Annotated in this window: 51 protein-coding genes and 2 pseudogenes (2 of these 53 cut by a window edge); 27 read left to right on the plus strand and 26 right to left on the minus strand. The window is 72.7% G+C overall.

What is annotated here, in order from left to right; all coding sequences use genetic code 11:
• The 3 genes in view from ACW14Y_RS03255 to ACW14Y_RS03265 are tightly spaced (at most 24 nt apart) and all read right to left on the minus strand, a layout consistent with a single transcriptional unit that may run on beyond the window.
• Window positions 1–72 carry the 5' portion of an oxygenase MpaB family protein gene (locus tag ACW14Y_RS03255; RefSeq protein WP_456985795.1) on the minus strand. 1,092 nt of this gene lie to the left of the window's left edge, so 72 of the gene's 1,164 nt are visible here — the first part of the coding sequence; the start codon lies at window positions 70–72; its stop codon lies off the left edge, out of view.
• A 24-nt stretch (window positions 73–96) separates the two neighbouring features.
• Window positions 97–1,176, minus strand: coding sequence for a polyprenyl synthetase family protein (locus ACW14Y_RS03260; RefSeq protein WP_380440789.1), 1,080 nt, complete (start codon window positions 1,174–1,176; stop codon window positions 97–99).
• On the minus strand, window positions 1,169–1,453 hold the full coding sequence (locus ACW14Y_RS03265) for a hypothetical protein (protein WP_380306249.1): 285 nt from the start codon (window positions 1,451–1,453) through the stop codon (window positions 1,169–1,171). The genes ACW14Y_RS03260 and ACW14Y_RS03265 overlap by 8 nt, the downstream gene beginning before the upstream one ends.
• A gap of 385 nt (window positions 1,454–1,838) precedes the next feature.
• On the opposite strand from ACW14Y_RS03265, the gene ACW14Y_RS03270 reads away from it, so the two are divergent.
• From ACW14Y_RS03270 to ACW14Y_RS03290, 5 genes are all read left to right on the plus strand, one after another.
• Window positions 1,839–2,339, plus strand: coding sequence for a tyrosine-type recombinase/integrase (locus ACW14Y_RS03270; protein WP_456985796.1), 501 nt, complete (start codon window positions 1,839–1,841; stop codon window positions 2,337–2,339).
• Between the two features lie 302 nt (window positions 2,340–2,641).
• Entirely contained in the window at window positions 2,642–4,321 is a 1,680-nt protein-coding gene (locus tag ACW14Y_RS03275) for a CocE/NonD family hydrolase (RefSeq protein ID WP_456985797.1), read from the plus strand.
• A gap of 357 nt (window positions 4,322–4,678) precedes the next feature.
• Window positions 4,679–5,272, plus strand: a complete 594-nt coding sequence (locus ACW14Y_RS03280) for a hypothetical protein (protein ID WP_380389457.1) — start codon at window positions 4,679–4,681, stop codon at window positions 5,270–5,272.
• A gap of 1,004 nt (window positions 5,273–6,276) precedes the next feature.
• A complete protein-coding gene (locus ACW14Y_RS03285; protein ID WP_456985798.1) occupies window positions 6,277–7,038 on the plus strand; it encodes a hypothetical protein in 762 nt (253 codons plus the stop codon).
• A complete protein-coding gene (locus ACW14Y_RS03290) occupies window positions 7,035–7,796 on the plus strand; it encodes a hypothetical protein (protein WP_456985799.1) in 762 nt (253 codons plus the stop codon). The genes ACW14Y_RS03285 and ACW14Y_RS03290 overlap by 4 nt, the downstream gene beginning before the upstream one ends.
• Window positions 7,797–8,175: 379 nt before the next feature.
• Here the strand turns inward: ACW14Y_RS03290 and ACW14Y_RS03295 are convergent, their stop codons facing one another.
• From ACW14Y_RS03295 to ACW14Y_RS03315, 5 genes are all read right to left on the minus strand, one after another.
• Window positions 8,176–8,919 (minus strand): sugar phosphate isomerase/epimerase family protein, encoded by a 744-nt coding sequence (locus ACW14Y_RS03295; protein ID WP_456985800.1) that lies wholly within the window; start codon window positions 8,917–8,919, stop codon window positions 8,176–8,178.
• Between the two features lie 67 nt (window positions 8,920–8,986).
• The gene (locus ACW14Y_RS03300; RefSeq protein WP_456985801.1) at window positions 8,987–9,991 is read right to left on the minus strand and encodes a hydroxyacid dehydrogenase; all 1,005 of its coding nucleotides are present in this window, start codon (window positions 9,989–9,991) and stop codon (window positions 8,987–8,989) included.
• Window positions 9,992–10,040: 49 nt separating this feature from the next.
• Window positions 10,041–10,958: a carbohydrate ABC transporter permease gene (locus tag ACW14Y_RS03305; protein ID WP_456985802.1), complete on the minus strand. Its 918-nt coding sequence runs from the start codon at window positions 10,956–10,958 to the stop codon at window positions 10,041–10,043.
• Window positions 10,955–11,845: a carbohydrate ABC transporter permease gene (locus ACW14Y_RS03310; protein ID WP_456985803.1), complete on the minus strand. Its 891-nt coding sequence runs from the start codon at window positions 11,843–11,845 to the stop codon at window positions 10,955–10,957. Before ACW14Y_RS03310 ends, ACW14Y_RS03305 begins: the two co-directional genes overlap by 4 nt.
• 234 nt (window positions 11,846–12,079) lie before the next feature.
• Window positions 12,080–13,402 (minus strand): ABC transporter substrate-binding protein, encoded by a 1,323-nt coding sequence (locus tag ACW14Y_RS03315; RefSeq protein WP_456985804.1) that lies wholly within the window; start codon window positions 13,400–13,402, stop codon window positions 12,080–12,082.
• 250 nt (window positions 13,403–13,652) lie between these two features.
• On the opposite strand from ACW14Y_RS03315, the gene ACW14Y_RS03320 reads away from it, so the two are divergent.
• The 3 genes from ACW14Y_RS03320 (at window position 13,653) to tatA (ending at window position 18,210) form a co-directional block, all read left to right on the plus strand.
• Entirely contained in the window at window positions 13,653–14,816 is a 1,164-nt protein-coding gene (locus tag ACW14Y_RS03320) for a substrate-binding domain-containing protein (RefSeq protein WP_456985805.1), read from the plus strand.
• A gap of 79 nt (window positions 14,817–14,895) precedes the next feature.
• On the plus strand, window positions 14,896–17,775 hold the full coding sequence (locus tag ACW14Y_RS03325) for a polysaccharide lyase family 8 super-sandwich domain-containing protein (RefSeq protein ID WP_456985806.1): 2,880 nt from the start codon (window positions 14,896–14,898) through the stop codon (window positions 17,773–17,775).
• A 168-nt stretch (window positions 17,776–17,943) separates the two neighbouring features.
• On the plus strand, window positions 17,944–18,210 hold the full coding sequence (gene tatA, locus ACW14Y_RS03330; protein WP_456985807.1) for a Sec-independent protein translocase subunit TatA: 267 nt from the start codon (window positions 17,944–17,946) through the stop codon (window positions 18,208–18,210).
• A 440-nt stretch (window positions 18,211–18,650) separates the two neighbouring features.
• Here the strand turns inward: tatA and ACW14Y_RS03335 are convergent, their stop codons facing one another.
• The gene (locus tag ACW14Y_RS03335) at window positions 18,651–19,139 is read right to left on the minus strand and encodes an isochorismatase family protein (RefSeq protein ID WP_380440817.1); all 489 of its coding nucleotides are present in this window, start codon (window positions 19,137–19,139) and stop codon (window positions 18,651–18,653) included.
• A 74-nt stretch (window positions 19,140–19,213) separates the two neighbouring features.
• Complete coding sequence (locus tag ACW14Y_RS03340; RefSeq protein ID WP_380306277.1) at window positions 19,214–19,894, minus strand: GntR family transcriptional regulator; 681 nt, start codon at window positions 19,892–19,894, stop codon at window positions 19,214–19,216.
• Window positions 19,895–20,045: 151 nt separating this feature from the next.
• Between ACW14Y_RS03340 and ACW14Y_RS03345 the strand changes: the two genes are divergently transcribed.
• Together ACW14Y_RS03345 and ACW14Y_RS03350 are read left to right on the plus strand one after the other, a co-directional pair.
• Window positions 20,046–20,942 carry an SCO6745 family protein gene (locus tag ACW14Y_RS03345; protein WP_402723754.1) on the plus strand — a complete coding sequence of 299 codons (897 nt, stop codon included), beginning with the start codon at window positions 20,046–20,048 and terminating at the stop codon, window positions 20,940–20,942.
• A 64-nt stretch (window positions 20,943–21,006) separates the two neighbouring features.
• A pseudogene (locus tag ACW14Y_RS03350) lies at window positions 21,007–21,120 on the plus strand (SRPBCC family protein); the annotation flags it as partial.
• 494 nt (window positions 21,121–21,614) lie between these two features.
• On the opposite strand, the gene ACW14Y_RS03355 reads toward ACW14Y_RS03350, so the two are convergent.
• The 3 genes from ACW14Y_RS03355 to ACW14Y_RS03365 form a co-directional block, all read right to left on the minus strand.
• Window positions 21,615–22,544: a DUF6215 domain-containing protein gene (locus ACW14Y_RS03355; RefSeq protein ID WP_456985808.1), complete on the minus strand. Its 930-nt coding sequence runs from the start codon at window positions 22,542–22,544 to the stop codon at window positions 21,615–21,617.
• A 652-nt stretch (window positions 22,545–23,196) separates the two neighbouring features.
• The gene (locus ACW14Y_RS03360) at window positions 23,197–23,622 is read right to left on the minus strand and encodes an arsenate reductase ArsC (protein ID WP_380306283.1); all 426 of its coding nucleotides are present in this window, start codon (window positions 23,620–23,622) and stop codon (window positions 23,197–23,199) included.
• A gap of 66 nt (window positions 23,623–23,688) precedes the next feature.
• A complete protein-coding gene (locus tag ACW14Y_RS03365) occupies window positions 23,689–23,823 on the minus strand; it encodes a hypothetical protein (RefSeq protein WP_456985809.1) in 135 nt (44 codons plus the stop codon).
• A 62-nt stretch (window positions 23,824–23,885) separates the two neighbouring features.
• Between ACW14Y_RS03365 and ACW14Y_RS03370 the strand changes: the two genes are divergently transcribed.
• From ACW14Y_RS03370 to ACW14Y_RS03380, 3 genes are all read left to right on the plus strand, one after another.
• Window positions 23,886–24,197, plus strand: coding sequence for an ArsR/SmtB family transcription factor (locus tag ACW14Y_RS03370; protein ID WP_380306287.1), 312 nt, complete (start codon window positions 23,886–23,888; stop codon window positions 24,195–24,197).
• A 64-nt stretch (window positions 24,198–24,261) separates the two neighbouring features.
• Window positions 24,262–25,011 (plus strand): aquaporin, encoded by a 750-nt coding sequence (locus tag ACW14Y_RS03375; RefSeq protein WP_456988043.1) that lies wholly within the window; start codon window positions 24,262–24,264, stop codon window positions 25,009–25,011.
• Entirely contained in the window at window positions 25,008–26,075 is a 1,068-nt protein-coding gene (locus ACW14Y_RS03380; protein WP_456985810.1) for an ArsO family NAD(P)H-dependent flavin-containing monooxygenase, read from the plus strand. Before ACW14Y_RS03375 ends, ACW14Y_RS03380 begins: the two co-directional genes overlap by 4 nt.
• A 76-nt stretch (window positions 26,076–26,151) precedes the next feature.
• Here the strand turns inward: ACW14Y_RS03380 and ACW14Y_RS03385 are convergent, their stop codons facing one another.
• Window positions 26,152–26,652, minus strand: coding sequence for an N-acetyltransferase family protein (locus ACW14Y_RS03385; RefSeq protein ID WP_456985811.1), 501 nt, complete (start codon window positions 26,650–26,652; stop codon window positions 26,152–26,154).
• A 36-nt stretch (window positions 26,653–26,688) separates the two neighbouring features.
• Entirely contained in the window at window positions 26,689–27,051 is a 363-nt protein-coding gene (locus ACW14Y_RS03390; RefSeq protein WP_456985812.1) for a metalloregulator ArsR/SmtB family transcription factor, read from the minus strand.
• 157 nt (window positions 27,052–27,208) lie between these two features.
• On the opposite strand from ACW14Y_RS03390, the gene ACW14Y_RS03395 reads away from it, so the two are divergent.
• A complete protein-coding gene (locus ACW14Y_RS03395; protein ID WP_456988045.1) occupies window positions 27,209–28,591 on the plus strand; it encodes an FAD-dependent oxidoreductase in 1,383 nt (460 codons plus the stop codon).
• A 662-nt stretch (window positions 28,592–29,253) separates the two neighbouring features.
• On the opposite strand, the gene ACW14Y_RS03400 is transcribed toward ACW14Y_RS03395, so the two are convergent.
• The 5 genes and pseudogenes from ACW14Y_RS03400 to ACW14Y_RS03420 form a co-directional block, all read right to left on the minus strand.
• On the minus strand, window positions 29,254–29,595 hold the full coding sequence (locus ACW14Y_RS03400) for a VOC family protein (RefSeq protein ID WP_380307854.1): 342 nt from the start codon (window positions 29,593–29,595) through the stop codon (window positions 29,254–29,256).
• A gap of 748 nt (window positions 29,596–30,343) precedes the next feature.
• Complete coding sequence (locus tag ACW14Y_RS03405) at window positions 30,344–30,592, minus strand: hypothetical protein (RefSeq protein ID WP_456985813.1); 249 nt, start codon at window positions 30,590–30,592, stop codon at window positions 30,344–30,346.
• Window positions 30,593–31,111: 519 nt separating this feature from the next.
• Window positions 31,112–31,333: pseudogene (locus ACW14Y_RS03410) on the minus strand (mobilization protein); the annotation flags it as partial.
• 67 nt (window positions 31,334–31,400) lie between these two features.
• Window positions 31,401–31,544 carry a hypothetical protein gene (locus tag ACW14Y_RS03415; RefSeq protein WP_456985814.1) on the minus strand — a complete coding sequence of 48 codons (144 nt, stop codon included), beginning with the start codon at window positions 31,542–31,544 and terminating at the stop codon, window positions 31,401–31,403.
• Between the two features lie 68 nt (window positions 31,545–31,612).
• A complete protein-coding gene (locus ACW14Y_RS03420; RefSeq protein WP_380307850.1) occupies window positions 31,613–31,840 on the minus strand; it encodes a hypothetical protein in 228 nt (75 codons plus the stop codon).
• A 367-nt stretch (window positions 31,841–32,207) separates the two neighbouring features.
• Between ACW14Y_RS03420 and ACW14Y_RS03425 the strand changes: the two genes are divergently transcribed.
• Both ACW14Y_RS03425 and ACW14Y_RS03430 read left to right on the plus strand, forming a co-directional pair.
• The gene (locus ACW14Y_RS03425) at window positions 32,208–32,630 is read left to right on the plus strand and encodes a DUF3592 domain-containing protein (protein ID WP_380307848.1); all 423 of its coding nucleotides are present in this window, start codon (window positions 32,208–32,210) and stop codon (window positions 32,628–32,630) included.
• A 279-nt stretch (window positions 32,631–32,909) separates the two neighbouring features.
• Window positions 32,910–33,305, plus strand: coding sequence for a hypothetical protein (locus ACW14Y_RS03430; RefSeq protein WP_456985815.1), 396 nt, complete (start codon window positions 32,910–32,912; stop codon window positions 33,303–33,305).
• A gap of 29 nt (window positions 33,306–33,334) precedes the next feature.
• Here the strand turns inward: ACW14Y_RS03430 and ACW14Y_RS03435 are convergent, their stop codons facing one another.
• The 4 genes from ACW14Y_RS03435 to ACW14Y_RS03450 form a co-directional block, all read right to left on the minus strand.
• Window positions 33,335–33,520 (minus strand): hypothetical protein, encoded by a 186-nt coding sequence (locus ACW14Y_RS03435; protein ID WP_380443558.1) that lies wholly within the window; start codon window positions 33,518–33,520, stop codon window positions 33,335–33,337.
• 115 nt (window positions 33,521–33,635) lie between these two features.
• On the minus strand, window positions 33,636–34,418 hold the full coding sequence (locus ACW14Y_RS03440; protein WP_456985816.1) for a hypothetical protein: 783 nt from the start codon (window positions 34,416–34,418) through the stop codon (window positions 33,636–33,638).
• A 1,228-nt stretch (window positions 34,419–35,646) separates the two neighbouring features.
• Entirely contained in the window at window positions 35,647–35,721 is a 75-nt protein-coding gene (locus ACW14Y_RS03445) for a 50S ribosomal protein bL37 (RefSeq protein WP_456988047.1), read from the minus strand.
• A gap of 40 nt (window positions 35,722–35,761) precedes the next feature.
• Window positions 35,762–36,592: an SDR family NAD(P)-dependent oxidoreductase gene (locus tag ACW14Y_RS03450; RefSeq protein WP_380307838.1), complete on the minus strand. Its 831-nt coding sequence runs from the start codon at window positions 36,590–36,592 to the stop codon at window positions 35,762–35,764.
• Between the two features lie 854 nt (window positions 36,593–37,446).
• Here ACW14Y_RS03450 and kdpB point away from each other — a divergent pair.
• The 6 genes from kdpB (at window position 37,447) to ACW14Y_RS03480 (ending at window position 44,595) form a co-directional block, all read left to right on the plus strand.
• Complete coding sequence (gene kdpB / locus ACW14Y_RS03455; protein ID WP_456985817.1) at window positions 37,447–39,687, plus strand: potassium-transporting ATPase subunit KdpB; 2,241 nt, start codon at window positions 37,447–37,449, stop codon at window positions 39,685–39,687.
• 221 nt (window positions 39,688–39,908) lie between these two features.
• Window positions 39,909–40,778 (plus strand): universal stress protein, encoded by an 870-nt coding sequence (locus ACW14Y_RS03460; protein ID WP_456985818.1) that lies wholly within the window; start codon window positions 39,909–39,911, stop codon window positions 40,776–40,778.
• Window positions 40,779–41,672: 894 nt separating this feature from the next.
• On the plus strand, window positions 41,673–42,551 hold the full coding sequence (locus tag ACW14Y_RS03465) for a universal stress protein (RefSeq protein WP_380394103.1): 879 nt from the start codon (window positions 41,673–41,675) through the stop codon (window positions 42,549–42,551).
• Between the two features lie 53 nt (window positions 42,552–42,604).
• Window positions 42,605–43,243 (plus strand): Rv1733c family protein, encoded by a 639-nt coding sequence (locus ACW14Y_RS03470; protein WP_456985819.1) that lies wholly within the window; start codon window positions 42,605–42,607, stop codon window positions 43,241–43,243.
• A gap of 169 nt (window positions 43,244–43,412) precedes the next feature.
• A complete protein-coding gene (locus ACW14Y_RS03475; protein WP_380307828.1) occupies window positions 43,413–44,114 on the plus strand; it encodes a response regulator in 702 nt (233 codons plus the stop codon).
• A gap of 103 nt (window positions 44,115–44,217) precedes the next feature.
• On the plus strand, window positions 44,218–44,595 hold the full coding sequence (locus ACW14Y_RS03480; RefSeq protein WP_380394097.1) for a pyridoxamine 5'-phosphate oxidase family protein: 378 nt from the start codon (window positions 44,218–44,220) through the stop codon (window positions 44,593–44,595).
• Between the two features lie 48 nt (window positions 44,596–44,643).
• Here the strand turns inward: ACW14Y_RS03480 and ACW14Y_RS03485 are convergent, their stop codons facing one another.
• Both ACW14Y_RS03485 and ACW14Y_RS03490 read right to left on the minus strand, forming a co-directional pair.
• The gene (locus ACW14Y_RS03485; protein ID WP_456985820.1) at window positions 44,644–46,380 is read right to left on the minus strand and encodes a GAF domain-containing protein; all 1,737 of its coding nucleotides are present in this window, start codon (window positions 46,378–46,380) and stop codon (window positions 44,644–44,646) included.
• Between the two features lie 239 nt (window positions 46,381–46,619).
• Window positions 46,620–47,225 carry a hypothetical protein gene (locus tag ACW14Y_RS03490; RefSeq protein ID WP_456985821.1) on the minus strand — a complete coding sequence of 202 codons (606 nt, stop codon included), beginning with the start codon at window positions 47,223–47,225 and terminating at the stop codon, window positions 46,620–46,622.
• A 423-nt stretch (window positions 47,226–47,648) separates the two neighbouring features.
• Between ACW14Y_RS03490 and ACW14Y_RS03495 the strand changes: the two genes are divergently transcribed.
• The 5 genes from ACW14Y_RS03495 to ACW14Y_RS03515 form a co-directional block, all read left to right on the plus strand.
• Window positions 47,649–48,509, plus strand: coding sequence for a universal stress protein (locus tag ACW14Y_RS03495; protein WP_456985822.1), 861 nt, complete (start codon window positions 47,649–47,651; stop codon window positions 48,507–48,509).
• A 281-nt stretch (window positions 48,510–48,790) separates the two neighbouring features.
• On the plus strand, window positions 48,791–51,439 hold the full coding sequence (adhE, locus tag ACW14Y_RS03500; protein WP_456985823.1) for a bifunctional acetaldehyde-CoA/alcohol dehydrogenase: 2,649 nt from the start codon (window positions 48,791–48,793) through the stop codon (window positions 51,437–51,439).
• Between the two features lie 14 nt (window positions 51,440–51,453).
• The gene (pflB, locus tag ACW14Y_RS03505; protein ID WP_456985824.1) at window positions 51,454–53,724 is read left to right on the plus strand and encodes a formate C-acetyltransferase; all 2,271 of its coding nucleotides are present in this window, start codon (window positions 51,454–51,456) and stop codon (window positions 53,722–53,724) included.
• Between the two features lie 78 nt (window positions 53,725–53,802).
• Window positions 53,803–54,576, plus strand: a complete 774-nt coding sequence (gene pflA, locus ACW14Y_RS03510; RefSeq protein ID WP_456985825.1) for a pyruvate formate-lyase-activating protein — start codon at window positions 53,803–53,805, stop codon at window positions 54,574–54,576.
• Between the two features lie 218 nt (window positions 54,577–54,794).
• Window positions 54,795–56,017 carry the 5' portion of a pyridoxal phosphate-dependent decarboxylase family protein gene (locus ACW14Y_RS03515; protein WP_456985826.1) on the plus strand. 223 nt of this gene lie beyond the right edge of the window, so the window shows 1,223 of its 1,446 coding nt (coding positions 1–1,223); the start codon lies at window positions 54,795–54,797; its stop codon lies beyond the right edge, outside the window.

Consider the following 56,017-nt stretch of genomic DNA (forward strand, 5'->3'; position numbering starts at 1 on the left):
CACGGAGTCGGCGAGCGGGTCGCCCAGCAGGCGCAGGGAGTCCATCCGCTCGGGGGTGTAGGTCTGCGTCATGGGAAGTCCTCGGTCCGGGGAGGGTCAGGAGATGCGTGCGGTGGCGGTGGTGACCAGGTCGCGCAGGGCCTCGGTGGCCTGGGCGGGGAGGGTGACGGCGGCGAGCGCGGTGCGGGCGGCGCTGGTGCGTTCCTCGATCAGTTCCTCGACCCGGGCCCTGGCGCCGGAACGTTCCAGCAGGGCGCGCAGCTCGTCCAGCCCGTCCGGGCCCAGGTCGGGGCGGCCGAGCAGTGCGTTCAGCCGGTCCCGGTCGGCGGGGCCGGAGCGGGCCCGGGCGAGCGAGACCAGGGCGGTCGGCTTGGCACCGGCCAGGTCGTCCAGGTTGGACTTGCCGGTGCGCCGTGGGTCACCGAAGACACCGAGCAGGTCGTCGCGCAGCTGGAAGGCCTCGCCGAGCGGCAGCCCGTACGCGGTGAACGCCTCCAGCAGGGCCGGGGGCGCTCCGGCCAGCAGGGCGCCGAGGTGGAGCGGGTGCTCGACCGTGTACTTGGCGGTCTTGTAACGGATGATCTCCAGCGAACTCGCCTCGGGCGCACCGGACTTCACGGACACCGCCCGGGTGCGCAGCACCTCCAGGCACTCGCCGGCGACGAGCTCCCGGGCCAGGGTCGCCCAGAGCGGGCGCGCACGGGCCAAGTAGCCGGCGGGCAGGCCGCAGGACGCGAGGAGCTGGCCCGACCAGGCGGTCAGGAGGTCGCCGACCAGCAGGGCGAGGGCCCGGCCGGCCGCCCGCTGCCCCGGGCCGGCGGGGGCGGCCGTGCGCAGGGCCAGGTGCGCGGTGGGAGCACCGCGGCGCACGGGGCTGTCGTCGATCAGGTCGTCGTGCACCACGGCGGCCGCGTGCACCAGCTCCACCGCGGTCGCGGCCCGCACCATCGCCTCGCTGTCGGGCTGCCCGGCCGCCCGCCAGCCCCAGTAGGCGAAGGCTGCCCGGAGCCGCTTTCCGTCGGCGACGGCAGCGGTCAACTGCTCGGACACCGGCTTGAGTTCGGGATCGATCTCGTTCAGCAGTGCGGTCTCGGCGGCGACGAAGGCGTGCAGCGCCCCGTCCACCCGGGCCTTGAGTCCGCCGTCCCAGGCCGCGCCGGCGCCGGGTTCAGTCACCTGCGGCGGCCTTCCGGTACGTCGCCGAACGGCGGGCCACCGCTTCCATGTGCGACTCGGAGCCGGTGTGCAGACGGCCGAGCAGCAGTTCGCCGCGGGCCCGCAGGTCCTCCTGGCCGTCCGTGACCAGGTCGTGCAGGTCCGACCGGCCGGCCGTGCCGCGCATTCGCGACACCAGCCCCTCAACCAGCTCCAGCCCCAGGTCGACCGCCCCGGCCAGGATCTGGACCGCCTCCGCGCCGCGATCCGTCGCTCTCCCCGCACTCCTGGTCGTCACGTCCGCGTCTCCGTCCGCCTCGGCGCGGGCACGGTCCGCCCACGACTGACGACAGCGTGGCAGTCCATTCCCGAGCGCGCGGAAGACCCATCACTTGAACGGACTAACAGATGCCACCAGGACGAGTGAGAAAAGCCGAATGAACGCAGCGGATTCAGCGCTCGCGTGCTATGAACTGCCATCTGGCCCGTCCAACAATGATTGCTCACTCCGGGCATCCCGCGTCGTCCGCACCCGGAGCGTCAGACGTGCGCCCGCTCGGCTTCGGGGTCGAAAGCGGCCCCGAGCCGGGCGAGGCCGTCCCCTCCCCCGCCCAGATCCGGGACATACCACCGCCGACGACGACACCTTCCGCCTCGTCACCGACCTGATGAGCGGCTGCGGCATGCGCAACGGCGAAGTCCTGGCCGTCAACATCAACACCATCGTGGCCGACGACGTCCACCGGATCACCGAGCATGTCAACCAGACCACGAAGACCTACGCACCCCTCAAGCACCGCAAGGCCGGCGACTACCGCGACATCCCCCTCCTCACCCGGATCAGGAACTCCGTCGAGTCGTACACCGATACCTACGGCACCGTCGACGGCTACCTCCTCCGGCACCCGCGCGACCTGAGCCGCCCGATGCCCAACCGCCACATCGCGAACCAGTGGAAGCAGATCAAGAACAACCGCCTCGTCGAGATCCCCGAAGGCATGGTCGTCTACGGCCTCCGCCGCTTCTTCGCCTCGAACTGCCTCAGCCACAAGCTCCCCATCACCGACGTCGCCGAATGGATGGGCCACCGGAACATCGACATCACCTTCAAGATCTACCGCCACCTCATGCCCGGCTCCATCGGCCGAGCCGCCCAGGTCCTCGACCTCGGCCTCGCCGCCTGAACGAATGCCGAGGGCCTGCCCTCGGACCGGGAAAAGGGCCTCCACGCAGCTATCGCGCGCACTCAGCCGCCGGCCAGCCGCTGCTGGCTTCCCGGGCCCCTCGACCCTGGGCCGAAATTCCGCTGCGCACCCCTCGCCACCGACCCGCAGCACGGTGCGCAGAGCCTTTCGTCCGGGGTTGCCACAGCAGACGATCACTCGTTCGGGTGAATGGCATGGATAGCCCACCAGGAGTGATCGAACTGGCACGAACATGTTCGTGACAGATCATCAGAGACACTGCCACGGAAGGCGGAACATCCATGCCGGTCAACGGATCCCCCGAGAACCCGTTCGCTCTCAGCCCCGACGACGTCGCCAAGCTGGACGCGATCCGCGAGGCACTTCTCGACCCGTCACCGCGCCGGATCGGCAGGCTCGACCAGTGGGGCCTCGCCGACACCTACGAGGTGCAGGCCGAGATCGCCGAGTACCGGGAGTTCCGGATCGCCATGGCGGACGGGACCCGGATAGACGCCGGCCTGAGCACACCGCGCAACCTCGCACCGGGACAGACCTGTCCCGCCGTCGTCATGCCCGCCCCGCTGAACGACTTCGGCCGGCTGGCCTACTTCGGCACGATCCCGCGCTGGACCCAGGGCGGCTACGCCGTCCTGACCTACAGCCAGCGCGGTCTGGCCCGCTCCGAGGGCAGGATCCAGGTCGCCGGCCCCCAGGACGTCACCGACGGCGTCGAGATCCTCGACTTCCTCACCGCGCAGGAAGGCATCGACCCGGAGCGGATCGGATGCTTCGGCGCCTCCTACGGCGCCGGCACCAGCCTGCTCCTGGCGGCGAAGGACCCGCGGGTCAAGGCCGTCGCGGGCGCCAGCGCCTGGGGCGACCTGTTCACCTCGCTGTTCGAGAACGGCACCCGGCACACCAAGGCCTTCGAAGCCCTCGTGGCCCTGTTCCACGAGGACCGCTGCTCGGAGGAGTTCCAGGGGATCATCAAGAAGATCCGCGACAACGTCATCGACGAGGACGTCAGGGAGTTCGCCAGGCGCCGCTCGCCGATCGAGCAGCTGACGGCCTACAACGACCGCCAGCTGCCGATCCTGCTGACCACCTCCTGGCACGAAACGATCTTCTCCGTGCCCGCCGTCGTCGACCTCTTCACCAAGCTGCAGGGCCCCAAGTCGCTGCTGGTGCAGATCGGCGACCACGGCAACGCCGAACTGCCCGGCCTGTTCGGCGGAATCTCCAAGCCCACCGAGACGACCTACCGCTGGATGGACCACCACCTCGGCGGCACCGCCGGCGACGGCGCCCTGCCGCAGTTCGGCATCCGCTCGGAGTACATGCACAACCTGCTGTCCGACCTCACCCACGACAACTGGGCGGAGTACGCCCTCCCCGAGCAGCGCTTCCACCTCGGCGCTGTGCCCGCCGGGAAGCAGGACGCACCGATGGCGCAGGGCCGGCCGCAGCCGGGCTGGACCCGCTCCGTCCAGGCCGCCGGTCCGGACACCGGGATCGTCGTCGCCCCGAAGCTCGTCCAGACCGGCCTGGCCGAGCGTATGGGGCTCCCGCACGTCTACAGGACCGCCGAGATCAAGCGCGACGTCGCCGCCGTCTGGACCACCGCGCCGCTGGAGCGGCCGATGCGCGTCCAGGGCGAGCTGGAGGCCCGGCTCACCGTGCGGCCGCAGACGAAGAACGCGACCTTCACTGCCTACCTTCTCGACTGCGACCCGGCGACCGGCCGGGCCACGATCATCACCCACGCCCCCTACACCCTCACCGACCAGCAGGCCACCACGGTGACCTTCCGCCTGCAGCCCGCCCACCACGTCCTCGCCAAGGGCCGCCAGCTGCAGCTCGTCGTCGACAGCTACGACCCGTTCTTCGCGGACGAGAACACCGTCCCCGCCGCTCTCGAGATCACCTCGCCCCAGGGCAACGAGTCCTACCTCGACATCCCCCTCGCCCCCCTGGCGTAACACCCACAAGCCCCGACGGGCACCCGCGCCCACCACCAGGTCCGGTCCGCGACACACGCGGACCGGACCTGCCCCGCACCCGTTGCCGCAACGCCCAGCACCCACCGTGATCCGGCACACTGCGACTTTTCGGGGGGATGACACAGCGGTGCCGGTATGTGCCGGGCCCCTGGACGCGACCCATTGCCGATGATCGCCCACGCTTTCGAGGACCGACGCCCCAAGGCCCCCTCTTCCGCATGAATTCCCTGGCCCCCCGGGACCGTTCGCCCAAGTCCGATTCCCGGACAGCGAGGATGGCAGACGGATCGAAGTCCGGTCGAAGTCCGGCCGCACCGAACGCTGAGGGGTACGCCCATGTGGAAGTCACTTCTGCTGCACCGATCGCTGCGACGCACGGCGGTCGCCGCGGCCGGCTGCCTCGCCCTGCTGGCGGGCACCGCCCCGGTGTCGACGGCCCAGGGCACCGCGACCCGCGCCGCCGGTCACCGGTTCCCCGCAAGCGCCGCCCACCCCACGGCCTCGAAGCGGGAGACCGTCTTCGACCCCGTCTACCTCGTCCAGGCCAACTCTGGCCGCGGGGCGACATTCGAGGTGTACGCGGGTTGGGACTACGCGCTCCTGACGAACCAGCCGGGCAACGGCACCGCCCTGGTCTTCACCCTGCACGCCGACGACCTCACCTACAGCATCGAATCGACGTCCGCCAACTGGGGCGACCACCGCACCTGGTGCCTCTACGGAGCCGACATCAGGCTGGAGAAGAGCAGCTGCGGCACCCGCTGGCAGATCGAGAACCTGGGCGGCGACGAGTTCTACCTCAAGGTGGCGGGGACGAGGAAGAGGATCGAGACCAGCAAGCTGCAGGACCGCAAGCGGTGGCTCTCCGCCGAGGAGGAGATCTTCATCGTCAACGAGGAGTTCGTCAGGTTCAGGCTCGTCCACCCCTGACAGTGGGGATTTTCTGAGCAGTTCCCGGGGCAGGTCCGACTCAACCTCTGACTGACCTCGGGACCTCAACAGGGTCTGTCGGCCTCGTTCCGGAGCCGCTCCTGAGTATCCGCCGGTCCGGCCTGCGTGACTTCACAAGAGCCTGGCCAGAGGCCCCCTCTGCTGTGAAGGTCACCGAGCCGACCGCCCGCGTGCGGGCAGGCAGGCACCGCGGCTCGGTGACGCTCATCCCCGAAGCAGGGGCCGCACCGCGGACGCGGGCGACGGCGTGCACCGACGTGGCGCCACGATTCCCCGCGCCACGGACCGCGACCAGGGCGAGCACGGCTTCCGTGCACCTCGCCGCAGCCGCTGCCCGCAGACACTGGCCGACGGCGCGCGGCCGTACGGCGGTGAAGGTCTGAGACTCATGGGCGGGGCACTCACTCTTGCGGTGCTCGGCGAACACAGGACGGTCGCGACGCTGCGCCATGCTACGGCCCGACCCCGGCCCCACCAGCAGCGAACCCGTCCGCCCGGCCGGCCGTCCTGCCGTTGAGCCGGCCGGGACCGGCGACGGCGATGGCGCTCCGGCCGTGGAACAGGCCATGACCCGGTTCCTGGCCTCCGAACCGGACACCGCCCCCTTCTCGACGCCGGCAGTACCGCCCCGGTTCCGGTGAGGGTCGCCGACGGCCCGGCCGCACATGCGACCGGCCGCTACTTCCTGCTCGGAGCTCTGGAGTCCGGCAGGAGAAACAGGGTGGAGGTCGGCGCGCTTCCGGGAGGCGGGAGCGGGGTGCTGCGCAGTCCCGATGCACTCCTTCGGTGGGAATTCATCGCGGCACACCCCTGGCGAAACGTGTCGTATATCGCATACCTTCCTGCCCGCCGGCATTGCCGCACGGGAAGCCGGCCGTCGGCCGACACCGGCCACAGCCCTTCCCGCCGCCGGTGCCGCGCGTCGAGAAACGCCCGGCGTCCCACAGCCCGCCCCACCCCCGACTCCCCACCCGGAGCAGCAGATGCACAGAGCCGAACCGAACCCGATCAGCCGCCGCAGTGTGCTGCGCGGAGCCGCCGTCGGCGGCGCCGCCCTGGCCGCCGCCCCGCTGTTCAACCTCACCGCCGCCCGGGCCGCGGGCCTGGACTCGGGCGACTACACGATCCGCTACGACAACGGCGCCCGGCAGACCATCAAGGGCCTGGGCTTCGAGATCCAGTCGGACTCGATCGGCTCGGGCAACAACGGCATGCCCGACCTGGTCAGCGGCGTGCCATTCGACCTGGTCCCCAGTGAGCGCACCCGCTTCTACCAGCAGATGCTGAAGATCCGATCCGACCGGGGCTTCCGCTACTGCCGCCTCGCGCTCGGCCTCTACCACCGGGGCGTCACCCCGGACGGCAAGCGGTTCGTCGACCGCTACGACGGCCAGACCGCGCTGCTCGCCGAGATGATCCGCGAAGCGAACATCGAGGGCGTCGCCGCCGAGTACTGGTCCCCGGCCCCCGCCTGGAAGATCAACAACAACCTCATCGGCAAGTCACCGACCGGAAAGCCCTACGGGCTGGCCTCCTTCGCCCCCGCGGACCTGGACGCGATGGGCGAGGCGATGGTCGCCGACCTCGACTACCTCGCCGCCCGCGGCATCCCGATCAGCATGTGGGGCCTGCAGAACGAGCCCGACGCCTACGCCGCCTACTCCTCCTGCTTCTACACCCCCGCCCAGTACCCGCCACGTTCAAGGCCGTCGCCCCGAAGATCCGCGCCAAGTACCCGAATGTGACGATCCAGGCCGACAGCCGCGGCGGCTGGAGCGGGGACCGCGGCAAGGCTCTGATCGCCGACCAGCAGGCCCTGCGCTACGTCGACGCCTGGACCTACCACCGGGTCGGCACCTACGCCGACGAGCAGGTCACCGGCGACTTCACCTCGGGCGCACTGGGCCGACCGGTCTTCAACAACGAGTTCGAGTACCTGAGCACGGGCGGCTCCTCCTTCAACCGGACGATCAACACCGCGCACTCGATCATGAACTGGATGACCTTCCAGAACTCGCCCACCTGGTTCTGGCTGCACGCCCTGAAGCCCACCACCAACTCCGAGTCCAAGGGCTACTCGCTCGGCTTCTGGCGGCCCCCGCACAACACCGACTTCAGCGCCGGCCACTTCCCGAACATCCAGCCCGGCCACTGGGACTTCAACCCGGAGAACTGGAACGCCGTGGCGGGCTTCGTCCGCTACATGCCCTGGGACTCCGTGCGCCACCACGTCGAGGAGCCCGTCCACGACGACGGCAGCGCCTACACCGACCACCGGATCATGGCCTGGAGGACCGCGCAGGGCAAGGAGATCTTCGCCGTCACCAACCGCTCGGCCAGCCAGCCCTGGACCTACCGCATCGACACACAGACCACCGCCACCTTCGAGGGCCGCCGCTACGGCCCCACCACCCACAGCCAGACCCTCAACAAGCTCACCGGCCCCACCCTCTCCCTCACCGTCCCGCCGCTCTCGATCGAATTCTGGGTCCGCACCCCCTGAAAGACCCCGGGCACCGACAACGGGAGTGGGACACCGCCGGTGCGCCGGGGAGCCGTCCGCACGGGTCCTCGACGCGTTCCTCCGACGGGGCGTCGGAGCCTGGGCGCGGGGTCCGGGGCGGTTCGCGGCACAACTCCTCGATGCGGTCGGTGGTGCGCTCGGCGAGGGTGGTTCGGGCGGAGCGGCCCGATCCCGGTCGGCGCTGCTGTGCTGCGGCAGCAACGCCCCCACGAGGATCGGAGGGCAGGAGGGCGGGGAGGGGCTGGTGGCTGCCCGTCGGGACGGACAGCCACCGGCCGGGGCAGTTCCGCGTGCGATCGGCCGGGTCGGCGGACGGTGCAGTGGGCCCGGGACCGTCGGGGTCTACCGCGTTCGGGTGTTACCGCGCGTGGTCGCCCGCGAGCCAGGACAGGGCGCCGGGAAGGGCGTGCTCGACCGGGGGGATGTGGCGGTACCAGGTGCGCTCCCACTCCAGGGAGACCCAGCCGTCGAACCCGTCGAGGAGTGCGCGGGCAGCGGTGAGCGGGACGGCGCCGGTGCCGAGCGGGACGGGCGTGGTGTCGGCGGCGGACGCGGCGTCCTTGATCTGGACGCACCTCAGCCGGTCGCCGAGGTGGCGCAGGGTGTCGGCGGGCTGCTCGCCGTGGCGCCAGGGGTGGAGGAGGTCCCAGACCGCGCCCGTGTGCGGGGCTCGGTCCAGGAGGGCGGCGAGGGCCTCGCCGGTGGGCAGGGCGTCGTGGGTCTCGACGAGTACGGTCGGGCCCTCGTGGGCGACGGCGGCGAGGCGGCGGGCCCCGGCGGCGAGGTCGTCGCCGCCGGGGAAGACCCGGACGAATTCCGCCCCGAGGTCACGGGCGAGGCGGAGGTCGGCCCGCAGCGCGTCGACGACCGGGCGGTCGGGGCCCGGTGCGCAGATCCGGACGTAGCCGGAGAGGCAGAAGGCGGACAGGGATCCCAGGGTGCGGGCGACGGCGGCGCGTTCGGCGCTGTCGAGGCCGGCATGGACGCCGGTGTCGGGGTGGAGGCGCAGTTCCAGGCCGTCGAGTCCGTACCGGCCGGCGAGGGCGGCGACGTCCGCCAGCGGTGTGGCCGGTGTGCCGAGGGTGCTCAGTGCCAGTCTCACGGGTGGGCTCCTCGGTCGGTGTCGGTGTCGGTGTAGGTCCTGGTGCGCGGTTTCCGCCGGGTGGCGGTCAGGCCGAGTGGGCCAGGTCCTCCGGCCGCACGGCTCCCCGGAAGGGCTGCCCGCGGGTGTGGCGTTCGACCTCGTCGGCCGCGGCGTGGGCCATGCGTTCGAGTTCATTGCCGAAGGAGCCGGCGATGTGCGGAGTGAGCAGGACGTTCGGCAGGCTGCGCAGCGGGTGGTCGCGCGGCAGGGGTTCGGGGTCGGTGACGTCCAGGACGGCGTGGAGGCGGCCGGAGGCGAGTTCGTCGGTGAGGGCGCGGGTGTCGACGAGCGCGCCGCGGGCGGTGTTGACCAGGGTGGCGCCGTCGGGCATCAGGGCGAGGCGGCGGCGGTCGAACATGTGCCGGGTCGTGGGGAGTTCGGGTGCGTGCAGGGAGACGACGTGTGCGGTGGCGGCGAGTTCGTCCAGGTCGGCGAGGCGGCTGCCGGCCGGGGCTCGCGTCAGGTAGGGGTCGGCGACGAGGACGTCGAGGTCGAAGGGGCGCAGCAGTTCGATCACCCGGCGTCCGATCCGGGAGGCGCCGACGATGCCGACGGTGGTGCGGTAGTTGCCCCAGGTGGGGAAGTACTGCTGCCATCGCTCACGGTCGAACGCGCGGTCCCGCTCGATCCTGGCGACGGCGCCGATGCGCTTCCCGGCGGCCAGGACCGCGGCGACGGTGTATTCCGCGACGGGGACGGCGTTGGCGTCGGCGGCGGTGGTGACGGCGATGTCGCGGTGCCAGACGTCGTCGGTGATGTGGCCGCGGACGGTGCCGGCGGCGTGGACGACGGCCCGCAGTCGGGGCATCCGGTCGAGGGCCGACGCGTCGAGGACGGGGCAGCCCCAGCAGGTGAAGAGCAGTTCGGCCCGGGCAAGGGCGGCGGTGTGGGCGGGGTCGTGGAAGTCGGTGACGATCGCGGGCGCCAGCCGGGTGAGGCTCTGGAGCCTGGCGAGCACGGTGGGGTGGAGGATCATCTCGGCGCTGGCCGGGGACATGGCGAGGACGGCGGCCGGGCGGTTCGGGGTCATCGGGGGTCGGGGTTCTTTCTGCTGGATCGGTCCGGTGGACACCGGCGGCCTACTTGACCGCGCCGGCGGTCATGCCGGAGCGCCAGTAGCGCTGGAGGCAGACGAACGCGATCACGAGCGGAACGGTGACGACGAGCGCGCCGGCGACGACCAGCACGGAGTACTCGGGGTTGATCTGGGAGGACTTGTTCCAGGTGTAGAGGCCGAGCGCGACCGGGAACAGCTTGGTGTCGGAGACCATCACCATGGCGGTCAGGAAGCCGTTCCAGCTGGCCGTGAAGGCGAACAGGAAGATGGTGACGAAGCCCGGGCGCAGCATGGGCAGGCAGATGGTGCGGAAGGTCTGCCACTCGCCGGCGCCGTCGACGCGGGCGGCCTCGATGACCTCGTTGGGGATGTAGCCCTGGGAGAAGGTGCGGGCGAGGTAGACGCCGAAGGGGTTGACCAGGCTGGGCAGCAGGATCGCCCAGTAGGTGTTGACCAGGCCGAGCTTGGAGAACATGAGGTAGATCGGCAGCTGGATGACGGTGAAGGGGATGAGGACGCCGAGCAGGACGACGGCGTAGAGCTTTTCGCGGCCGCGGAACTCGTACTTGTCGAAGGCGTAGCCGGCGAGCACGGAGATCATGGTGCCGGCGAGGGATCCGACGACGGAGTAGAGCAGGCTGTTGGCCATCCAGCGCAGGAAGATGCCGTTCTCGGCGGTGAACAGGTCGGCGAGGTTGCCGAAGAGGTTGAACGAGCCGAGTTCGAAGCCGGGGTGGCGGTAGAGGTCGGCGGCGCTCTTGGTGGCGGCCACCAGCAGCCAGGCGATCGGCAGCAGGGTGTAGAGGGTGAAGACGACGAGGATGCCGTTGGCGGTGAGCAGCGGGGTCCAGGGGCGGCGGGGTCGGGCGGCCCGGGCCGCGTGCCTGGCCGGTGCGGCGGTCGCCGGGCGCGCGCGGCGGCTCGGGGTGATGGTGCTCATGCGTTCTCCCAGCGGCGGCCGAGGCGGGTGACGAGGAGGGACAGGCCGGCCGCGACGGCGGCGAGCAGGAGGGAGGCGGCAGCGGAGAGGCCGTAGTCGTGGCGTTCGAAGGCCGCGCTGTAGATGAACATCATCGGCGACCACTCGTTGCCCATTTCGGGGGCGCCGCCGTTGTAGAGGAGGAACGGCTCGGTGAAGGTCTGGATCATGCCGACGCAGCTGAACAGGACGGCGAGGATCACGGCGGGCCGGATCATCGGGATCTTGACGGACCAGGCGGCGCGGATCTCCCCGGCGCCGTCGAGGCGGGTGGCCTCGACGGTCTCCTGCGGGAGGGCCTGGAGTGCGGCAAAGAAGATGATCATGTTGTAGCCGATCCACTCCCAGGCGACGATGTTGACCAGCGAGGCCAAGTAGCCGTCGGGGCCGAGGAAGTCCCAGTGGATGCCGACCGCGTCCAGCGCGGCGGTCAGCGGGGACAGGCTCGGGGTGTAGAGCAGCACCCAGACGATGCCGGCGACCAGGACCGGCACGGCGTGCGGCAGGAACAGGGTGAGCTGGAAGAACTTCTTCGCCCGGGCGAGGACCGAGTCCAGGACGAGGGCGAGCAGCAGGGCGCAGCCGATCTGGACCGGCAGGGCGATGGCGGCGTAGAGCGCGACGTTGCCGAGGCCGGCGAGGAACGCGTGGTCGGTCAGGGCGGCGGCGAAGTTGCCGAAACCGGTGAACTCGGTGGTGGTGCCGCCGAAGCCGAGCCCTGACGCGGCCTTCTCGGAGAACAGGCTCATCCAGGCCGCGTAGCCGATGGGCAGCACCATGACGAAGGTGAACACCGCGAAGAACGGGGCGATGAACAGGGCGGGGGTACGCCGCGAGAATTGAGTCACGGCCCGGCCTCCTTGGTGGTGGGCCCCGTCCCGCTCGGTGCGGGTGGTGGGGGTGGGTGGTGCGGGCGTCCGGGGAAGCCGGCGGGAGGGGAAGACCGGCAGGGTGCCGGTGGGGGCCGCCTCGTGGGCCCGGGCTCGCTGCCCGGCGTCGACGTGACGGCCCGGTCCTCGGTCAGGCGTCGACGTGACGGCCCGGTCCTCGGTCAGGCGTCGACGTGACGGCCCGGTCCTCGGTCAGGGGGCGAGGTTGAGGCCGCGGTTCTTGATCTCGGCGACGGCCTTCTGTTGGGCGGCCTTGACGGCGTCGGTGAGGCTGCCGCCGGAGGCGACCTTGGCGAGCCCGTTCTTGAGCTCGGCGTTGACGGCGAGCTGGACGGGGCCGTAGACCCAGCCGGGGCGGATGGTGTCCACCTGGTTGCCGGCCACCGTGTAGGGGTTCTCGGAGCCGAAGTAGGCCGGGTCGAAGGTCGTGGCCGCGACCGAGCGGACGTCGGTGAAGGCGGGCAGGGCGGTGCTCTTGCCGCTGCCGAGGCGGGCCTTGATGCCCTCGGGGGTGGTGGTGGCGAAGGTGATGAACGCCAGCGCGGCCTCGTTCTTGCGCTTGTCCTTGCTGTCCTTGCTGACGGCGAAGACGGAACCGCCCATCAGCCCGGTGGCCGGGGTGCCGTCCCAGGTGGGCAGGGGCAGGACGCCCCACTTGCCGGCCTGGTCGGGGGCCATGGTCTTGATGCCGCCGCCCGACCAGGGGCCGCCGATGTAGCTGAGGGTCTTGCCGTCGACCAGGCCCTTGGTCCACTCGGGGCTGTAGGCCTTCTGCGTCCAGACCAGGTCGCCCTTGACGAGGTCGTCCCAGTAGGTGGCGACCTTGAGGGTGGCGGCGTCGTCGACGGCGGGCTTCCAGGCCTGGCCCTGGACGGAGAACCACTTGGCTCCGGCCTGCCAGGCCATGCCGGTCAGCGGGGCGGGGTCGTCGGTCCACAGGGTGGTGATGCGGGTGTCGGGGGCGGCCTGCTTGACCTTGGCGGCCGCGGCCCTGAAGTCGTCCCAGGTCTTCGGCGCCGTCACGCCGTACTGGGCGAAGAGGTCCTTGCGGTACCAGAGCTCCTGCGGGGAGGCGTCGAACGGAACGGCCCAGGTCTTGTCACCGAGGGTGACCAGCTCGCGGACGGACTGGGGGAACAGGCCGACGGTGTCCTTGGCGGAGCCGAGGTCCTTCAGCTGGCCCTGGCTGACCACCTCGGGCAGGGCGTTGTACTCGACGTTGACCACGTCGGGGCCGTTGCCGGCCTTCACCGCGTTGCTGAGCTGGGTGAGGATCTCGGTGCTGCTCGGCGACTTCTGGTAGGTGACGTGGACCTTGCTCTGGGCCTTGTTGAACGCCTCGGCGGTCTCCTGGGTGCCGGGCATCCAGGACCAGTAGGTGATCTCGACCGGGCCGGTGCTCGCGGCGCCGGTGTCGGAGCCGGAGGAACAGGCACCCACGGTCAGGGTCGCGGCCAGGGCGACGGTGCCGGCGCAGGTGCGGCGGAGCAGGGAGCGTCTGGAGGTGCTGGACATGGGAGGGAGCTCCTCGGGCTGAAATCTGGGGGGGTGCCGAGGATTGTTCGCTCCGCCGGTGCGGCGCGGCAATAGCCGACGGAAAAGCGATCAGAAACGAACATCGGCGGGGCCGGGACCTGCGAAGTGCATCCGGCCGACATCTCCCGGACATGGATCGGATTCGATCCGCGCGAGGGCTTCGATTGCGCCGGAGAGCGAGCTAAGGTGCTCGCACCCCTCACCCACCCCGCAGACGTCGGAGCCGCCCGTGTACGCCGCCCAACGCCACGACGCCATCCTGCGGCGGCTGCGGCGCCGGGGTTCGGTCCGGGTGGTCGACCTGGCCGAGCAGCTCGGGGTCTCGGTGATCACGGTCCGCCGGGACATCGCCCTCCTCGACGAGCGCGGGCTGCTGGTGCGGGTGCACGGCGGGGCGATGCTGCGCAAGCCGGCGGAGGGCGCGAAGCGCGGACGCAAGGCGCCGACCGTGTCACGGCTGCGCTCGATCGGCATGCTGGTGCCCTCCACCAGCTACTACTTCCACGAGCTGGTCCTCGGCGCGCAGGCCGCGGCGGACGTCCAGCGCATGCGCCTGATACTCGCGATCTCCGGCCAGGCCATGGACGGCCCCACGGCGGACGGCCCCGCGGTGGGCGACCCTGCGGTGAACGGCCCCACGGCGGACGACCCCACGGCTGGCGACCCCGCGGTGGACGGCCCCGCGCCGGCGGACACGGACCGTGACCGGCAGGAGGTGGACCGCCTGATCGGACTGGGGGTGGAGGGCCTGCTGCTGACCACCACCGCCGGGGCCCCGGCACCGACCTGGCTGAACGACCTGACGGTGCCCTTCGTCCTGGTCGAACGCCGCCAGCCGCTCGAACTCGACCCGGTGGAGTACGTGGCCTCCGACCACGAGTACGGAGCCTTCCTCGCCTTCCGCCACCTCGCCGCCCGGGGCCACCGGCGGATCGCCGTCTTCACCGAGCGGACCCCGACCAGCCCGTGGATCCACGCCGGCTACCGCACCGCGTGCCGGATGTTCGGGCTCGACCCCGGCCTGCCGCAGGTGGACGGCCCCGCCGGTCCCGGGACGCTGGAGGCGTTCCTGGAGGCCGCGCTGGCCGCCGGCGCCACGGCGGTGCTCGCGCACCCGGACGACAAGGCCGTGCTGCTCCTGCAGTGGCTCGGCGCACGCGATCTGAGCGTCCCGGACGACGTGGCGATCGTCTCCTACGACGACGAGATCGCCGCGTTCGCCGACGTACCCATCACCGCGGTCGCCCCGCCGCGCCGCGCCATCGGGCACACCGCCGCCCAACGTCTGCTGTCGCTGCTCGCCGCCGACCACCGGCCGACTCCGGGTCACATCCACCTGATCCCGGCCCTGCACGTCCGGGACTCCACCGACCGTCGGATTGACCGCTTCTGATCGGTTCGCCACGATTCCTGGCGATCTGCGGCTCGGTGCTCCTAGGGTGCGGTCACCCTTCCCCACCCGGAGGTTCACCATGGATCTGTCCCGCAGACGCTTCCTCCTCGTATCGGCCCTGGGCGCAGCGGGCGCCGTCGTCCTGCCGAGGCTCCCCGCCTTCGCCGCCGGCGACCAGTACGACCAGCTCCGCGACCGGATGAACGCACTCCCCGCGCTGCCCGCCGGGACCGCGCCGTTCACCGCCCGCCTCGCCTCCCTCGGCACCGACGCCGCGGCCACCCGCACCGCGATGGCCCCCACCACCGGCTCGCTCTGGCCCGACCTCCCGATCGGCTCGGTCTCCGCCAACGTGACCGCGAGCTTCGGCCGACTGCGCCAGATGCTCGACGCCTACCGCTACCCAGGCACCGGGCTCACCGCGGACAACGGCCTGGCCACCGCGATCGTCACCGGCCTGGACTGGATGGCCGCGAACGCCTACACCCCCACCGGCAACAGCTACGACAACTGGTGGGACTGGCAGATCGGCAGCCCCCAGGCCTCCATGACCCTCACCGCCGCCCTCTACGACAGGCTCACCCCGCAGCAGATCACCACCTTCACCGGCGCCGTCGACCGCTTCGTCCCCGACTCCAAGGTCGCCTCCTACACCGCGTCCAGCACCGGCGCCAACCGCGTCGACCTGTGCCGGGTGTACGCGATGCGCGGCATCGTCGGCAAGAGCTCCGCGAAGCTGGCGCTGGCCCGCGACGCGCTCTCCCCGGTCCTGCCGTTCGTCGTCTCCGGCGAGGGCCTGTACCGCGACGGCTCGTTCGTCCAGCACTACACCGTGCCCTACATCGGCCACTACGGGCTGATCCTCTTCGAGGGGATCGCCGAACTGCTCACTCTGCTCAAGGGCTCCGCCTGGGCCGTCACCGACCCGAACGTGCAGAACGTGCTCGGCGCCGTCGACACGGCCATCGCCCCGTTCGTCCACAACGGCCTGGTGATGGACTCCGTCGCCGGCCGCTTCATCGCCTGCGGGGCGCCCGGCCTGGCCACCAACTACGACGACCACGTCCGCGGGCAGGAGGCGATCATGACCGTACTCGCACTCGCCGACGCCACTTCCGACGCCACCTCCGCCGCCCGCTGGCGCTCGATGGCCAAGGGCTGGCTCCAGCGCGACACCTACGCACCCGCGCTGGACTACCCCTTCACCAACCTGCCGCGACTGGCCGCGTTCAAGGAGGTCCTCGACGACACCTCCGTCACGGCGACACCCGAACCCGTCGGCCACCGCGTCTTCGGCCCCGCCGACCGGGCCGTCCACCGGCGCGCCGGTTGGGCGTTCGCCCTCGCCATGTCCTCCAACCGCACTGCCTTCTACGAGGGCAACAACAACTCCACCGGCCAGAACCTGCGCGGCTGGCACACCGGCTCCGGCATGACCTACGTCTGGCAGGCCGCCTCTGGAGGCGGCCAGTACACCGACCAGTTCTGGCCCACCGTCAACCCCTACCGGCTGCCCGGCACCACCGTCTCCACCAAGGCCCTCGCCGACGCCGCCGGCGGCGGCTACCCGCCCCAGCTCCCCGCCAACTCCTGGGCCGGCGGCGCCACCGACGGCGAGTTCGCCGTCCTCGGCCAGGACACCCGCGGCGTGCAGTCCAGCCTCACCGCCCGCAAGTCCTGGTTCTGCCTCGCCGACGGCGTGGTCTGTCTGGGCGCCGGCATCAGCGCCAGCGACGGCGTCGCCGTCGAGAGCATCGTCGACAACCGCAACCTCGGCGCCACCGGCACCAACACGCTCACCGTCGGCGGAACCGACCAGCCCACCACCCTCGGCTGGTCGCAGAGCTTCGCCAACGCGGGCTGGGCGAACATCGCCGGCACCGGCGGCTACGTGTTCCTCCAGAACACCACCCTCAAGGCCCTGCGCGAGCAGCGCACCGGCAAGTGGAGCGACATCGCCAAGTACGGGCCGACCGATCCGCAGACCCGCCGCTACCTCACCCTGTGGGTCGACCACGGCACCAACCCGAGCGGCGCCGGGTACGCCTACCTCCTGCTGCCCGGCGCCTCCGCCGCTGCGACCGCCGCCCGCGCGACCAGCCCCGGCATCACCGTGATCGCCAACACCTCCTCCGTCCAGGCCGTCACCGACACCGCGACCGGGGTCACCGCCGCCAACTTCTGGGCAGCCGGGACGGCCGGGCCGATCACCGTCTCCGCCCCCTGCTCGGTCCTGGTCCGCGAGAGCGGCGGCAAGCTGACCGTCGCGGTCGCCGACCCCACCCGCGAGGCCGCCACCGTCACCGTGACCGTCAACCGCAACGGGTACACCAGCGCCACCGGCGGCCCCGGCATATCCGTCCTCGGCCTCGACCCGATCACCGTCGTCGCCGAGGTCGGCGGCACCCTCGGCGGCACCCGCACCATCACCTTCGGAAGCGGCTCCGCCGTCACCCCGGTCCGCTCCGTACTCCTCCCCTGCACCGCCGACGCCTACATCCGCGACGGCTCCTACGCCGATACCAACTACGGCGGCGACAGCCAGATCGTCGTCAAGAACAGCACCACCGGCTACACCCGCCGCGGCCTCCTCGCCTTCGACATCTCCACCGTCACCGCCACCCCCAAGCGCGCCGTCCTCTGGGTCAACGGCCGCACCGACGAGACCACCGACACCCAGGCCACCCTCACCGCCTACGGCGTCACCGCCACCTGGAGCGAGGGCTCCGTCACCTGGAACAACCGGCCCGCCCTGGCCGGCTCCCTCGCCAGCGCACCCGTCGGTGACGTCCCGGACTGGATCCCCCTCGACGTCACCTCCCACATCGCCGCCCGCCGAGCCGCAGGCGCGACGACCGTGACCGTCGGACTCGCCCAGGACGCCCCCGACCCCCTCGTCACCCTCACCCCCCGCACCGGAACCGCCGCCGACCGACCCGTCCTCGAAATCCTCTACTGACACCCCGCCGGGAACGGGCACGCCTCCCGTTCCCGGCTCCCCGATCCACGGACGGCACAGCGACAACCACCACGCTCCCGTGTCCCGATGCGTCCCCCATCGCACCGGGGCACGGGCCCCCGCCACTCCCCGGCCAACCGCACCACCCGAAGGAACCGGTGAACAGCCATGCTCCGCAACGGACTCGACCCCTGGCACCTCCTCGTCGTGATCGCGGTACTCCTCGTCCTGTTCGGCTCCGCGAAACTCCCCGACGCCGCCCGCTCCCTGGGCAGGTCGATGCGCATCCTCAAGGCCGAGACCCGCGCACTGCGCGACGAGCACGGGACCGCCACCACCCCCGACACCCCCACCGAGCCCGTCACCGCAACCCCCCGCACCGACCGGACAACCGGGGCCCGCACCCCCCGGCCGGGTACTCCCCGGACGCCGTAACGTCTGCTGAGCCTCGGCACCGGCACCGGCAACGCCCCATGCCCACACTTTCTCGGTGATCCATCAGCCGAAGCGTAGGTCGCCCGCCGCGCCCGCACACTCCTCCAGGGCCGGGCAGGTCGCCGACCGACTCCAGACCGCTGCCCGCACCGCCCAGCTGATAAAACCGCCGCAACGGAGTCGACGACGCCATCAACTACCTGCACAGCAAAGGGCGCTACCTGCGCTACGACACAGCCCTCGCCCCAAAGCCAGCAGATCGCTACCCGCACCATCGAGCGTGCATGCCGCCACCTGGTCAATGACCGCCTCGACATCGCCGGAGCCGGCTGGGGCCTCGCCTGCGCCAGACCCGCGCTCAAGCTCCGGGCCAAGGGGCGCCACCGCGACGCGGTCACACCCTCGCAGCCTGACCGGCAGCACCCTTCACATCTGCAACGTCACAGATAGTCCTTCGTCAGCCGCACCTCGCCGATGCGCGGGAACACCGTGCCGACCGCCACCTCGTGTTCCTCCAGGGTCGGCGCAGACATGGCGTCGGCGACGAATTCGAGTTCGTACCCGAGGTCGCACGCGGCCCACGCGGTCGACGCGACGCCCATCGTCGTCACCAGCCCCGCCAGGACGATGGTGTTCACGCCGGCCGCGCGCAGTTTCTCATCGAGGCCGGTGTCGTGGAACGCACCGATCGTCCGCTTCACGACGACGACGTCGCCGTCCTGCTCCAGCCCTTCGGCCAGATCGCTGCCCGGCGGCTGCTCATCGACGCCTGGACGCTCGACGCGGACGAGCACGACGGGAGAACCCTCCGCGCGCAGCGCGGCGGCGAGGTCACGGCAGCGCACAAGCACGTCCTCGCCGGAATGCGGCGCGAGTGGGTTGGCGATGATGCGCGGCATGAGGTCGATCAGGACGAGCGCTCGGGTCATGTCGTCACCCTACAGACCGCGGCCTCACCGGTCAGGGCCCGCTCGGTCAGGCCCCCTCGGTCAGGCCCGCTCGGTCAGGGCTGCTCGGTCAGGGCTGCAGCTGTCAAGGTCAGGTGCTGGTTCAGGACAGCGACCGCGGTGTCGGCGTCGCGGGCGAGCGCCGCCTCTTCCAGGGCGCGGTGCTCCTGGACGCCGTCACGGCCGGGGTTGCGGTGCGCCGACCAGCGGCGGGCGAGCTCGCTCGCGGTCCACAGCCGGTCGAAGGTCTCCAGCAGGGCGTGGTTGCCGCACCCCTCGAGCAGCGTGCGGTGGAAGGTCCGGTGCGCCTCGGCCCAGGCCGCGGTGTAGTACTCGCCCTTCTCCGGCTCGAACGGTGGCGTGCGGACCAGGCGATGGTGGGAGGCCCGCACCCGGGCCTCCCAGTCGAGGTCACCGCGCTCGATGGACATGCGCAGGACGGCCGGCTCGATGGTGCGACGAGCTTCCGCGATCTCCTGCCAGCGGCGGTCGGAGAAGGACGGCACGGCGAAACCCCGGTTCGGCAGCCGGTCGGCGAGCCCGTCGCCGACCACCCGCACGAGCGCCTCGCGCACCACGGCCAGGCTCACGCCCTGCTCCCTGGCAAGGTCCTGGGGCTTGAGGGGAGCTCCGGGAGCGTAGTCCCCGCGCATGATCGCGTCCCGCAGATGTGCGTAGACCTGCTCGGAGAGCATCAGCCTCCCCGGCGGGGCCGAGGAGTGGAACGTCTGCGTCATGGGCCCATCCTAGACGATCTCCGAATAATCGATTATTACTGTTAGAGTCGATTCACCGGCCAGGGCGTACCCGCCGGCACGGCACGACCGATCCGTCAGGGCGGAACCAACTGCCCGACGGCACCGCCCGATTCCCGGAGGAACCGTCCCGATGCAGCACCTCCGTCCCCTCCCCGGCTCCGCCCGCACCGACGGCGGCCCGGTGGACCTCGACGCCGTCCGCACCGTCGGTCGCGCCGTCAGCGCCGCCCACCTCTTCATCTACCTCGTCCCCGAGACCGCCGAGGAGGCGGCCGGGTTGGGCGTGACCGACCGCGGGCCCGCCCAACTGGCCTTCAGGTCCGCCCCGCTGGGCGCCGTACCGTGGCAGGTCACGCTCGCGGCCTTCTACAACTTCAGCCCGCGGGCCGTCCGAGCCATGACCGGTGTGTGGAGCGCCGCGCCGCCTGAGAAGTGGCAGGCCGCCCGGTTCGCGGCCGCCGGCCGAGCGATGCGGCGCGTCGGCCTCCGACTCACCGACGGCCGTCTCGCCGAGGCGCGCTCACTGATCGACCCGATCGTCACCGGCGCCGACTACGCGGGCAAAGTGTTGGCCGCCGCCAACGCCTCGGTCGCGCTTCCCGCCGATCCGGCCGTCGCCCTCTGGCAGCAGATCACCGTGGCGCGCGAGTGGCGCGGCGACGCCCATCTCGTCGTCCTGGCGAACAACGGTGTCGGGCCGTGCGAGTGCCTCGTCCTGCACGCCGCGACCGGCCGCCTCCCGGTGGCGCTCGCGCGGACGACCCGTCAGTGGAACGACCAGGAGTGGGACGCCGCCACGACACGCCTGGTCGCGCGCGGCTGGCTCGACTCCGACGCCGTACTCACCGACGCCGGACGTGCGGCGCGCGAGCGGATCGAGGTGGAGACCGACGAGCTGTGCGCCGCCCTGTGGGCACCGATCGGCACCACCGGCGCCCGCCGCCTCGCCGAACTCATCACACCGATCACCGACGCGTTCGCCGCGGCCGGGACGTTCCGGACCACCGGTCGCCCCGACGTCGACTGAACACTTCGTCCTGCTGCGGGTCCGCCTGGCCGCGCGACGCCCCGAACCGGCCGACCACGTCGCGATCCCGACGCGGCCCGGCCACTCGAACACGACGCCGTTCGAGGACTTCCCCAGCTTCATGGAGGGCGTCGAGCAGGTCACCCAGCTCGACGACCGGCACAACCACTGGACGACCTAGGTCGCCGACGTGACAAGCGAGTTCGACACCGAGATCGTGGACCAGTTGGCGGAGGCGATCGGCGCACCACGGTCCGCCTGGCCATCGAGGCGGCCGGCGCGGTCGCATCAGCCCCGGAGGCCGACAACAGTTCCCGTGGTGGCGGAGCGGCGGTGCCGCCACCGCCGCCCAGCGGATGACCGACGGCCGACTGCAGGACGGCGCCACCGTCGTCCTCGTCGAATGGCACCCCGGACCCGACCTCCCGTCATGACCGGTCCCCACCCGGAGCGGCCTCGATCCGACCGCCCGACCGGCGGGCCGTCGCTCCTCCGGTGGTCGCGGCCGCAGCACTTCCGGAAAAGGTCGGGCGTACCCTCACGGGCAGCCCGGGCCGAGGCGTTCCGGTGGTGTTGTGCCGGCTACCAGCAACGAGCCGCCCGCGAAACGCCGGATCACCGCCGGCGGACCGCTGCGGCTCGTCGCAGGCCAGGACACCCGGACCGCAGGAGTCAGTTACCGGGTGAGGTCGGGGGTGCGATGGTCCAAGCCGGAAGGGTGGGGAAAACGGCTTCGGCAACGCGGTGAACGGTGGCGTCGTCGACGGGTCGGCCGTCGTTCCGGAAGACGGCGATCTCGAAGGTCCGACCGCCGGGAATCCCGGGGGCCTGTGCGGCGATGAGGTGCTCGACGCGGGAGCCGATGCCGAGGAAGCCTGCCTTCCCCTGGGCGTCGGACCCGAAGGTCATGGCGTCTGTGCTGTAGGTCTGTGCAGGGTGGTCCAGAAGGGTGACCGCGTGGGGCAGGTAGCGAGGCGTGTCGGCTATCTCCTCGACCGTGGTGGAGCTCTCGGTGAGGGCGACGACATAGGTGCCAAGGCGTACCTCCGCCATGGCGGCGCCGAAGGCGAACGGCGCGGGTTGAGCAATGGAGACGCGGTCTTTCGGCGTACCGAGCAGAGCAGGCAGGTCGGGTCGGTTGAGCGCCGCGCACAGGGCCGCGTAGCCGGGTGGGTCCGTCGGCCGGGCAGCCACGCATGCGGCCGGCGGTTCGGCCTGTTCCGTGCGAGCGACGGTCATCACCCACGCGGCTCCGCCGAGTCCGGCAGCCGCCAGTGCGGCCGTCGTCACTGTGGCCCCGGTGTTCCTGCGAGTCTTGCCGGCTGTCAAAGACGACTCCGTCCCGTACGGCTCGACCACCGCGATTCGGGGATCTGTTGAGCCGGCATGATCATAGGATGCGGGCCGTACGGGCACCTCCGTTTTTTCGCGGAGCCGTCCCGGCCGGAGGGCCGAACCAGCGGACAGACAGCGGACAGCGGGCTGGGCCACCCCTCTGCCGTCGAGCTGCCCGCTCCGCGACACCGCGGTCACCGATAGCCGGCGGGCCACGGGCTGCGCCTGCGGTTCGCCGACTACTGCGCCGGGGCGGGCCGTCCCCACCCCCGGCCAACCGGTCGAGGCACATCCTCAAGGCCGAGACCCGCGCGCTGCGCGAGGACGACCGGACCGTGCCCATCCCGGACACCTCCACTTCACCCGTCACCGCAACCCGCCGCACCGACCTGGCGCCCGAGGCCCACACCCTCCAACCGGGCGGGCCCGGAACGCGGTGACCGCTCGCCGGACACAGCCGCCCGGCCGCATCCGGCAGTCCGCACCGCTCTTCACGGACCCGGTGTCATCGATGATCAGCACACCGCCCTCGGCGCCGAGTTGCTCGGCGACGGAACGGCCCGGCCTTCAGCGGAGTGCGGGGGTGTGCGTTCGCCGGGCGTGAGCGGGAGCTGCGCGCACTGCTGGACGTGGCGTCCGAGGGGCGCTCGTCGGTGGTGCTGGTGGAGGGCGAGGCAGGGATCGGCACGTCGCGGCTGGTCGCCGAGGCGTCGACGGTGCTGTCCGGGACCCCGCCTTGCCGCTCCTACCTGCATCCAGTACTCGGCCCGCCCCCGCGCGACGGTTACCTCGAAGACCGGGGCCCGAGGGAGGCTCGGGCAGTGCAGCGCGCGGCCGTGCGGCCGTGCGGGCCGGAACCGATGCCGATCACGTTACGGACATCGGCCCCGTCGGCACTCGGGTCGGCGGCCGTGAGGGGTCAGCCCTCCGTCCGCTGCTCGGCGTCGATCTCGGCGACGAGGCCCTCGATGAGGCCCTTGATCTCGTCGCGGATGGGGCGGACGGCCTCGACGCCCTGGCCGGCCGGGTCGTCGAGCTTCCAGTCGAGGTACCTCTTGCCGGGGAAGTACGGGCAGGCGTCGCCGCAGCCCATGGTGATGACGTAGTCCGACGCCTGGACGGCCTCGGTGGTGAGGATCTTCGGCCTCTGGTCGGAGATGTCGATGCCGAGCTCGGCCATCGCGGCGACCGCGGCAGGGTTGACCATCTCGCCCGGGACGGAGCCGGCGGAGCGGACCTCGACGCGGTCACCCGCGAGGTGGCGCAGGAAGCCGGCGGCCATCTGCGAGCGGCCGGCGTTGTGGATGCAGACGAACAGCACGGAGGCGATCGGCGCGGTGGTCATCGTGGGCGCTTCCTTCGGTTGGTGCGGACTTCCGTGCCCGGGTGCGGGCCGGTCACGGAGGCGGGGCTACTTCGACCGGGTGGGGACGAGCTCGGCGAGCAGGGCCTGGACGTGGGAGCCGCGCACCCGCTCGAGCGGGGCGCCGTCCGGGTCGGGTACCGGCCGGTCCAGGTAGCGGCGCCCGGCCGGCAGGGGGCACATGGGTGGCGGCCGGGAGGAAGGGGGCTCGCTTCGCGGGCCCGGCACGGGTAACGTATCAGCCCATGGTGACATCAGTCGACAGTGACGTATTGAAGGCTCTGGCCGATCCGCTCCGGATGCAGATCGTCGCCCTCCTCGCCACGGAGGCGCTGTGCACGACGCACCTGGTCGAGGAGACCGGCGCCCGACAGACGAACCTGTCGAACCACCTGAAGATCCTGCGTGACGCCGGGCTGGTCGACACCGAGCCCTGCGGGCGCTTCACGTACTACAAGCTCCGCGCCGACGCCCTGGAGGCCGTCGCGGCGGAGTTCGCCGGGCTGGCCGCCACCGCCCGCGAAGCCGCCGCGGAAGGCCGCAAGCGGTCCTGCTGAACCACCCGGCCCAACCCCCCTGGCGGCCGTTCCGCCCTGCACGAGGAGTACCCCGTTGATCGCCATGGACGAGGCCGGACCGGACGTCACCGACGCGGAGCCGCTGGCCGTCGAGCCGCCGGCGGTCCCGCTGCCGAACCGGGTGGCGGCCGAGCTGGTCGGCACCGCCGCCCTGGTCGCGGTCGTCGTCGGCTCCGGCATCCAGGCCACCGAACTCACCCAGGACGTCGGCCTGCAGCTGCTCGCCAACTCCACCGCCACCGTCTTCGGGCTCGGCGTGCTGATCCTGCTGCTCGGTCCGATCTCCGGTGCCCATTTCAACCCGGTCGTCACGCTGGCCGAGTGGTGGACCGGCCGCAAGGACCCGGGGGGCCTGGGCCCGCGCGAGGTCGCCGCCTACATCCCCGCACAGATCGCGGGCGCCATCGGCGGGGCCGTCCTGGCGGACGCGATGTTCGGCGAGGCCCTGGTGAAGTGGTCCACGCACGACCGCTCCGCCGGGCACCTGCTGCTCGGCGAGGTCGTCGCCACCGCAGGCCTGGTCCTGTTGATCTTCGGCCTGGCAAAGACCGGCCACCTGCGGTCCGCCCCCGTCGCGGTCGCCTCCTACATCGGCGCGGCGTACTGGTTCACCTCCTCCACCTCCTTCGCCAACCCCGCCGTCTCGATCGGGCGGGCGTTCACCGACACCTTCGCCGGGATCGCCCCCGCCTCACTGCCCGGCTTCGTCGGCATGCAACTGATCGGCGGCGCGCTCGGCCTGGCCCTGGTCGCGCTGATCTTCACCCACCGCGCCAAGGCCGTGTCGAAGTGAGCGGGGCCCGACGCGTCCAGGTCCTCGTCGTCGGGGCCGGGCAGGCCGGCCTCGCCGCCGGGTACTACCTGCGGCGCGCCGGCCTCGATTTCGCAATCCTCGACGCCGCCCAGGCTCCGGGCGGCGCGTGGCAGCACTACCGGGAGAGTCTTCGCCTCTTCTCCCCCGCCGCCTACTCGTCCCTGCCCGGCCGACCGATGCCCCACCAGGGCGGGCAGGACTACCCGGACGCGGCGCACGTCGTCGACTACCTCACCGAGTACGAGAAGCGCTACGGGCTGCCCGTCCACCGCCCGGTCCACGTCCGTGCCGTGGAGGAGGCCGCCGACGGCGACCTGCTGGCCCGCACCGACGACGGCACCTGGCACACCCGGGCAGTGATCAGCGCGACCGGATCCTGGTCACGGCCGTTCGTCCCAGCTGTCCCCGGCCGGGAGCTGTTCGCCGGCCGGCAGCTGCACGCCCGCGAGTACGACCGTGCCGAGGACTTCGCGGGGCAGCGGGTCGTCGTGGTCGGCGGCGGCAACTCCGGCGCGCAGATCGCAGCCGACCTGCTCGACAGTGCCGCAGCCGTTCGTTGGGTCACCCGCCGCCCGGCCCGTCTCCTCCCCGACGAGATCGACGGCCGCGCCCTGTTCGAGATCGCCACCCGTCGCGTCCGAGCGGACGGCCCGCGCATCTCCGACCTCGGCGACATCGTCGCCGTCCCTCCCGTCCGCCGGGCCCGCGACGCCGCGCTGCTCGCCGACCACCGCATGTTCGCCGCCCTCACCCCGACGGGCCCGCTCCTCCCCGACGCCACCGTGTGGCCCGCGGATGCCGTCATCTGGTGCACCGGATTCCGCCCCGCCCTCCACCACCTCGCCCCGCTCGGCCTGCGCACGGGCGAACGCGGCCGCATCGCCACCGACGGCACCCGGGCCACCACCGACCCTCGCGTCCACCTCCTCGGCTACGGCGACTGGACCGGCCCCGCCTCCGCCACCCTCATCGGCGTCGGCCGCACCGCCCGCCAAGCGGTGACGGACATCGCCCACCACCTCGGGCCCGGCGCTCGCCGATGATCGGCAGCAGCGGATGGGGCAACTGACCCTGTTCGGCGGCCTGTCGGACCCGCCCGCCCCGTGTCCGCTGTGCGGGTCATTCGACGACCGGGCTGCGGCGCTCGATCAGCACCACGTCCCGCCAGCGACCGTGGTGGCGCCCGCTGCGCTCGCGGGTCCCGATCACCCGGAAGCCGGCCCGTGCGTGCAGGGCGAGGCTGGCGGTGTTCTCGGGGAAGACACCGGACTGGATCGTCCAGATTCCCGCCGCCTCCGTCGAGACGATCAGCGCCTCCAGCAGCAGGCCGGCCACACCCCGACCCCGAGCGTCCGGGTGCACGTAGACGGAGTGCTCGACCACGCCCGCGTACGCGCAGCGGTCGGAGACCCGGCTCGCAGCCACCCAGCCCAGCACCCGCCCGTCGCCCGAGACCGCGACGAAGCGGTGCCCTGGCAGTCGAGCTGTATCGAACGCCTCCCATGACGGAGCCGCCGTCTCGAAGGTCGCGTCGCCCCCGTCGATCCCGGCCTGGTAGACCGCGAGCACCTGTCCGCCGTGGTCGGCGGTCATTGGCACCACGGTGAAGTCCTCGCCCATGCGCCCGACCCCTCTCTCGCGCGAAGAGCCGGTGCCTCAGCCCGCCGCAGCGGAGAGCATGCCGGCCATGGCGGTGAGGACTCCGGGCTCGACCCGGTAGTAGACCCAGGTACCGCGCCGCTCGCTGGTCAGCAGTCCGGCGTCCCGCAACTTCTTGAGGTGGTGCGAGACCGTGGGCTGCGAGACGCCGACGTCCTGGATGTCGCAGACGCAGGCCTCGCCGCCCTCGTGCGAGGCGACCCGGGAGAACAGCCGCAGCCGCACCGGGTCCGCGAGCGCCTTGAACATGGCCGCCATCCTCACCGAGTCCTCCTCGGACAGCGGGGCGGAGGTCAGCGGCGGGCAGCACGGGGCGGCCCCGTCCGTCTCCAGCAGCGGCAACGACACGGTGTTCGACATGCATCAATATTTACATCCGCCGAATCAGCACGGAAGCGCGGCGGACCACCGACCCATGGCATCGACAGTCTTCTATGTTGACGTTTGTCTAATCAGGTGCCACGCTGGCCGCGCAAGCAGGACATCGACAAACGTCGAATCAGAGGGAGTGACCACTGTGAACGCCTCCGCCGCCGAACAGCTGCCCGTCGTCGTCATCGGGGCCGGCCCCGTCGGCCTCGCGGCCGCCGCCCACCTGGCCGGACGCGGCATCGAACCCCTGGTGCTGGAGGCCGGCCCGAGCGCGGGCACGGCGGTGCGGGCCTGGTCGCACGTGCGCCTGTTCTCGCCGTGGGCCGAGATCGTCGACCCGGCCGCCGAGAAGCTGCTCGCCCCGACCGGTTGGATCCGCCCCGACGGCGCCGCCTACCCGTCCGGCGGTGACTGGGTACAGCGGTACCTCCAGCCGCTCGCCGACGTCCTCGGCGAGCGGGTCCGCTACGACGCGCGGGTGACCGGGGTGGCCCGGGCCGGGCGGGACCGGATCGTCGACTCCGGCCGTGAGGAGCAGCCCTTCACCGTCCACATCGAGCGTGCCGACGGCAGCGAGGAGCGGCTCCTGGCCCGGGCGGTGGTCGACGCCTCCGGCACCTGGTCCACCCCGAACCCGCTCGGCGCGAACGGCCTGCCCGCCCTCGGCGAGCGCGCGGCCGGTGACCGGATCTCCTCCCGCGTCCCCGACCTGCGTGACCCCGTCGTCCGGGCGCGGTTCGCGGGCAGGCGCACCGCCGTGGTGGGCACGGGGGCCTCCGCGTTCACCGCCCTCGCCCACCTCGGCGATCTGGCCGAGGAGGAGTCCGGCACGCACGCGGTGTGGGTGCTGCGGCGCGACCTCACCGGCTCCACGTACGGAGGCGGCGAGGCCGACCAGCTGCCGGCCCGGGGCGCGCTCGGCCTGCGCGCGAAGAAGGCCGTCGACGACGGGCACGCCTCCGCCCTCACCGGCTTCCGCACCGCCGCCGTCGAGCCCGAGGGCGACCAGCTCGTTCTGGTCGCCGAGGACGGCCGCCGTAGCGAGCCCGTGGACCAGGTCGTCGTCCTCACCGGCCTGCGCCCCGACCTGTCGTTCCTGTCCGAGGTCCGCCTCGGCCTCGACGAGCGCCTCCAGGCCCCGACCGCCCTCGCACCACTGATCGACCCCAACCAGCACTCCTGCGGCACCGTCTACCCGCACGGCGCGAACGAGCTCTCCCACCCGGAGAAGGACGTCTACCTGGTCGGCATGAAGTCCTACGGCCGCGCGCCGACCTTCCTCGCCATGACCGGCTACGAGCAGGTCCGCTCCGTCGCCGCCGCCCTCGCCGGCGACCACGAGGCCGCCGCCCGCGTCGAGCTCACCCTCCCCGAGACCGGGGTCTGCGGGGGCGCCGGCCTCTTCGACGAGCCCAACGCCGCCCAGGACGGCGGCGGCTGCTGCTCGGTGCCCGCCGCGCCGCACCTGATCACCCTCGGCGCCGTCGGCTCCGGCTCGTCCTGCTCCACCACCGGCGGCGGATGCTGACCGACCGCCAACCGGCCGGGGCCGCCGTCGGACCACAGGACCCGCGCCGGCCCCGCGCCGCGGATGCCGCCCGGGGGCGCGCCTCGGCCTGGTACGCGAATGCCGCCCGAACCTGAATCGGCGAACCCGAACCCTCGGGGAGAAGTCCGGCGCCACGACGACGGAAAGCCCGCGAAACAGTGTCAGCGTGGCACGGTTCACCGGCCGATATCGACGCGGTATCCGGCGGGGGTCAGTGATACAGCGCTCGAAGGAACCCTTGAGCAGCCACCAGGAGACTCGAGCCGACCTCGCGACCACCGAGGTGACGGACACCGTGCCGGGCCTGCGGACCCACATGTTCCGAGGCGGACACGCACGCGTTCGCGCAGGCTGCGCTCATGCGCGCCCGACCTGCAGCGATCGGGTGTCCTGAATCCACCGTCCCGGAGAAAGCCGACCAAGTCCGCACTCGCAGGAAGCTCGGCTCCCGTGGCGGGCGCCCGCCGAAGATCGACAGGGACGACTGCAAGGAGCGCCATGCGGAGGAGTGCGGAATCAATCGCCTCAATCGCCCTCCAGCGGTGGCCACGAGGTAGGACAAGCTCGCCGTCCGCCACGGGGCGACCGCGCCGGTCACAGCCATCAACGCGTGGCTGTGACCAGCACGGTGGCGACTGTCCTCAGTGGACGCAGAACTCGTTGCCGGCCGGGTCCTGCAGCACAGTCCAGGTGAGGCCCGGGATGCTGTGCTCGCCGACGACGCTCGCCCCCAGAGCAACCAGCCGCTCCACCTCCCCCGCCAGGCCCGTGCCGGGCGCGGCGGCGAAGTCGACGTGTACGCGGTTCTTGCCCCGCCGCTCCTCGGCCACGCGCTGGAAACCCAGTGCCAGCGGCTGAGCTCCGACGATGACGAAGTCGCCGTGGTCCTCGGCGATCTCACCTCCCAACGCAGTGGCCCACCACTGGGCCAGCTCCTGCGGTTCCGCACAATCCACCGTAATCATCACTGCTGCCAGACTCATGATCGGCACCCTAGTCACGACCACTGACAATCATCGGCATCAGCCGTTCGCAGAACTGCAGCCAACGACCGTCGAAAGCTGCCTTGGACGCACTCGGGTGGCCGTGACCAGCACGTCCACAACAGGACCTGAATGTCGAGGGGCCTCGGCTGCCGGTCCGGCGCACCTCGCGGCCGCCGACCGGACGGTCAGCGTTGTGGTTGCGGGCGTCGGAGGTCGGAGGACGGGTGGCTGGGTGCCGGTGTTTCGGCGCGGGTCCCCGTGCGACTGGAGGGCCGGCTCGGCCCGGGTGCTGGTGGCCTGCGGCTTGTCGGAGCGAACGGGAGTGGCAGCCAGTGCGCCGTGCCGGTGCGGCCGTTCGGTTCGCTGAGGGCGGTGCGGATGGTGGCGTCGTAGCGACGGCGTTCGGGCGCGGGCAGAGCTCGGCCGGCCTCGCACATCAACCGCATCGGGGTGGTCCCCGCCTGCTGGTAGGCGGCGCGTGGGTGGTCGGCGGACTGGCGGGAGGCTGCTGCCTGCTGGGCGTGGCTGCGGGCGGCGGCCAGGGCGAGCAGGACCATCGCGGTGGCGCCACTGCTTCAAGCAGGGTGATTGGGAGCCGCTACGGCAACGGCGTCGAGGGCCATCCGGAAGCTTCGATCGCCGTCCTGAACTGGGCCACTGGCTCGGATTCGGTGGTGGGCCACTTGGACCGAAGGGCCGTACGGCGCCGACGCGCCTGCCTCCCGGTGGCACGGAACTGCAGACGTTACGTCCGTCGAGTGCAGGTCACCTTCAGCGCGTCCACGGCTCCAGGAGCATCAGCGGGAAGTCCATCGTCGTAGGCGGGAAATTCCAGGGTCAGCTCGCCGCCCTTGTAACGAACCTTGGTCGTGCCGCCGAGGTCGTTCGCCCAGCCCCCGTTCAGTTTCAACTGGTCCGAGAACTCCTCGCCCACGCTCGACGGTGCCGATGGCACCGTGAAGGGCTGCCGCGGGCTCTTGCCGTCCCTGTCCATGGTCAGAACGAGACCGCTGTCGCCCGTTTCCCATGTCCCTGAAAGCTTGATCTCCCTGCTGGGCACATTGCTTGCCCAGTGCCCGTCAGCGCTAACGGTGACGGTCCCTGTGTGTCCGGTGTTCGAGCTGAAGTCCCACTCCCCTTGAGCGAAGGCCTTGAGCGCGTGGGCTTTCGGACCTCCGCCCGAACCACCTCCCGAACAGGCTGAGGCCAACGTCGCCAGCGTTCCGACCGCGAGGTACCGCAAGGCCGTCCGCCGGCCGACCAGTCGCGTGATCCCTGGCCCACCCATGTCAGATCCCCCTTCTGCAGGCAATCGAGAAGCGTAGCCAGCCGTGCAATGGGGCAACAGGGGGCCTTCAGTCGCAGGGAGAGGTGGCGCTCCTCGCTCGGCTCGCTCGATCGGGGGACGGTTCGCCGGCACAGCTCGCCAGCCCATTGAATTGATTTCACCATCGCACGAATGGCTCTCGAACTCGTTGCCTGAGTGGCTCCGCAACACCTTGTCGAAGACAGCGCCACCGTCCTCTGCACGTCCGCGCGCCGACCCGGCGTGGACGATTCCGCGGGCAGCCGCCGGGCTGCCGGGCGGAGCGCGCGGATGTCAGCGTTCTCGGCCCGGACGTGGCTGCGGGGTGGCGCGTCCGAAGGTGCGGGCGGCGTCTCGCAGTTCGGCGCGGGTCGCGGCCGGGGAGGTCTGGGCGAGCGCGTCGAGGAGTTCACCGGCGCCAACAAGCTGGGGCGGACCGGTCGGCGCCGGAGGTGCCGGGTGGGGTGCCGACGGTCCACTAGGCCACGCACCTGTCCTACCCGGCGGCCTTCTTGAGCTTCTCCTCGTACCCCTTCATCTCGGCATCCGAGCACGCGCAGCCCTGGGCGCGGGCGCAGGCGTCACCACTGTCGTCCCTCGTCACCTGCATCCCCGGCACCGACCACGTCGCCTTCGTCACGGCGGAGGCACCGGCCGAGCGATCGAAGCAGTACCGTGTCCGGCCGGCGCCGCCCTGCGGAAGTGGGCTCAGTCGAGGTACTGCATCGCGATCCGGCAGTGCGCGGCCCGCCCGCGCAGGGCCGGGTCGGCGCCCCCGGCCGGCACGGACCCGTCCTCGCCGGCCTGCTCGACGCGGGTCGGCCGGGGCACGGGAAGCGGTGCGCGGTCGGGCCGGTGGATGGTCGGGAGGGCGGGGTCCTGGGCGACCGCGTGCAGCGGTCGCACGACGGGGACGACGACCTGGGTCTCACTCATGGTGGACGCTTCCTTCGGATGTGGGTGCGCAGCACCGGGCCGGGCCCGCGGTTCCCGCGGGAACCCGCTACGTGCTCAGTGAAGCGGTCCTCGGCCCGTGGTCCGTGCGCGGACGCACGTCCTTGACAGCTTCCTGACGTCGTCCGTCACGAGGGGGACTGCGTCAACGTGGCGTCAAGGAAGGGGACAACCGGGTGATGGAGGCGGCAGGGGCCGGGGCGGCGCGGGAGCGGGCCGGGGTCCCGCCCCGGAATCCTGACGCCGGGCTGACGCCGGGCTGACGCCGCCGCAGGCCGACGGTCGCCATACTGGGAAGGTCGTGAGCGGTGCGTCCGGTGGAGGTACCGCTCCGGGAACGGGAGGGATCGTGGGCGCGGCGACCGGAGTCGCATCCGCCGTGGCGGTGTTCGCGGGACTGGGCGGCCTCGTCGCGTACCTGGCGGGCCTGGCGGGGCTGCGGGACCTGCGACGGCTGCGTCGGGTCGGGGTGCCGGGCCTCGCGCTGGTGCGCGAGCGCCTCCCCGGGCCGGAGGACCGCTCGGCCGTCTCCCGCCCGCTGCTGCAGTTCACCACCGAGGACGGCCGGATCGTCGAGGTGTTCTCCCCCGTGCCGTCGAGCCGGCGCACGCCCCTGGTCGACGGCTCGCACGTCCCGATCCGCTACGACCCGGCGGACCCCCGTCAGGTGCTGGTGGCGGGCCGTGAGCGCCGACGGCTGGAGTACGCCTTCCTCGGGCTCGGCTGCGTCATGGCGATCACCGCGATCCTCCTGGTGGTCCTGGGTGCGTGAGCGCGCTCCGACGGTTGTGCCGGAGGGCGGCCCGGGCGTTCCCTACAACTCCCTGACGCCTACGGTCCTTGCCCCCGGTCCGGGCGACTTGCCAGGGTGGAGGGTCCGAACGAGCCCGGTTCCGAAGGGAAATGACGTGACCCACCGCATCAGGTCCGGCCGGTCGGCCGTGCCGGCCCGCACCGCGACGCCCGCCCCCGCCCCGGCCGCGCATCCCGGATCCGCGCGGGCCGGTGCGACCGCCCGACCACTGCGCGGACCCGAGCGGCGGTCGGAACGGTGAGCACGCACGGGACCACCGGCGGCGGGTGCCGGGTACGGATCCTGGACGGCCTGCACGAACTGACCGTCCACACCCTCACCACGACGCCCGAGGGGTTCACCGTCACCTACTCCGTCACCCCGCCCCTGCCCGGCGACCTCCTCCCCCACACGCCCGGCGTACCGGCGCTCTTCCTCTGGCTGGAGGCCGTCGACGACCGGGGCCGCCACTACCTCGACTACGGCGGCGCCCACGGGCTCAGCGCGGACGGACTGCGGACCGACGGCAGCATCAGCGGTCGCCCCGCCGTGGGTGCGGACGTCGGTGTGCTGACGGTCCGGCTGGTCTTCCTGCGGGGCGGGACGGAGCAGGCCTACGACATCGCCTTCCCCCTTTCCCCGGAAGCCTGTTGAGGCTCCGGCGCCCCGAGCCTCAACAGGCGTCACACCAGCACGGTCCCGAACGGGTCGGTGCCCGACGTCCCCGCCCCGGTCCCGCCCGATCCGACCGGCCCGCTGTCGGTGGCCGGGGCGACCAACACCACTTCGTACGCCTCCTCGGGGTCGTCGGTGGCGCGGAATTCCTCGAAGACCTCCGGGACGCGCCCCGGGCCTCCTTGGCACGTCATTGACGTGTCGGCCGATGACCTTGACGCCGTCCTGGCGCGCACCGCGTCCGCGGCGGCCGAGGGCCCCCGTGCTGTGGCACATAGCCCTCGGCCTCGCCTGGAACGCACACGCCCGTCAGGCGAACTCCCGCACCCTGGGCCGGACTCCGAGCACAACCAGGGCGATCGCGGCTACCAGGAGTGCGCCGCCGAGGGCCGCCGCGGTGGCGTCGAGGTCGGCGTCCGTGGCGGCCACCGCTCGGTCCATCGCGTGCTGGTTGACCGCCTGGACGTCGTCGAGCGCCGTGGCGAGGAGGCCGAAGTCGGCGTTGGACTGGCCGGCGGCGAGACCGGTGTTGAAGGTGACGGCGTCCTTCAGCCTTCCCTGCGCGTTGAGTTCGCGGATCTTCCGGTCGTCCCGCTGGTAGGCCTGGAACGCCGTCAGTACCCGCTCGGCCGCCTCCTGCTCGCCGGCGAAGGTGATGTTCCGCAGCTCGTCGCCGAGGAAGCCGCCGAAGCCGATGGCGGCGTGGTCGGCCCGGTGCCTGTCCGCCAGGGCGGCGAGTTCGTTGTTGTAGCTGCCGAGGGTCGCGCCGTCCACCCGGGCGAAGGACTGGGTCTTGTCGAAGAAGCTCTGCTCGTACGCCGCCGCACGGGCCGGATCGGTCAAGTACCGGCTCTCGTCGGCGTTCAGGTCGTACGCCACCGCCCGGGCCCGGCCCAGCGCGATCACGGAATCGTAGGCATTGCTCTTCGCGACGACCAGTTGGTGCTCCGCCCGGGAGGCCAGGCTCAGCGCGGTGACCAGCCCAGCGAGGGCCAGCAGGGTCGCGACGGCCAACGGCACGTTCACCACCCGCCGGAACCGCACCGCCAGCACCCGCTGCAGGAAGCCGAGGGCCCACCAGCGCGAGCACACCGGTCACTAGGATCCACCACCACCCCGAACCGAGATCGCCCCGCTGGGCGCCGTAGATCCGCTCCACCGTGGCCGAGTTGGCGGTGGTGACCTCGTCCACCGCCGGCAGCCACCGCTGCCGCAGCAGGTCCGTCGCTTCCCGGTAGGCCGCGAGCGCCTCCGCCGACGGCTTCCCCGCCGGCGCCTTCGCCTGCTCCTCCAGCAGCTGCGCCCGGGCCACCCGGCCCTCGTAGCGGCCGAGTTCACCGATCACGGTCTGCACCGCCCGCTGCCCGGCCGGGTCCCCGACCACCGCTTCCGCGACCCGCTGCAGGTCGCTGTCGGCCCGGGCCCGACTGCGCTCGTACGTGTCCAGGGTCTGCCCGCGCGCGGCCGCGAAGTCCGGATCGGCGCCGAACAGCAGCAGGTTGGCCGCCTGGGCGTCCATGTCGTTGAGCGCGAAGTACAGGTCCGCCGAGCGCACCACCTGCGGTGCGGCACGATGACCGATGGTGTCGGTGCCCTCCCGCGCCCCGCCCAGCACGGTGGCGGTGACGGCTCCGGCGGTCAGCAGCGCCGCCAGGCAGACGCCGGTCAGACCTCGCACCAGACGCGGGGTGTGCCACCACGACCGGTGCAGCCAGCGGTAGGAGGCCCCTCCCCCTCCGAGTCTCCAGCGAGGTTTCCAGCGCGGTCTCCAGTGCCGGGGGGCGCGCACCGCGGGTGCCGGACCGGACGGTTCCGGGCCCGCCATCCCCGGCGAGCTCGTTCCCACAACAACCGATCCGCCCGACGTGGCCGTTGGCATCGCCGCGCGCCCCCCTCCCCTGTTTTCACTGGCCGCCGAAACGGCCCCGGAGGAACCGCCGGGGCTGGGATTCGGCACGGTCCGCCACCGGTCGTCGACCCCGGAGGCGAACCGTTTCCTCACTGCTGACGCTACGGCCGACCGGGAGCACTCCCGGCCGGTCCTGACGCTCCCTTGACGGCTGACCGTGCGGTCTTGACGCACTCTTGGCGCCGCGGCTCAGGGTCGGTAGCGGTGGCCGGTCCCGGGCCCGGTGACCAGATGGCGCGGCCGGGCCGGGACCGCTTCGAGCGTGCGCCGCATGGCCGCCAGATACATGTGGGGCGTCCGACCGTCCTCCTCCCCGGGCGCCCCGTTCCGGCATCGAAGTCCGGGATCTCCGCGGCCTCCGGGGCGGCGAGGCCGACGCCGGTGGCACGCGGCACCGGGTGGGTCGTCGGGTTACTGGCCGGGCTTGCGGCCGTGGTTGGCCTTCTTCTTCCGCCGGGCCCTCTTCTTGCGGGCGCGCTTGGACACGGTCGTTCTCGCTCCGATCCGAGGAGTGGGTGGTTCGGGTTCAGGCGGCGCGGCCGACCAGCTGGTCCGCGAGCTTGGCGAGGCGCTTCTGCGAGCGCTCCTCCTGCACGACGGCCGCCGTCGGGGCGAGCTCGCCGCCGTCGTAGTACTCGCCGTTGATCAGCGTCGTGGTGGGCAGGCAGAGCCGGACCACGGCCGCCGCTCCCTCCGCCGCCGGTGCGCCGACCCGCCCGTACAGCGGGAGCAGCGCGGTGTCGCACAGTCCCGGGTTGAGGCTGACGGCGGTGATGCCGGAGCCGGCCGGGGCCATGTCGGCGGTGGCCATGGTCAGGGCGAGCTGGGACTGGGCGTAGGCGGCGACGCGGGAGTACTTCTTCACGCGGTGCGGGTCGGTCCAGTTCATGGAGGCGGTGCGGTGCAGGGAGGAGGAGACGTTGACGATGCGGGCGTCGCCGGCGGCGGAGAGCGGGGCGCGCAGGAGTTTGGCGAGCAGGTGCGCGGCGAGGAAGTTGACCTGGAGGGAGACCTCGTTGCCGTCGTCGGTGAGGGTGCAGCGCTCGGGGGCCATCGCGGCGGCGTTGTTGACCAGCAGGTCGAGGGACGGGTAGTGCTTCACCACCGTTCCGGCGAGCACGGCGACCTCCGAGAGTCGGGTGAAGTCGGCTGCCAGTTCCACGAGTTGGTCCCGTCGGGCGCCGGCAGCAACGAGGCGCTCGACGGCGTCCTCGGCCTCGGCAGTGGTGCGGGCGTGGACCAGCACGGTGGCGCCGAGCCCGGCGAGCAGGCGGGCGCTCTCCCAGCCGATGCCGGAGGAGGCGCCGGTGACGAGCACGGTGCGGGCGGACAGCGTGGACAGAACAGCGTCGGACATGACCCATCCAAGGGTGGCGGGCACCGCCGGGGTGCCGAAGGACGTGACGGGTCACGCCCCCGGGGGCCGGCGGTGCGGGGAAAGTGGAACGGTGGGAGAACACGTCCGCCTCCCCGCACACGGCGGCGGGGAGGCGGACGTCCTTGAGCGGCACACGCCGGAGGCCGAGCGGGGAGGCAGGGACCTACCGGACGGTGGCGACCGCGACAGCGACGACGCGCGGCCGCGGATGCGGCGGGCGGTCGTGGTGGCGTGTCGAGCGGTTCATGTCCACCATCCAATGCGACCCCGCCGCTCCCCGGCAAGCCCCACCCGCCGCCCTGACGACTCCCTGACGACTCCCTGACGGGTCCTTGGCGCCCGGTCCGATCAGCAGTCCGGTCGACACGCCGCGGCAGCATCGGGGCAGGTCAGGTCCGGGTCAGACCGGGTCGGGCCGGATCGACCGGGCCGGGTCCACCGGGCACGGCCACCGGGCACGGCCACCGGGCCGGGGGTGCCGACGCGTCCGTGGCCACCAGGCCGGGGCCGGACGCAGCACGGCCGCCGGATCCGGTGCGACGACCAGGGCGGAGCGGAACGCCGGTTCGGGCCGACGAGGCTGCGGGCTTCCGCGCGGTCCGGCGCGCGAGGTCGTGTACTGGACGGGCCGGGCCGTGGCCCCGTGACACCCCGGCGACGGAGCGTCCGGCCGCCGCGTCAGAGTCGCGTCAAGGACGCCCGGCGACCCGCCAAGCGGACGTCAAGACGCGCATGGTGTGCGGAGATCCGGTGCTTCGCTGTGCGGCGTCCCCGTTCCCTCGCACCGGGCCGCCCGCTCCCCCGGGCGGCCTCCGGAAGGCCCCTGAACACCGATGCGCCGTTCGGCTCCCACCTCACCGGACACCACCACCGACCGGGCCGTGCCCCGGCCGGACTGGTTCCGCCGCCCGAAGGGGGCCGGCGTCCAACCGGAGCCCCCGCACCGGCGCCAGCACCAGCACCAGCACCCGAGCCACCGACCCGGATCGGGACGGCCAGGACCGGGACGGCCCGGGCGGCGCCGGCTGATCACCGCCCGCCAGCTGCGGGACGCCCTGCCGGCCGCGGTGCGCAAACTGCACCCGCGCACCATGGCCAAGAACCCGGTCATGCTGGTCGTCGAGACCGGATCCGCCCTCACCACGCTCACCGCCGTCCTCCACCCGAACGTCTTCGCCTGGATGATCAGCTTCTGGCTCTGGCTCACCGTGCTGTTCGCCAACCTCGCCGAAGCCGTCGCCGAGAGCCGCGGCAAGGCCCAGGCCGACTCGCTGCGCCGGGCGCAGGCCGGCACCACCGCCCGCCGCCTCCTGCACTGGCGGGTCGGCACCCGCGACCACCGCCACGAGAGCATCCCCGCAGAGGAGTTGCTGCTGCACGACATCGTGCTCGTCCCGGCCGGCGAGGTGGTCCCGCGCGACGGCGAGGTGGTCGAGGGCGTGGCCGCCGTCGACGAGTCGGCGATCACCGGCGAGTCCGCGCCGGTCATCCGCGAGTCCGGCGGCGACCGCACCGCCGTCACCGGCGGCACCCGCGTCCTGTCCGACCACCTGGTGGTCCGGATCACCTCCCGACCCGGGCAGAGCTTCATCGACCGGATGATCGCCCTGGTCGAGGGCGCCGACCGGCAGAAGACGCCGAACGAGATCGCGCTCAACATCCTGCTCGCCTCGCTCACCGTCGTCTTCGTCCTCTCCGTGGTCTCGCTGCAGCCGATGGCGATCTACGCCGGGTCCCCGCAGACGACCGTCGTCCTGGTGGCGCTGATGGTCGCGCTCATCCCGACCACCATCGGCGCACTGCTCTCCGCGATCGGCATCGCCGGCATGGACCGGCTGGTCCAGCGCAATGTGGTCGCGCTCTCCGGCCGGGCCGTCGAGGCGGCCGGCGACGTGGACGTGCTGCTGCTCGACAAGACCGGCACCATCACCCACGGCAACCGCCGCGCCACCGCCCTGCACCCGCTGCCCGGCGCCACCGCCGAACAGCTCGCCGAGGCCGCCCAGCTCGCCTCACTCGCCGACGGGACACCCGAGGGGCGCTCGGTCGTCGAACTGACGAACCGTCAGTACTGGGTGCCCCCGCGCGCCGAAGGCGAACTGGGCGAGCGCACCGACGTCCCGTTCACCGCGCGCAGCCGGATGAGCGGCGTCGACCTCGCCTGGCCCGACGGCACCACCTGCCTGATCCGCAAGGGCGCGGCGAACGCCGTCGCGCAGTGGGTGGTGCGCTCCGGCGGACGGCTGCCGATGGAGGCGAAGCCGCTGGTCGACCGGATCGCGGGCGACGGCGGCACCCCGCTGCTGGTGGCCGTCCACGACCGGCACGGCGCCCGCGCGCTCGGGGTCGTCGAGCTGAAGGACGTGGTCAAGGAAGGCCTCACCGAACGGTTCGCCGAACTGCGGCGGATGGGCATCAGGACGGTCATGGTCACCGGCGACAACCCGCTGACCGCCCGGGCGATCGCGGCCGAGGCGGGCGTCGACGACTTCCTCGCCGAGGCCACCCCCGAGGACAAGTTGGCCTACCTGCGCAAGGAGCAGGCGGCCGGGAACATGGTCGCGATGACGGGCGACGGCACCAACGACGCCCCCGCCCTCGCCCAGGCCGACGTCGGGGTCGCGATGAACACCGGCACCCCGGCCGCCAAGGAGGCCGGGAACATGGTCGACCTCGACTCCGACCCCACCAAGCTGATCGAGATCATCCGGATCGGCAAGCAACTGCTCATCACCCGCGGCGCGCTGACCACCTTCTCGATCACCAACGACGTCGCCAAGTTCTTCGCGATCATCCCCGCGATGTTCGCCGGCTCCTACCCGGGCCTGCGGCATCTCAACGTCATGGGCCTGCACAGCCCGACCTCGGCCATCGCCTCGGCGATCGTCTTCAACGCCCTGATCATCGTCGCCCTGATCCCGCTGGCCCTGCGCGGCGTCCGCTACCAGCCCGCCGACGCCACCGACCTGCTCCGCCGCAACCTGCGGGTCTACGGGCTCGGCGGGCTCGTGCTCCCGTTCCTCGGGATCAAGGCGATCGACCTGGTCATCCAGTTCCTCCCCGGCCTCGACTGAGGCACGGACCGGTGACCGTCATGGATCCGTCAGGAACGCTCCCGTCGCCGTCATGGTGCCGTCAGCGGCGGCCCTCGCACACCGCCGCACATCCGGGACCTTGGACCCCGCCCGCGGACCCGGCCGGCCCTGGGACGCCGGGGCGCCCACGGCGAGGCTGGTCCCGGCCCCGGGCGGTCGTGCCCGAGGCGGTCCCGAACAACGGAAGACGGGGTACTGCCATGAGCGAGTTCGTCCTGGCCGGCGTCGACGGTTCGGCCGAGAGCACCGCGGCCGCGCGGTGGGCGGCCGACGAAGCGGCACGCCGCGGCCACGCGCTGCGTCTCGTCCACGCCTGGACCTGGGAGGACGACGTCCATGCCGATCCGGGCCGACGGGAGCAGGTGCGCTCCCTGTCCGAGCGTCTGCTCGACGACGCCGCGCGGGAGGTGCGCTCGACCCACCCGGGGCTGGAGGTGCACACCGGTCTGCTGGCAGGTCACGAGCCCACCGCCGCTCTGCTCGCCGCCGCGGCCGATTCCGAGCTGTTCGTCGTCGGTTCGCTGGGTCTGGGCGGGTTCGAGAGCCTGCTCGTGGGGTCGGTGGGTCTGGACGTCGCCGCACGGTGCGAGGTGCCTGTGGTCCTGGTCCGGGCCGCGCGAACCCGGGCGGCCGGCGCCGGCGGGGCCACCGAGGTGGTCGTCGGCATCGACACCCGCGCCCCGGCGGACGAGGTCGTCGAATTCGCCTTCCAGCAGGCCGCGGCACGTGCGGCCGTGCTGCGCGCGGTTCACGGCTGGACCCCGCCGCCCGTCTGGGGCTACGCGGGCTGGGCGGCCCCGCAGGTCGACACCGAGCGGTTCCGCGCCATCGAGGCCGAGCTGCTCGGCCTGGCACTCGGCGGGTGGCGGGCCAAGTACCCCGAGGTCACCGTGGTCGAGGACACCCGGATCGGCGGCGGCGCCGGCGCGGTGGTCGACGCGTCCGGCAACGCCGCCCTGGTGGTGGTCGGCCGCCGCCGCCACCACGGCCTCGGCCTGCGCCTCGGCCCGGTCGCCCACGCCGTGATCCACCATGCCCAGGCGCCGGTCACCGTCGTCCCGCACGACTGACGGAGCCCGGTGCCCTCCGGCACCGCGCAGAGGAACGCCGCTCCGACGCCGTGGCCCGCCACCGCGGTTTCGGGGGCAGGCCGTACACGCGGACGTGCGGGCAGAGCCGGACGGCCGGCGAGCGGACCCCGCCCGCTCCCCTCCGGTCACGGCGATCCGGCCGGCCCGCTCCGCGAACCCGGCCGCGGCCTCGGCCTCGGGCCGCCGGTCCTTGTCGGCGACCGCTTCGACCCCGCGCACCCGGCCGCTGTCCGGATCGCGGATCACCGGAACCCCTCCCCCGCCGGCGGCGACGACCACGGTTCCGGCGGCCAACAGTGCCCGGACGAACGTCAGTTCGGCGATCGCCTTCAGCTGCGGGGAGGGGACGACGCGGCGCGTGCGCGCACCGTCCCTCGCGGTGGTCCAGCCGCGTTCCACTCCCATCGTCCGGGCCTGTCGGCCGGTGAGCTGTGCGCCGCTGAAGTCGGCCGACCGCTGGAACGCCGGATCGCGACGGTCGACCTCGAAGGCGCAACGGGTGCGGGTGGAGTTCTTCTCGAAGATCGGCGCGAGGTGGCGTCCGGTGAGCCGGGGTGGAGGATCCTCGGCGCGCCGGGCCGGTCCGTCCGAGGGGCCGACGGTCCCCCGTCCCCGTGCCGGCGGTCCCGGTCCACCCCGCCGGGAGTCCCGGGTCCCGGGCCCGGCCCCGCTGCGAGGGCCCGGGCCCGTCGCGGCCGGCTCGTGCGCGTACCGCGCGGGGCGGATGCCCGAGGCCGGTCGGGGCCGGGACCACCGGCCCGTCGCCGGGTCCTTCGGTCCCTTCCGGAAGCGGGTGCCCGGACGGGAGATTCAGGCCACGCCCCGGCGCCGGATCCCCGGCCCGAGCCCTCGGCGTCACGAAGGGAAGCCACGATGACCCGCTCCGTCCTTGCCGGAATCGACGGATCACCGCAGAGCGAGGCCGCGGCCCTGTGGGCGGCGGCGGAGGCCCACCGCCGGGGCTCCGCGCTCCGGCTGCTGCATGCCTGGCCCTGGCTCGATGCCGGTGACGGCGCTGCCTCGTGGCCCGGCGACCTGCGGTCGAAGGCCTTGGACACCGTCCGAGAGCTCGCCGACCGGATCCGGCGCGACCGGCCGGGCCTGCCGGTGGAGACCGCGGTGATCTCGGACGACCCCGTCGACGGCCTGGTGGCCGCGGCGAAGGGGCAGGACCTGCTGGTGCTCGGTTCCCGCGGGCTCGGCGGGTTCGCCGGCCTCCTGGTCGGCTCGGTGGGACTCGCGGTGACGGCGCGCGCCACCGTCCCCACGGTGCTGGTCCGCTTCGGGCAGGCGCCTGTCGAGCGGCCCGCGACAGCGGCGGCCGCCCGCGAGGTGCTGGTCGGTCTCGACACGGGTGAACCCGCTGACGCCGTCCTCGAATTCGCGGCCGCCGAGGCCGAGCTGCGCGGCTGCCGGCTGCGCGCCGTCCACGGTCGGAGCCTGCCGCCCTCCTGGGCGCTCGCGGGCCCGGTACCGCCACGGGCCTACCTCGTGGAGCAGGAATCCGCCGAGGCGGGCGTGGTCTCCCGGTCCCTCGCCGGGCTGCGGGCGAAGCACCCGGGCGTCGACACCATTGCCGACGTCCGCCTCGGCGGCGGCGCCCAGGCGCTGTTGGACGCCTCGGTCCACGCCGAGCTGGTCGTCGTCGGCCGGCGGGAGCGCCGACGCCGCGTGGGACCGCACCTCGGTCCGGTGGCCCATGCCGTCCTGCACCACTGCGCCGCCCCGGTCGTCGTCGTCCCCCACCCGTGAGCCGGGCGCTCCCCCCACCACCGCCGGCCCGAGCAGCGACAAGGAGCACCGCCATGAACAGCAGCCACCGGGCCGAGGGCCCGCCCGCGCCGCCGTGCGGCCACCTGCGCCGTGCCCTGGGGCGGGAGCGCAATCCGCTCAGCAGGCCCCTCGACCGGGCCCGGAGCCTGGCCCTGGTGCTCACGGCTCTCGGGGTCGTGCTCGCCGCGCTGCTCGGGGTCGGAGCCTCCGCCGTCCGCCTCACCGCCGAACAACAGCGGACCGCGGTCGCGACCGCGGTCCTGCACCACGTCGAGGCCCTGGTGGAGGGCTCCGTCCGGAAGGCGGAGGCCACCGTCCTCGGGGGGAGGACCGCCTACCGCGCGGACGCCTCGTGGAACTATCCCGCCGGGCGGAGCAACACCGGCGTCATCGACGTCCCCCGGAACACCGAGCCGGGCGCCACCGTCGGGATCTGGGTCGACCGGGACGGCCAGGTGGCGGCCACGCCTCCGAGCACCGCCGACCTCGTCGCCGACGCCGTCTGCGTGGGCCTGGTCCTCTTCGGCCTGCTCGGTGTTCTCGCCGCCGCCGGGCTCTGCGCACGGCTGGGTGCCCTCGACCGTCGGGCCGACCGGGCGTGGACGCGGGCCTGGGCCCGGCTGGAGCCCGTGTGGAGCGGCCGCGCCCCGCGCGACAGCCGCCGGGACTGATCCGGGGCGACGGCACGGCCCATTCGGTGCCGGCCGCGGGCTCCGGCGGAACTCGCCCCGGGCCGGACAGGGCCGTCCGGCCCTATCGCAACCGCCCCCGGTCACGCCAGACTTCGCGGTGGTTCCACGCGACCCGCCACCCGGGCGGGCCCACGGGGTTGGAGTGGTGATGACGGAGAGTCCGGCGGTCGGGGCGCGCGGCCCGGTCAAGGTGTTCCTGATGGACGACCACGAGGTGGTCCGCCGGGGCGTTCACGACCTGCTGGACGCGGAGCCCGACCTCCAGGTGGTCGGCGAGGCCGGCACCGTCGAGCAGGCGCTCGCCCGTGTGCCCGCGCTGCGGCCGGACGTCGCGATTCTCGACATGCGGCTGCCGGACGGCGACGGGGTGACGGTCTGCCGCGAACTGCGCTCGCGGATGCCCGACCTGGCCTGCCTGATCCTCACCTCGTTCGACGACGAGGAAGCACTGCTGGACGCCATCATGGCCGGGGCCTCCGGCTACGTCCTCAAGCAGATCAGCGGCACCGACCTCGTCTCCGCCGTACGCACCGTCGCCTCCGGCCAGTCGATGCTCGACCCCGGCGCCACCACCCGGCTGATGGCCCGTCTGCGCGGCGACGCCGCCCCCGCGCCGAGCTCCGACCTGCCACAGCTGACCGACCGCGAGCGCGAGGTCCTGGCCCTGGTCGGCGAGGGACTCACCAATCGCCAGATCGGCCAGCGGCTCTACCTCGCCGAGAAGACCGTCAAGAACCACATCTCGCGTCTGCTGGCCAAACTCGGCGTCGAACGGCGCGTCCAGGCCGCCCTGATCGCCACCCGGACCCCGGCCGACCCCACCCGTCCCCCCGGGCAGGCCGGCCGCTGAACCGGCCGGACGGGGAGACCCGGCCGGGCAGGTCCGGTCGGCAGCAGGACCGGGGACCAACGGCCTCTCCCCCGGCGCCGGGCGCGGCGGCACCATCGGTGTCATGACACCTCACTCCACGACGCTGGACGAGTGGGAATGCCGACGACGCCTCGCCGGCCTCGCGGTCGGCCGGGTCGTCTACACCGTCGACGCGCTGCCCGCCGTCCAGCCCGCCCGCTACAGCCTCGGCGCCGACGGCAGCGTCCTGCTGAGCGCCGGGTCCGACCTGGTCCGCGCGGTGTCCGGCGCGATCGTCGCCTTCGAGGCAGGAGAGCTCGACGCCACCGAAGGCGACGGCTGGAGCGTGACCGTCCTCGGCCGCGCCGATGTGATGCCGGACCGGGCAGCGAGCGGTCCCACCGACACGGTCACCGTCCGGATCCTTCCCGAACTGGTGAGCGGCCGCCTGTTCGCGTCGAGACGCCCGGACAGGCTCTGACCGGACCTCGGCGTTCCGGGCCTCCGACACCCCGCACCGGCAAACGGGTCAGTGCACCAGGGGCACCGACCAGGCCAGCCTGGTACCGCCGGACTCGGGGCTCGCCAGCTCGAACGCTCCCCCCAGGCTCTCGGCACGCTCGGCGAGGTTGCGCAGTCCGCTTCGCCGGCCCTGCTCCGCGATGCCCACGCCGTCGTCCTGGACCGTGAGCAGCACCTGTGACCCGGTCGCCTGCAGCACCACCTCGACCCGCTTCGCGTGTGCGTGCCGGGCCGCGTTGCTCAGGGCCTCGCCCAGGACCGCCACCACGTGGTCGGCCAACTCCGCCGACACGTCGGTGTCGAGCAGACCCTCCATGCTCAGTCGGGGCGGGAAGCCCAGTGCCGCCTGCGCCTCCTCGGCCACCCGCACGACCCGCGACCGCAGACCCTGGTCGCCCTCCTCCGCACGCGCCCGCAGCCCGAAGATCGTGGACCGGATGATCTTGATCGTCTCGTCCAGGTCCCCCACCGCCCTCAGCACCCGGTCCGAGGCTCCCGCGTGGTCGATCAGCCTGGCCGCGCTCTGCAGGGTCATCCCCGTCGCGAACAGCCGCTGGATCGCCAGGTCGTGCAGATCGCGGGCGATCCGGTCCCGGTCCTCCAGCATCACCAACTGCTCGGCGTCCCGGCGGCGTTCGGCAAGCTCCAGCGCCAGCGCCGCCTGATCGGCGAAGCCCAGCAGCGGAGCGATCTCCCGGTCCGTGAACGCCGCCTCCGCCGTCCGCCGCGCCAGCAGCAGCACGCCGTCCACCGGACCGCCCGCCCGGCCCAACGGCACGGCCACCGCCGGTCCGAGACCGTCGGACCGCCACGGCCCGGCCGGGAACCGCGGATCGCCGGCCAGGTCCACCGTGGCCGCCGGAGTGCCCTGCACGCACGCCTCACCCGCCAACGTGCCCTCCAGCGGCACGTCCAGGCCCAGCCTCCCGGCCGCGTCCCCGCCCAGCGCCAGCTCCACCCGCATCGTCCCGGTCCCCGGCACGGGCACCGAGACGTCCGAGAGCTCGGCACCGGTGATCTCCCGCGCCCGACGCGCGATCAGCTCGACCACCTCCGAGCGGGACCCTCCCGACAGCAGCCCGCGGGTGATCTCCGCACTGGTACCGAGCCAGCGCTGCTGACGCTGCGCCTCCTCGTACAGCCGGGCGTTGTCGATCGCCACCCCGGCCGCCACCGCCAGCGTGGAGATCACCGACTCGTCGTCGGTGTCGAACTCCTCGCCGGAGCGCTTGTCGGTCAGGTACAGGTTGCCGAACACCTCCTCGCGCACCCGCACCGGCACCCCGAGGAACGCCCGCATCACCGGGTGGTGCACCGGGCAGCCGTACGACGACGGGTGCTCCGAGAGGTCGGCCAGCCGAAGCGGCTCCGGCCGGCGGATCAGCTCCCCCAGGAGGCCCCGGCCCGTCGGATAGGGTCCGATCCGCTCGATCTCCTCCTCGGACAGGCCCACCGTGAGGAACTGCGAGAGCGTCTCGCCGTCGGGACCGATCACCCCGAGCGCCGCGTACCGGGCGTCCACCAGCACCGCGGCCGCCTCCACGATGCGCCGGAGCACCTGCGTCAGGTCGAGCTCCCGGCCCACCGACAGGACGACCTCCAGCAGGCTGTGCACCCGGTCCCGGGTGCCCCGGGCCGCGTCGATCCTCGCCTGCAACTCCTCCAGCAACTCGTCCAGCCTCAGCTGCGGGATCCTCGACCGAACCTCGTCCCCACCCACGCGAGCCTCCTCGTCCCGTGCCATCGGCCGGTCGATTCTGGCAGACGACGGTGACGGCGTGACAGCGCCCGGACCCCCGCTTTTCGGACGCGCGACGACACCTGTTCCGTCCGGCACCGAGTCCGATCAGGTCGACGGTTGCCACGCAACGCCATACGTCCGGCCGACGGCCGACGCGCCGGGCGCCGCCACCGGGCACCGGGCAAACGGGCGGTAGGCCGCGACGGAGGTCGCGGCCGGCCCGGGGTGGTGGTGCACGGACGTCAGCGGAGCCAGGCGTTGTCGCGGACCACCGGCAGCTCCGCCCAGCGGCGGCCCAGGCCCCAGGTGGCGCCGGAGCCGGTCACGGCCAGGACGACCAGGACCAGGGCGTAGAGGACGTGGTAGTCGAGCAGCGGATTGGTGGATCCGCTCGCGGCGCCGTCGGCCAGGTGGCGGGCGGGCGGCCACTCGGCGGCCCACATCAGGGCGAGCAGGGCTGTGCCCCCCACCGCGGCGATCCGCAGCCCGACACCGCCGATCAGCGCGAGACCGAGACCGAGGAGGCTCAGCATGAACATCCAGTCCACCCAGGCCTGGCCGGCCATGGCGTGGAAGGTCCCGCGGAACGGCCCCGCCGCGACGTGGCTCATGAAGCCCTTGGCGGGTGAGGCTCCGTCGACCCAGGCGCGGCCGTCGGCGGTGGCGTAGCCGAGGCCGAAGGTCTTGTCGAGGAAGGCCCAGAGGAAGAGCGCCCCGAGCGCGATCCGGACGGTCGCGAGAGCTGCGGCCGTGGCCGACACGGTGTGCGCGGCGCTCTGCCGGGCGACAGAGCGACGGAGGGTGGCGCGGCGGGGCGTCAGGGGCGTGTGGGCGTGCTGGGTGGCCATGATCGGTTCTCCTCCGGTGGGGGTGGTTCGTCGGTGGCGGTCCGTTCGAGCCGGTGCGCCCGTGCGCCCGGTTCCGACTCGGGTCGAGCAGAATTTCGGGGTGGTCCGGGACGAGCGCCCGTGGCAGTGCCGCCTGCGGTGAGGAGGCGGCGCGGACGACCGTTTCGATCGCGGTCCCGGCGTCTGCTCACAGCGTGCGCCGTCGGTGCCGCGCCGGTCTGCGGGCCGTTGGTCCCGGCTGCCGGAACGACGGTCCCGGTGCGGCCGGCGCTCCCCGGGAGCACCGGCCGCACCGGGACCTTCGGTACCGAGGTGGGGCTGCTCGGCCCCTGTGGCCGGGCCACGGGCCGGCGGGACTGTGGTCGCCGGACGGGACCGTGCGCACCGGCGCCACGGCCGGCCGGGGACCAGGAGGTCACAGTCATGTCGCACGGTGTGGTGGTGGGGATCGACGGTTCGGCACAGAGCGCGGCGGCGGCCGCGTGGGCGGCCGGGGAGGCCGAGCGCAGGGGGCTCGGGCTGCACATCGTCCACGTCGCGGGGACGGAGTTCGACGCCCTGGAACGCGACCTCGGCGGTGACACCGTGGTCCCGCAACCGATCGCGGAGATCCGCGACCGCGTGGCGGCCGCGCTGCCCGGATCGGCGGTGTCCTTCGAGATCTGGCCCGGGAATCCGGCGGAGACGCTCGCCGCCGTCGGCGGGCGGGCGGAGCTGCTGGTCCTCGGGTCGCGCGGCCTCGGCGGCTTCACCGGCCTGCTGGTCGGCTCCGTGGGACTGCGGACCGCCGCCCGCGCAGCCTGCCCCGTGGTGCTGGTCCGCGCCGGGGAGGACGGACCGGGGGGACCGTCCGCCGACGTCGTCGTGGGCGCGGAGGGTGACCGGCCGTGCGACGCCGTGCTCGACTTCGCCTTCCGGCACGCGGCCGACACCGGTTCCGCGCTGCGGGTGGTGGAGAGCCGGACCACGTCGCACGGCCCGTACGCGACCGAGGCCCCCGTCGACCAGTGGCAGATCAGGGAGTCGATGGCGTCCGCCGAGCAGCTGCGCCTGCGGGACGCCCTGTCGCGCTGGCGGGAGAAGTACCCCGACGTCCGTACGGAGGCGGAGGTCTGCGCCTGGAGCCCCGCGCGGGCCCTGGTGGAAGCCTCCCGCAGCGCCTCCCTGGTCGTGCTCGGACGGCGTACTCCCAAGCACCAGCCGACGGCACCCCGGCTGGGGTCGGTGACGCAGTCGGTGCTGCACCACGCGCACAGCCCCGTCGCCGTCGTACCGCACGACTGAACGACTGAACGACTGAACGACTGAACGACCGTGTCGGCGGCGGCGGTGCCGCGTCACCGTGGCGGCACCACCGCCGACGCCGCCCCGGAGGCCGCACCACCTCCCGCGACGGACGGCCGGGCCGGGACCGACGGCGTTCCGCAGCAGGGACCTTCGGACCGGAACCGGGTCCCGAAGGGCCGGTCCGCCCCCCGCCCCGCACGAGCAACCCTTGAACAGAAGGCGCCCGCGGTCCCGCCGGCGCCCGGCAGTCGGACGATGACCCGGAGAGGCAGTCCACCATGTCCCCTCGCCCCACGAACGAGGCCGACCAGTCCCCCGCGAGCACCCCGCCCACCCGTCCCGGCGCAGTCGAACCGCTGGTCGCGGACGCCCTGACGGCCCTGCGGGAGTACGCCTGCTTCACCCAGGAGCAGGTCGACCGCATCGTCAAGAAGGCTTCGCTGGCCGCGCTGGCCCGGCACACGGCGCTCGCGGTCCTGGCCGTCGAGGAGACCGGGCGCGGGATCTTCGAGGACAAGGCGGTCAAGAACGTCTTCGCCTGCGAGAACGTCACCCACGTGATGGCCCGGACGAAGACGGTCGGAGTGGTGTACCGGGACGAGATCGACGGCATCGTGGAGATCGCCGAACCGGTCGGCGTCGTCGCCGGCATCACTCCCGTGACCAACCCGACCTCGACCGTGATCTTCAAGTGCCTGCTGGCGCTGAAGACCCGCAACCCGATCGTCTTCTCCTTCCACCCCTCGGCGCAGCGCTGCTCCGCCGAGGCGGCCCGGACGGTCCGGGACGCGGCGGTCGCGGCGGGGGCTCCGGCGCACTGCATCCAGTGGATCGAGAAGCCGTCGATGGCGGCCACCGCCGAACTGATGAAGCATCCGGACGTCGCCACCGTCCTGGCCACCGGCGGCAACGCGATGGTGCGGGCCGCGTACTCCTGCGGGAAGCCGGCCCTGGGTGTCGGTGCGGGCAACGTGCCCGCGTACGTCGAACGGAGCGCGGACCTCCAGCAGGCGGTGAACGACATCGTGCTGTCGAAGACCTTCGACAACGGCATGATCTGCGCCTCCGAGCAGGCGGTGGTCCTGGACGCGGAGATCCGCGACGCGGCGCTCGCCGAGTTCCACAAGCTCAAGGCCCACCACGCGAGCGCCGAGGAGAAGGCGCTGCTGGAGCGGTACCTGTTCGGCGTCGAGGGCGGCGAGGCCTGCTCCGGCGGCCGGCTGAACGCGGCGGTGGTGGGCCGCTCGGCCGCGCAGATCGCGGAGGCGGCGGGCTTCGGGGTGCCGGCCGACACCTCGGTGATCCTGGCCGACTGCGAGCGGGTGGGCCCCGCCGAGCCCCTGACCCGGGAGAAGCTCTGCCCCGTGCTGGCCGTCCTGACGGCGGGCTCCCGCGAGGAGGGCGTCGAACTGGCGGCCTCGATGGTGGAGTTCGACGGGCTCGGCCACTCCGCCGCGGTGCACACCCGGGACGAGGCGTTCGTCGAGGAGTTCGGGCACGCGGTCAAGGCCTGCCGGATCATCTGGAACGCGCCCAGCTCGCAGGGCGGCATCGGCGACGTCTACAACGCCTTCACGCCCTCACTGACCCTGGGCTGCGGCAGCTACGGGCACAACTCCGTCGCCGGGAACGTCTCGGCGCTGAACCTCCTCAACATCAAGCGGGTCGGGCGGCGCAACACCAACATGCAGTGGTTCAAGGTCCCGCCGAAGATCTACTTCGAGCGCAACTCCGTCAAGTACCTGGCGAGCATGCCGAACGCGCACCGGATCGTCGTCGTCACCGACCACACCATGGTGGAGATCGGCCACCTGGAGCGGATCCGGGGCGTGCTCGACCGCCGCCGGGAGCCGGTCGAGGTGCGGGTGATCGACTACGTCGAGCCCAACCCCAGCATCGACACGGTGCGCAGGGGCGCCGAGCTGATGCGGGAGTTCGAGCCGGACACCATCGTCGCGCTCGGCGGCGGCTCGCCGATGGACGCCGCCAAGGTGATGTGGCTGATGTACGAGCACCCCGAGGTCGAGTTCGCCGACCTCAAGGAGAAGTTCTTCGACATCCGCAAGCGCGCCTTCACCTTCCCCGACCTCGGCGAGAGGGCGAAGCTGGTCTGCGTCCCCACCACGTCGGGCACCGGCAGCGAGGTCACCCCCTTCGCGGTGATCACCGACACCGCCACCGGACAGAAGTACCCGCTGGCCGACTACGCGCTGACCCCGAGCGTGGCCATCGTCGACCCGGCCCTCACCACCCGGCTGCCGGCCGACGTCACCGCCGACACCGGCTTCGACGCCCTGACGCACTGCATCGAGACCTACGTCTCGGTCTACGCCAACGACTTCACCGACGGACTGGCCCTCCAGGGCATCCGGCTGATCTTCGAGAACCTGGAGCGGGCCGTCACCGACGGCCCGGACGACCCGGAGGCCCGGGAGAGGATGCACAACGCCGGGACCATCGCCGGCATGGCCTTCGGCTCGGCGTTCCTCGGCGCCGTCCACGCCATGGCGCACACCCTGGGCGCCACCTTCCACGTCGCCCACGGCCGCACCAACGCGCTGCTGCTGCCGCACGTCATCCGCTGGAACGGCTCCGCGCCGACCAAGGTCACCGGCTGGCCGAAGTACCGCAGTTACGTGGCCCCCGAACGCTACCGGGCGATCGCCCGGATGCTCGGCCTGCCCGCCGCCACCCCGGAACAGGGCGTCGAGTCCCTCGCGGCCGCGGTCGAGGACCTGCGCGACCGGGCCGGCATCCCCCGCTCGTTCAAGGCGGCCGGTGTCGACGAGGCGGCCTTCCTCGCCGCCCTGCCCCAGCAGGCCATGAACGCCTACGAGGACCAGTGCGCCCCCGCCAACCCCCGGATGCCGATGCTCGCCGACATGCAGCGGCTGATGCGCCGGGCCTACTACGGCGACCAGGCCTGAGAAGGGAAACCGAGATGACCACCGCACCGCACACGCAGCCTGCGCCCGCCCCGGCCTGGGAGGGCTTCCGCGGTGAAGCCTGGCGGGACGCGATCGACGTCCGCGACTTCATCCAGCACAACTACACCCCCTACGAGGGCGACGCCGGCTTCCTGACCGGCCCCACCGAGCGGACCACCGAGGTGTGGCGGCGGATCACCGACCGCTTCCCCGAGGAGCGCGCCAAGGGCGTGTACGACGTCGCGCACGACATCCCGTCCACCATCACCGCACACGCCCCGGGCTGGATCGACCGGGAGCGGGAGCTGATCGTCGGGCTCCAGACCGACGCCCCGCTCAAGCGCGCGATCATGCCCAACGGCGGCTGGCGGATGGTCGCGGGAGCGCTGAGGACGTACGGCTACCCGGTCGACCCGCAGCTGGAGAAGACCTTCACCGAGTACCGCAAGACCCACAACGCGGGGGTCTTCGACGCCTACACCTCCGACATCCGGGCCGCCCGGCGGGCCGGCGTCATCACCGGCCTGCCCGACTCCTACGGCCGCGGCCGGATCATCGGCGACTACCGCCGGGTCGCCCTGTACGGCGTGGACCGGCTGATCGGGGCCAAGCTCGCCGAGAAGTCGGAGCTGGACGCCGCTCCGCGCGATCCGGCACGGCTGGAGGAGACGATCCGCGAGCGCGAGGAACTCGCCGAGCAGATCCGGGCCCTGGGCGAGCTGAAGGAGATGGCCTCGGCCTACGGGTACGACCTCTCCGGTCCGGCCCGCACCGGCCGGGAGGCGGTCCAGTGGCTGTACTTCGCCTACCTGGCGGCCGTCAAGGAGCAGAACGGCGCCGCCATGTCGCTGGGCCGCACCTCGACCTTCCTGGACGTCTACCTCCAGCGCGACCTGGACGCCGGACTCCTGACCGAGCAGCAGGCCCAGGAGCTGATCGACGACTTCGTCGTCAAGCTGCGGATCGTCCGCTTCCTGCGCACCCCCGAGTACGACGAGCTGTTCTCCGGGGACCCGACCTGGGTCACCGAGTCGATCGGCGGCATGGGCACGGACGGCCGCACCCTGGTCACCCGGACGTCGTTCCGCTACCTGCAGACCCTGTACAACCTCGGCCCGGCCCCCGAGCCGAACATGACCGTCTTCTGGTCCCCCCGACTTCCCCGGGGGTTCAAGGAGTTCTGCGCGCGGGTGTCGATCGACACCTCCTCGGTGCAGTACGAGTCGGACGAGCTGATGCGCCCGCGCTTCGGCGACGACACCGCGATCGCCTGCTGCGTCTCCGCCATGGAGGTCGGCAAGCAGATGCAGTTCTTCGGCGCCCGGGTCAACCTCGCCAAGACACTGCTCTACGCGATCAACGGCGGCCGGGACGAGAAGTCCGGCGAACAGGTCGGCCCGGCCACCGCCCCGGTCGGCGGCGACGTGCTCGACCACGAGGAGGTGCTGGCCCGCTTCGACGAGCAACTGGACTGGCTCGCCGAGACGTACGTCCACGCGTTGAACGTCATCCACTACATGCACGACAGGTACGCCTACGAGCGGCTCGAAATGGCCCTGCACGACCGGGACGTCCGGCGCACCATGGCCTGCGGCATCGCCGGACTCGCGGTGGCCGCCGACTCGCTCGCCGCGATCGAGTACGCGAAGGTGACCCCGGTGCGGGACGCCACCGGGCTGGTCACCGACTACCTGGTCGAGGGCGACCACCCCACCTACGGCAACAACGACGACCGCGTGGACGCGATCGCGGTCCGGCTGGTCGAGGACTTCATGGGCAAGGTCCGCAAGCACCCCACCTACCGCGGCGCCGAGCACACCCAGTCCGTGCTGACCATCACCTCCAACGTGGTCTACGGCCGGAAGACCGGCAACACCCCGGACGGGCGCAGGGCCGGCGAGCCGTTCTCCCCCGGCGCCAACCCGATGAACGGGCGCGACCGCCACGGCTACGTGGCCAGCGCGCTGTCCGTCGCCAAGCTGCCGTACGAGCACGCCGAGGACGGCATCTCGCTCACCAACACCGTCGCCCCGGACGCGCTGGGCCGCACCGCGGCGGAGCGGATCACCAACCTGGTCGGCGTACTGGACGGCTACGTCGCCTGCCACGGCTTCCACATGAACGTCAACGTCCTGAACCGGGACACCCTCGTGGACGCCATGGCCCACCCGGAGAAGTACCCGCAGCTGACGATCCGGGTCAGCGGGTACGCGGTCAACTTCGTCCGCCTCACCCGCGAACAGCAGCTCGACGTGATCGGCCGCACCTTCCACGACGCGCTGTAGCCCCGACCGCCCCCTCGCGGTGCCGACGCCTCCCCGACCGGGGCGCCGGCACCGCGCCCTGTCGAAGGAGCACACCCCATGGCCGAGCCCACCCCCGCCGACCGGGCAGCCACCCGGCGCCCGGTGACCGGCACGCTGCACTCCTGGGACCTGTCGACGGGCGTCGACGGCCCCGGCACCCGCTTCGTCGCCTTCCTCGCCGGCTGCCCGCTGCGCTGCCTGTACTGCCACAACCCCGACACCCGGCACATGCGCGACGGACAGCCCTCCTCCGCCGACGGGATCGTCCAGGAGGCCGCCAAGTACACCGCGTTCATCCGCGCCTCCGGCGGCGGCGCGACCGTCAGCGGCGGCGAGCCGCTCCTCCAGCCCGGGCTCACCGGCGAGCTGCTGCACCGCTTCAAGCACGAACTCGGCCTGCACACCGCGCTGGACACCTCGGGCTTCCTCGGCGCCCGCGCCACCGACGCGCTGCTCGCCGACACCGACCTCGTCCTGCTCGACATCAAGTCCTGGGACAACGCGCTCCACCGGCACCTGACCGGGCAGGAACTCGCCCCCACCCTGGAGTTCGCCCGCCGTCTGGCCGGCCTCGGCACCGAGGTCTGGGTCCGCTTCGTCCTCGTCCCCGGCCTGACCGACGCCGCCGGGAACATCGAGGGCGTCGCCGCGTTCACGGCCTCGCTCGGCAACGTCACCCGGGTCGACGTGCTGCCCTTCCACAAACTCGGCGCCGCCAAGTGGCGCGCCCTCGGCCTCGACTTCCCCCTCGCCGACACCCCGGTGCCCACACCCGGCCGGACCGCCGAGGCCCGCGCCGTCTTCGAGGCGTACGGCCTGCACGCCGTCTGACCCCTGCCGGGACCGCTCGCAGGGCCCCTCGGACCGGTTCGCGTGCCTGCCGGTCGGGTCGCTCGTTATGATCACGGCCTCGCTGAGCCGAGCAGGGCCCTACGACGACGAAAGGCCCCCGCTCCACCATGACCCACCCCTTGCGTGAGCCGTGTCCGACCCGGCTCACCGAAACCTTTCTGCCGAAGGATCAGCCACCGCCCGCCGTCCATCCGAAGGTGCTGCGGGACGAACTCGTCGCCGCGGCGGAGTGGGTGTCCGGCTATCTGGGCGAGCTTCCCGCGGGCCCGGTGGTCCGTCCGATGCCACCGGGGCGACGGGCGCGGCTGCGTGCGGGGAAGCTGGGCGCCCGGGCCGGGGACCTGGGCGGGGTGCTCGACTTCGTGCGGGACGAGATCGCCCCCTTTCCCACCGGGAACGGCCACCCGGCCTTCTTCGCCTGGGTCAACTCGCCGCCCGCACCGGCCGGCGTCGTCGCCGAACTGCTGGCCAGCGCCGTCAACGCGACCTGCGGCATGGGCGAGAACGCCTTCATGGACCTGGAACGCGGCACCGTGCGCATGCTCGCCGACCTGGCCGGACTCCCCGACGGCACCGGCGGGGTGCTGACCAGCGGCGGCTCCATGGCCAACCTGCTCGCCCTGGCCGCCGCCCGCACCTGGTTCCTCACCCGCCGCGGCTCCGCCGACGGCCCCGCCTACGACCGCGACCACGCCCGGCTCACCCTCTACTGCAGCGCCCAGGCCCACATGTCCGTGGCCAGGGCCGCGGCCTGCATCGGCCTGCCCGCCCACCGGCTGCGCCCCGTCGCCACCGATGCGCACGACCGCCTGGACCCGGCCGCCCTGCGCGCCGCGGTCACCGCGGACCTGGACGCGGGCCTGCTGCCGTTCTGCACCGTCAGCACCCTGGGCACCACCGCGACCGGTGCCGTCGACCCGCTCGGACCCGTCACGCGGCTGTGCCGGAGCATCGGCATGTGGCACCACGCGGACGGCGCCTGGGGCGGACTGGGAGCCGCGGTGCCGGCCCTGGCACACCTCTACCGGGGGGTCGACGAGCTCGACTCGATGACCGTGGACCCGCACAAGACGCTCAGCGTGCCGGTGGGTTGCGGAGCCCTGCTCGTCCCGGACCCCGAGCACCTGCGCACCGCCTTCGCGCACCGGGCCTCCTACCTCGCCGCCGACGAACCGGACGCGCTGCCCTGGCTGTCCCACACCACGATCGAGCTGACCCGCCCCGGCACCCGGGCGCTGGCCCTCTGGGCCACGCTGCAGCACCTGGGCCGCGACGGCGTCACCGCCCTCATCGAGCAGTACCTGCGCCTCGCCGAACAGTTGCGCGCCCGGATCACGAGCGAGCCCCGGCTGGAACTGCTGGCAGGCGGCCCGTGGCCCGTCGCCTGCTTCCGGGTGACCGACCCGGGCACCGGCGACCC

The sequence above is a fragment of the Kitasatospora sp. cg17-2 genome (assembly GCF_054031055.1).

Coding starts and splice junctions, on each gene's coding strand:
- ACW14Y_RS03270 (WP_456985796.1), top strand. CDS start 1,839: ATGCGCAACGGCGAAGTCCTGGCCGTCAACATCAACACCATCGTGGCC.
- ACW14Y_RS03275 (WP_456985797.1), top strand. CDS start 2,642: ATGCCGGTCAACGGATCCCCCGAGAACCCGTTCGCTCTCAGCCCCGAC.
- ACW14Y_RS03280 (WP_380389457.1), top strand. CDS start 4,679: ATGTGGAAGTCACTTCTGCTGCACCGATCGCTGCGACGCACGGCGGTC.
- ACW14Y_RS03285 (WP_456985798.1), top strand. CDS start 6,277: ATGCACAGAGCCGAACCGAACCCGATCAGCCGCCGCAGTGTGCTGCGC.
- ACW14Y_RS03300 (WP_456985801.1), bottom strand. CDS start 9,991: ATGACCCCGAACCGCCCGGCCGCCGTCCTCGCCATGTCCCCGGCCAGC.
- ACW14Y_RS03305 (WP_456985802.1), bottom strand. CDS start 10,958: ATGAGCACCATCACCCCGAGCCGCCGCGCGCGCCCGGCGACCGCCGCA.
- ACW14Y_RS03315 (WP_456985804.1), bottom strand. CDS start 13,402: ATGTCCAGCACCTCCAGACGCTCCCTGCTCCGCCGCACCTGCGCCGGC.
- ACW14Y_RS03325 (WP_456985806.1), top strand. CDS start 14,896: ATGGATCTGTCCCGCAGACGCTTCCTCCTCGTATCGGCCCTGGGCGCA.
- tatA (WP_456985807.1), top strand. CDS start 17,944: ATGCTCCGCAACGGACTCGACCCCTGGCACCTCCTCGTCGTGATCGCG.
- ACW14Y_RS03335 (WP_380440817.1), bottom strand. CDS start 19,139: ATGACCCGAGCGCTCGTCCTGATCGACCTCATGCCGCGCATCATCGCC.
- ACW14Y_RS03340 (WP_380306277.1), bottom strand. CDS start 19,894: ATGACGCAGACGTTCCACTCCTCGGCCCCGCCGGGGAGGCTGATGCTC.
- ACW14Y_RS03345 (WP_402723754.1), top strand. CDS start 20,046: ATGCAGCACCTCCGTCCCCTCCCCGGCTCCGCCCGCACCGACGGCGGC.
- ACW14Y_RS03360 (WP_380306283.1), bottom strand. CDS start 23,622: ATGACCACCGCGCCGATCGCCTCCGTGCTGTTCGTCTGCATCCACAAC.
- ACW14Y_RS03365 (WP_456985809.1), bottom strand. CDS start 23,823: ATGTGCCCCCTGCCGGCCGGGCGCCGCTACCTGGACCGGCCGGTACCC.
- ACW14Y_RS03370 (WP_380306287.1), top strand. CDS start 23,886: ATGGTGACATCAGTCGACAGTGACGTATTGAAGGCTCTGGCCGATCCG.
- ACW14Y_RS03375 (WP_456988043.1), top strand. CDS start 24,262: ATGGACGAGGCCGGACCGGACGTCACCGACGCGGAGCCGCTGGCCGTC.
- ACW14Y_RS03385 (WP_456985811.1), bottom strand. CDS start 26,652: ATGGGCGAGGACTTCACCGTGGTGCCAATGACCGCCGACCACGGCGGA.
- ACW14Y_RS03390 (WP_456985812.1), bottom strand. CDS start 27,051: ATGTCGAACACCGTGTCGTTGCCGCTGCTGGAGACGGACGGGGCCGCC.
- ACW14Y_RS03400 (WP_380307854.1), bottom strand. CDS start 29,595: ATGAGTCTGGCAGCAGTGATGATTACGGTGGATTGTGCGGAACCGCAG.
- ACW14Y_RS03405 (WP_456985813.1), bottom strand. CDS start 30,592: ATGGACAGGGACGGCAAGAGCCCGCGGCAGCCCTTCACGGTGCCATCG.
- ACW14Y_RS03420 (WP_380307850.1), bottom strand. CDS start 31,840: ATGAGTGAGACCCAGGTCGTCGTCCCCGTCGTGCGACCGCTGCACGCG.
- ACW14Y_RS03435 (WP_380443558.1), bottom strand. CDS start 33,520: ATGACGTGCCAAGGAGGCCCGGGGCGCGTCCCGGAGGTCTTCGAGGAA.
- ACW14Y_RS03450 (WP_380307838.1), bottom strand. CDS start 36,592: ATGTCCGACGCTGTTCTGTCCACGCTGTCCGCCCGCACCGTGCTCGTC.
- kdpB (WP_456985817.1), top strand. CDS start 37,447: ATGCGCCGTTCGGCTCCCACCTCACCGGACACCACCACCGACCGGGCC.
- ACW14Y_RS03460 (WP_456985818.1), top strand. CDS start 39,909: ATGAGCGAGTTCGTCCTGGCCGGCGTCGACGGTTCGGCCGAGAGCACC.
- ACW14Y_RS03465 (WP_380394103.1), top strand. CDS start 41,673: ATGACCCGCTCCGTCCTTGCCGGAATCGACGGATCACCGCAGAGCGAG.
- ACW14Y_RS03470 (WP_456985819.1), top strand. CDS start 42,605: ATGAACAGCAGCCACCGGGCCGAGGGCCCGCCCGCGCCGCCGTGCGGC.
- ACW14Y_RS03475 (WP_380307828.1), top strand. CDS start 43,413: ATGACGGAGAGTCCGGCGGTCGGGGCGCGCGGCCCGGTCAAGGTGTTC.
- ACW14Y_RS03480 (WP_380394097.1), top strand. CDS start 44,218: ATGACACCTCACTCCACGACGCTGGACGAGTGGGAATGCCGACGACGC.
- ACW14Y_RS03485 (WP_456985820.1), bottom strand. CDS start 46,380: ATGGCACGGGACGAGGAGGCTCGCGTGGGTGGGGACGAGGTTCGGTCG.
- ACW14Y_RS03490 (WP_456985821.1), bottom strand. CDS start 47,225: ATGGCCACCCAGCACGCCCACACGCCCCTGACGCCCCGCCGCGCCACC.
- ACW14Y_RS03495 (WP_456985822.1), top strand. CDS start 47,649: ATGTCGCACGGTGTGGTGGTGGGGATCGACGGTTCGGCACAGAGCGCG.
- adhE (WP_456985823.1), top strand. CDS start 48,791: ATGTCCCCTCGCCCCACGAACGAGGCCGACCAGTCCCCCGCGAGCACC.
- pflB (WP_456985824.1), top strand. CDS start 51,454: ATGACCACCGCACCGCACACGCAGCCTGCGCCCGCCCCGGCCTGGGAG.
- pflA (WP_456985825.1), top strand. CDS start 53,803: ATGGCCGAGCCCACCCCCGCCGACCGGGCAGCCACCCGGCGCCCGGTG.